46 protein-coding genes and 14 tRNA genes (1 of these 60 running past the window's edge) are annotated in these 52,562 nt (G+C 46.8%); 9 read left to right on the plus strand and 51 right to left on the minus strand.

Annotated features, from left to right (window positions below; genetic code table 11):
• The 4 genes from argC to fumC form a co-directional block, all read right to left on the minus strand.
• On the minus strand, nt 1-25 hold the 5' end (the start) of the coding sequence (gene argC, locus BLU03_RS03160; RefSeq protein WP_076569051.1) for an N-acetyl-gamma-glutamyl-phosphate reductase. 1,010 nt of this gene lie to the left of the window's left edge; only the first 25 of its 1,035 coding nucleotides appear in the window; its start codon is at nt 23-25; the stop codon falls past the left edge of the window.
• A 237-nt stretch (nt 26-262) separates the two neighbouring features.
• A complete protein-coding gene (locus BLU03_RS03165; protein WP_093105526.1) occupies nt 263-1,750 on the minus strand; it encodes a glutamate synthase subunit beta in 1,488 nt (495 codons plus the stop codon).
• The gene (gene gltB / locus BLU03_RS03170; RefSeq protein WP_093105529.1) at nt 1,719-6,362 is read right to left on the minus strand and encodes a glutamate synthase large subunit; all 4,644 of its coding nucleotides are present in this window, start codon (nt 6,360-6,362) and stop codon (nt 1,719-1,721) included. Before gltB ends, BLU03_RS03165 begins: the two co-directional genes overlap by 32 nt.
• Before the next feature lie 328 nt (nt 6,363-6,690).
• Complete coding sequence (gene fumC / locus BLU03_RS03175; protein ID WP_093105532.1) at nt 6,691-8,082, minus strand: class II fumarate hydratase; 1,392 nt, start codon at nt 8,080-8,082, stop codon at nt 6,691-6,693.
• Nucleotides 8,083-8,230: 148 nt separating this feature from the next.
• Between fumC and BLU03_RS03180 the strand changes: the two genes are divergently transcribed.
• Nucleotides 8,231-8,851, plus strand: a complete 621-nt coding sequence (locus BLU03_RS03180; RefSeq protein WP_076569042.1) for an NAD(P)-dependent oxidoreductase — start codon at nt 8,231-8,233, stop codon at nt 8,849-8,851.
• Nucleotides 8,852-8,905: 54 nt separating this feature from the next.
• On the opposite strand, the gene BLU03_RS03185 is transcribed toward BLU03_RS03180, so the two are convergent.
• From BLU03_RS03185 to wrbA, 3 genes are all read right to left on the minus strand, one after another.
• The gene (locus BLU03_RS03185) at nt 8,906-9,778 is read right to left on the minus strand and encodes a M15 family metallopeptidase (protein ID WP_076569039.1); all 873 of its coding nucleotides are present in this window, start codon (nt 9,776-9,778) and stop codon (nt 8,906-8,908) included.
• Between the two features lie 140 nt (nt 9,779-9,918).
• Entirely contained in the window at nt 9,919-10,161 is a 243-nt protein-coding gene (locus tag BLU03_RS03190) for an IDEAL domain-containing protein (protein ID WP_076569037.1), read from the minus strand.
• A gap of 155 nt (nt 10,162-10,316) precedes the next feature.
• Nucleotides 10,317-10,919 (minus strand): NAD(P)H:quinone oxidoreductase, encoded by a 603-nt coding sequence (gene wrbA, locus BLU03_RS03195; RefSeq protein WP_076569035.1) that lies wholly within the window; start codon nt 10,917-10,919, stop codon nt 10,317-10,319.
• A 271-nt stretch (nt 10,920-11,190) separates the two neighbouring features.
• Between wrbA and BLU03_RS03200 the strand changes: the two genes are divergently transcribed.
• Nucleotides 11,191-12,057, plus strand: a complete 867-nt coding sequence (locus BLU03_RS03200; protein ID WP_076569033.1) for a cation diffusion facilitator family transporter — start codon at nt 11,191-11,193, stop codon at nt 12,055-12,057.
• On the opposite strand, the gene BLU03_RS03205 is transcribed toward BLU03_RS03200, so the two are convergent.
• Together BLU03_RS03205 and BLU03_RS03210 are read right to left on the minus strand one after the other, a co-directional pair.
• A complete protein-coding gene (locus tag BLU03_RS03205) occupies nt 12,054-12,350 on the minus strand; it encodes an AzlD domain-containing protein (protein WP_076569031.1) in 297 nt (98 codons plus the stop codon). The two genes, BLU03_RS03200 and BLU03_RS03205, sit on opposite strands and share 4 nt — an antisense overlap.
• Nucleotides 12,347-13,084, minus strand: a complete 738-nt coding sequence (locus tag BLU03_RS03210; protein ID WP_093105534.1) for an AzlC family ABC transporter permease — start codon at nt 13,082-13,084, stop codon at nt 12,347-12,349. The genes BLU03_RS03205 and BLU03_RS03210 overlap by 4 nt, the downstream gene beginning before the upstream one ends.
• Nucleotides 13,085-13,286: 202 nt before the next feature.
• On the opposite strand from BLU03_RS03210, the gene nhaC reads away from it, so the two are divergent.
• Both nhaC and BLU03_RS03220 read left to right on the plus strand, forming a co-directional pair.
• Nucleotides 13,287-14,681, plus strand: a complete 1,395-nt coding sequence (nhaC, locus tag BLU03_RS03215; protein WP_093105537.1) for a Na+/H+ antiporter NhaC — start codon at nt 13,287-13,289, stop codon at nt 14,679-14,681.
• Nucleotides 14,682-14,801: 120 nt separating this feature from the next.
• The gene (locus BLU03_RS03220; RefSeq protein WP_008592224.1) at nt 14,802-15,002 is read left to right on the plus strand and encodes a cold-shock protein; all 201 of its coding nucleotides are present in this window, start codon (nt 14,802-14,804) and stop codon (nt 15,000-15,002) included.
• Nucleotides 15,003-15,092: 90 nt separating this feature from the next.
• Here BLU03_RS03220 and map read toward each other — a convergent pair whose 3' ends face one another.
• The gene (gene map, locus BLU03_RS03225) at nt 15,093-15,848 is read right to left on the minus strand and encodes a type I methionyl aminopeptidase (protein WP_008592221.1); all 756 of its coding nucleotides are present in this window, start codon (nt 15,846-15,848) and stop codon (nt 15,093-15,095) included.
• A gap of 141 nt (nt 15,849-15,989) precedes the next feature.
• On the opposite strand from map, the gene BLU03_RS03230 reads away from it, so the two are divergent.
• From BLU03_RS03230 to BLU03_RS03240, 3 genes are all read left to right on the plus strand, one after another.
• Complete coding sequence (locus BLU03_RS03230) at nt 15,990-16,712, plus strand: ABC transporter ATP-binding protein (RefSeq protein ID WP_008592219.1); 723 nt, start codon at nt 15,990-15,992, stop codon at nt 16,710-16,712.
• Nucleotides 16,705-18,327, plus strand: a complete 1,623-nt coding sequence (locus BLU03_RS03235) for a putative ABC transporter permease subunit (RefSeq protein WP_093105540.1) — start codon at nt 16,705-16,707, stop codon at nt 18,325-18,327. Before BLU03_RS03230 ends, BLU03_RS03235 begins: the two co-directional genes overlap by 8 nt.
• Nucleotides 18,328-18,424: 97 nt before the next feature.
• Nucleotides 18,425-19,324, plus strand: a complete 900-nt coding sequence (locus BLU03_RS03240; protein WP_093105542.1) for a DMT family transporter — start codon at nt 18,425-18,427, stop codon at nt 19,322-19,324.
• 131 nt (nt 19,325-19,455) lie between these two features.
• Here the strand turns inward: BLU03_RS03240 and BLU03_RS03245 are convergent, their stop codons facing one another.
• Entirely contained in the window at nt 19,456-20,214 is a 759-nt protein-coding gene (locus tag BLU03_RS03245) for an SDR family NAD(P)-dependent oxidoreductase (RefSeq protein WP_093105545.1), read from the minus strand.
• A gap of 75 nt (nt 20,215-20,289) precedes the next feature.
• Here BLU03_RS03245 and BLU03_RS03250 point away from each other — a divergent pair, with 75 nt between their 5' ends.
• Entirely contained in the window at nt 20,290-20,922 is a 633-nt protein-coding gene (locus BLU03_RS03250; RefSeq protein WP_008592211.1) for a YczE/YyaS/YitT family protein, read from the plus strand.
• A 46-nt stretch (nt 20,923-20,968) separates the two neighbouring features.
• Here BLU03_RS03250 and BLU03_RS03255 read toward each other — a convergent pair whose 3' ends face one another.
• From BLU03_RS03255 to BLU03_RS03280, 6 genes are all read right to left on the minus strand, one after another.
• A complete protein-coding gene (locus BLU03_RS03255) occupies nt 20,969-23,068 on the minus strand; it encodes a TRAP transporter permease (RefSeq protein WP_008592209.1) in 2,100 nt (699 codons plus the stop codon).
• Nucleotides 23,065-23,574, minus strand: a complete 510-nt coding sequence (locus BLU03_RS03260) for a DUF1850 domain-containing protein (RefSeq protein ID WP_093105548.1) — start codon at nt 23,572-23,574, stop codon at nt 23,065-23,067. The genes BLU03_RS03255 and BLU03_RS03260 overlap by 4 nt, the downstream gene beginning before the upstream one ends.
• A gap of 94 nt (nt 23,575-23,668) precedes the next feature.
• Entirely contained in the window at nt 23,669-24,658 is a 990-nt protein-coding gene (locus BLU03_RS03265) for a TAXI family TRAP transporter solute-binding subunit (RefSeq protein ID WP_008592206.1), read from the minus strand.
• A 186-nt stretch (nt 24,659-24,844) separates the two neighbouring features.
• Nucleotides 24,845-25,288 (minus strand): hypothetical protein, encoded by a 444-nt coding sequence (locus BLU03_RS03270; RefSeq protein ID WP_093105550.1) that lies wholly within the window; start codon nt 25,286-25,288, stop codon nt 24,845-24,847.
• 25 nt (nt 25,289-25,313) lie between these two features.
• Nucleotides 25,314-26,192: a D-amino-acid transaminase gene (gene dat, locus BLU03_RS03275; RefSeq protein WP_093105553.1), complete on the minus strand. Its 879-nt coding sequence runs from the start codon at nt 26,190-26,192 to the stop codon at nt 25,314-25,316.
• A gap of 79 nt (nt 26,193-26,271) precedes the next feature.
• Complete coding sequence (locus BLU03_RS03280; protein WP_093105555.1) at nt 26,272-26,736, minus strand: hypothetical protein; 465 nt, start codon at nt 26,734-26,736, stop codon at nt 26,272-26,274.
• Between the two features lie 280 nt (nt 26,737-27,016).
• Between BLU03_RS03280 and BLU03_RS03285 the strand changes: the two genes are divergently transcribed.
• Nucleotides 27,017-27,739 carry an SDR family oxidoreductase gene (locus tag BLU03_RS03285; protein ID WP_076569010.1) on the plus strand — a complete coding sequence of 241 codons (723 nt, stop codon included), beginning with the start codon at nt 27,017-27,019 and terminating at the stop codon, nt 27,737-27,739.
• Nucleotides 27,740-27,893: 154 nt separating this feature from the next.
• Here the strand turns inward: BLU03_RS03285 and BLU03_RS03290 are convergent, their stop codons facing one another.
• The 34 genes from BLU03_RS03290 to BLU03_RS03455 form a co-directional block, all read right to left on the minus strand.
• Nucleotides 27,894-28,604: an anti-sigma factor domain-containing protein gene (locus BLU03_RS03290; protein ID WP_176765387.1), complete on the minus strand. Its 711-nt coding sequence runs from the start codon at nt 28,602-28,604 to the stop codon at nt 27,894-27,896.
• Entirely contained in the window at nt 28,601-29,338 is a 738-nt protein-coding gene (gene sigI, locus BLU03_RS03295; RefSeq protein ID WP_093105560.1) for an RNA polymerase sigma-I factor, read from the minus strand. The genes BLU03_RS03290 and sigI overlap by 4 nt, the downstream gene beginning before the upstream one ends.
• A gap of 215 nt (nt 29,339-29,553) precedes the next feature.
• Nucleotides 29,554-30,354: a S1C family serine protease gene (locus tag BLU03_RS03300; protein WP_234972543.1), complete on the minus strand. Its 801-nt coding sequence runs from the start codon at nt 30,352-30,354 to the stop codon at nt 29,554-29,556.
• Nucleotides 30,355-30,519: 165 nt separating this feature from the next.
• Entirely contained in the window at nt 30,520-31,344 is an 825-nt protein-coding gene (locus BLU03_RS03305; RefSeq protein WP_093105563.1) for an aldo/keto reductase, read from the minus strand.
• Between the two features lie 15 nt (nt 31,345-31,359).
• Entirely contained in the window at nt 31,360-31,704 is a 345-nt protein-coding gene (locus tag BLU03_RS03310) for a hypothetical protein (protein WP_008592195.1), read from the minus strand.
• 3 nt (nt 31,705-31,707) lie between these two features.
• A complete protein-coding gene (locus BLU03_RS03315; RefSeq protein WP_093105565.1) occupies nt 31,708-32,781 on the minus strand; it encodes an undecaprenyldiphospho-muramoylpentapeptide beta-N-acetylglucosaminyltransferase in 1,074 nt (357 codons plus the stop codon).
• Between the two features lie 188 nt (nt 32,782-32,969).
• A complete protein-coding gene (locus BLU03_RS03320; protein WP_093105568.1) occupies nt 32,970-34,400 on the minus strand; it encodes an aldehyde dehydrogenase family protein in 1,431 nt (476 codons plus the stop codon).
• Between the two features lie 134 nt (nt 34,401-34,534).
• Nucleotides 34,535-35,668 (minus strand): NupC/NupG family nucleoside CNT transporter, encoded by a 1,134-nt coding sequence (locus BLU03_RS03325; RefSeq protein WP_052034766.1) that lies wholly within the window; start codon nt 35,666-35,668, stop codon nt 34,535-34,537.
• A gap of 193 nt (nt 35,669-35,861) precedes the next feature.
• Nucleotides 35,862-36,827, minus strand: coding sequence for a FecCD family ABC transporter permease (locus BLU03_RS03330; protein ID WP_093105571.1), 966 nt, complete (start codon nt 36,825-36,827; stop codon nt 35,862-35,864).
• Complete coding sequence (locus tag BLU03_RS03335) at nt 36,824-37,819, minus strand: FecCD family ABC transporter permease (protein WP_093105573.1); 996 nt, start codon at nt 37,817-37,819, stop codon at nt 36,824-36,826. The genes BLU03_RS03330 and BLU03_RS03335 overlap by 4 nt, the downstream gene beginning before the upstream one ends.
• 190 nt (nt 37,820-38,009) lie before the next feature.
• Nucleotides 38,010-38,948, minus strand: a complete 939-nt coding sequence (locus BLU03_RS03340; protein ID WP_076568994.1) for an ABC transporter substrate-binding protein — start codon at nt 38,946-38,948, stop codon at nt 38,010-38,012.
• Between the two features lie 172 nt (nt 38,949-39,120).
• Nucleotides 39,121-39,930, minus strand: a complete 810-nt coding sequence (gene proC / locus BLU03_RS03345; protein ID WP_040609862.1) for a pyrroline-5-carboxylate reductase — start codon at nt 39,928-39,930, stop codon at nt 39,121-39,123.
• 215 nt (nt 39,931-40,145) lie between these two features.
• Nucleotides 40,146-41,624: a potassium/proton antiporter gene (locus BLU03_RS03350; protein ID WP_076568992.1), complete on the minus strand. Its 1,479-nt coding sequence runs from the start codon at nt 41,622-41,624 to the stop codon at nt 40,146-40,148.
• Nucleotides 41,625-41,775: 151 nt separating this feature from the next.
• On the minus strand, nt 41,776-43,092 hold the full coding sequence (gene odhB / locus BLU03_RS03355) for a 2-oxoglutarate dehydrogenase complex dihydrolipoyllysine-residue succinyltransferase (RefSeq protein ID WP_008592175.1): 1,317 nt from the start codon (nt 43,090-43,092) through the stop codon (nt 41,776-41,778).
• On the minus strand, nt 43,089-45,899 hold the full coding sequence (locus tag BLU03_RS03360) for a 2-oxoglutarate dehydrogenase E1 component (protein WP_245698691.1): 2,811 nt from the start codon (nt 45,897-45,899) through the stop codon (nt 43,089-43,091). The genes odhB and BLU03_RS03360 overlap by 4 nt, the downstream gene beginning before the upstream one ends.
• A 599-nt stretch (nt 45,900-46,498) precedes the next feature.
• Nucleotides 46,499-46,975 (minus strand): tRNA (cytidine(34)-2'-O)-methyltransferase, encoded by a 477-nt coding sequence (locus BLU03_RS03365; RefSeq protein WP_008592170.1) that lies wholly within the window; start codon nt 46,973-46,975, stop codon nt 46,499-46,501.
• A gap of 145 nt (nt 46,976-47,120) precedes the next feature.
• Nucleotides 47,121-47,636, minus strand: coding sequence for a methylated-DNA--[protein]-cysteine S-methyltransferase (locus BLU03_RS03370; protein ID WP_176765388.1), 516 nt, complete (start codon nt 47,634-47,636; stop codon nt 47,121-47,123).
• A gap of 17 nt (nt 47,637-47,653) precedes the next feature.
• Entirely contained in the window at nt 47,654-48,787 is a 1,134-nt protein-coding gene (queG, locus tag BLU03_RS03375; protein WP_093105580.1) for a tRNA epoxyqueuosine(34) reductase QueG, read from the minus strand.
• A 21-nt stretch (nt 48,788-48,808) separates the two neighbouring features.
• Complete coding sequence (locus BLU03_RS03380; protein WP_093105616.1) at nt 48,809-50,515, minus strand: ABC-ATPase domain-containing protein; 1,707 nt, start codon at nt 50,513-50,515, stop codon at nt 48,809-48,811.
• A gap of 139 nt (nt 50,516-50,654) precedes the next feature.
• Nucleotides 50,655-50,728, minus strand: a tRNA-Gly gene (locus tag BLU03_RS03385).
• Between the two features lie 102 nt (nt 50,729-50,830).
• Nucleotides 50,831-51,280: a hemerythrin domain-containing protein gene (locus BLU03_RS03390; RefSeq protein WP_076568980.1), complete on the minus strand. Its 450-nt coding sequence runs from the start codon at nt 51,278-51,280 to the stop codon at nt 50,831-50,833.
• 148 nt (nt 51,281-51,428) lie between these two features.
• A tRNA-Leu gene (locus BLU03_RS03395) sits at nt 51,429-51,511 on the minus strand.
• 21 nt (nt 51,512-51,532) lie between these two features.
• Nucleotides 51,533-51,606, minus strand: a tRNA-Cys gene (locus BLU03_RS03400).
• 12 nt (nt 51,607-51,618) lie between these two features.
• Nucleotides 51,619-51,690, minus strand: a tRNA-Gly gene (locus BLU03_RS03405).
• Nucleotide 51,691: 1 nt separating this feature from the next.
• Nucleotides 51,692-51,766: transfer RNA gene (locus BLU03_RS03410), tRNA-Gln, on the minus strand.
• A gap of 12 nt (nt 51,767-51,778) precedes the next feature.
• A tRNA-His gene (locus tag BLU03_RS03415) sits at nt 51,779-51,854 on the minus strand.
• Nucleotides 51,855-51,869: 15 nt separating this feature from the next.
• A tRNA-Trp gene (locus BLU03_RS03420) sits at nt 51,870-51,940 on the minus strand.
• Between the two features lie 5 nt (nt 51,941-51,945).
• Nucleotides 51,946-52,031: transfer RNA gene (locus BLU03_RS03425), tRNA-Tyr, on the minus strand.
• An 18-nt stretch (nt 52,032-52,049) separates the two neighbouring features.
• Nucleotides 52,050-52,125, minus strand: a tRNA-Thr gene (locus BLU03_RS03430).
• A gap of 5 nt (nt 52,126-52,130) precedes the next feature.
• A tRNA-Phe gene (locus BLU03_RS03435) sits at nt 52,131-52,206 on the minus strand.
• 15 nt (nt 52,207-52,221) lie between these two features.
• Nucleotides 52,222-52,298 (minus strand) — tRNA-Asp (locus BLU03_RS03440).
• Between the two features lie 6 nt (nt 52,299-52,304).
• Nucleotides 52,305-52,381: transfer RNA gene (locus BLU03_RS03445), tRNA-Met, on the minus strand.
• 20 nt (nt 52,382-52,401) lie between these two features.
• Nucleotides 52,402-52,477: transfer RNA gene (locus BLU03_RS03450), tRNA-Val, on the minus strand.
• 10 nt (nt 52,478-52,487) lie between these two features.
• Nucleotides 52,488-52,562 (minus strand) — tRNA-Glu (locus BLU03_RS03455).

Genomic DNA, 52,562 nt, shown 5'->3' on the forward strand with positions numbered 1-52,562 from the left:
CTCCGGCGATACCTGCGTGTACCAAGCTGTAATTCCCCCTCCGTTAATGAATAATTATTAATTATAACGTATATTTATACCAATAATATCTTTTTTAATGAAAATGTCAATATAGTTATCAAAATTTTGGCGCAAAAAGAATATACTGAATAAGTTTTTAAATAGTACAGAAGATATACAAAAAAGCCCCTCCTGGAAACCGGACGATGTTCTCCGCTTTCCAGGAGGGGCTGTTATACAAGAGTGATAATAAAAGAACGGCTTATACTGTCTCCGGCACCTCCATCAGATATTTATCACAGGCATCTGCAGCAGCTCTTCCTTCGTTGATGGCCCAGACAATCAGACTCTGCCCGCGCCGCATGTCCCCTGCTGCAAAAACTCCTTCTTTGTTTGTCAGGTACGTATGAAGGTCAGCTTTAACATTCGTCTTTCGGGTCGTTTCAATCCCCATTTCTTCCACCAGTTCCTGTTCAGGTCCTGTAAAACCGATAGCCAGCAATACGAGATCTGCCTGCCAAACCTTCTCGGTGCCGGGAATTTCTTCACGATATTTGTTCCCCTGTTCATCGAATTTAAGTTTAACGTTGATAGTATGCACTTCTTTAATACGACCATGTTCATCTCCGACAAACTTCTTAGTCTGGACGGCGTAAGCTCTCGGATCGTCTCCGAAAACTGCCTCCGCTTCTTTTTGCCCGTATTCGATACGATGAATCACCGGATATTGCGGCCACGGGTTTACCGCTTCATCTCTATTCCCGGGTTTCTTATCATATATATCGAACTGCACGAGTGACTTGCAATCATGTCTCATGGACGTGGCGATACAATCGGTTCCGGTGTCACCACCGCCGATTACAATCACATTCTTCCCTTCGGCGGAGATATATTCTCCGTTCTCGTGATGTGAGTCAAGCAGACTTCTGGTGTTTGCATGAAGAAAGTCCATCGCAAAATGTACACCTTCAAGGTTACGCCCTTCTACGTCAATATTTCTGTGATTAGCTGCGCCACCGCATAATACAACCGCGTCGTTTTCCTCTTCCAGCTGGCTGGAAGGGATATCTCTGCCTATATTTGCATTCGTTACAAAGCGCACCCCTTCTTCTTCCATAAGTTTTATACGGCGCAGTACCACTTCATACGATAGTTTCATCTCCGGTATGCCGTACGTAAGCAGGCCGCCGGGACGATCGTCACGCTCGTATACTGTGACTGTATGTCCCGCTTTGTTCAGCTGGTCGGCGACGGTTAACCCCGCCGGTCCGGACCCTACAACTGCCACTTTCTTACCGGTACGCTTTTCGGGTGGTTCCGCGGTAATCCATCCGTTTGCAAAACCCTTCTCAACGATGGACCTCTCCACCGATCTTATGGCTACGGGATTCTCATTCAGACCCAGCACGCATGCCCCTTCACACGGAGCCGGACAGGCGATACCGGTGAATTCAGGGAAGTTGTTCTGCTCGTGAGCTTTCATCAGTGCTTCTTTCCACTGCCCCCGGTATACAAGATCGTTCCATTCCGGAATATAGTGATAGACGGGACAGCCTGAGGTTCCTCCGACCATTTCCGTACCGGTGTGACAGGTAGGCACACCGCAGTCCATGCAGCGTGCCCCTTCCCGTTGCGCTTCTTCATCCGGCATGGGAAGCGTGTAGTCCTCCCAGTCCTTTACCCTTTCCTTCGGGTCCCGCTCCGGGCGCCCCCGGCGCTCATACTCCATAAACCCTGTCGGTTTCCCCATCTTTAGCCTCCTCCTGTTTATTCTCCAGCTGTTCTTCTTCTCTTTTCTGGCTGGCTTCAAATGCTTTCATTTCCGCTTCGAATTTATCGTTCCCTTCGTTCCTGAATGTTTCGATTCTGCTCCTCATTTCAAGAAATGCTACTGGAACGACGCGTTTGAATTTAGGAAGTGTTTCCTCCCAGTTATCAAGAATCCGCTGCCCTTTCTCACTCCGGGTATAGCCTGCATGGGCTTCGATCATCTCATAAAGTTCCTGCTTCTCCGTCTCTTCCTGTATCTGTTCCGAAAGTACAAGCTCTTTATTAAGTTTAGTGCTGAAACTTCCGTCTTCGTCCAGTACATAGGCGATTCCGCCGGACATACCTGCGGCAAAGTTCCTCCCTGTCTCCCCGAGTACGGCTACCCTTCCTCCTGTCATATATTCACAGCCATGATCCCCCACACCTTCGACTACGAGATGGGCTCCACTGTTACGTACAGCAAAGCGTTCTCCCGCCTTCCCGCTGATATATGCTTCGCCTCCGGAAGCACCATAAAAGCAGACGTTTCCAGCTATAATGTTATCTTCCGCTTTGAACGTAGAACGCGGGGAAGGGTGAACGATGATTTTCCCACCGGAGAGACCTTTTCCGACGTAATCATTTGCATCTCCGACCAGGCGCATCGTAAGTCCTCTCGGGATGAAGGCTCCGAAACTCTGACCGGCCGAGCCTTTGAATTTCAGCTGAATCGTATCTTCCGGAAGACCTTCTTCTCCATACTTTTTCGAAATTTCACTGCCGAGTATCGTTCCGGCCACCCGGTGGATGTTACGTATCGATCCTGTGCCTTTCACCGGTGTTCCATTATCGATCGCTTCCTTACAAAGGGGAATCAGTTCCTGGACATCAAGAGACTTCTCGAGTCCGTGATCCTGCTCCACCTGAGAATAATGTCCGACGTTCGATCCTGTCTCCGGACGATAAAGAAGAGCTGATAAGTCCACATCTTTGGCTTTCCAGTGATCCACATCGGCTTTCCTTTCCAGAACGTCATTTCGACCGATCATTTCGTTCACCGTCCGGAAACCGAGCTCTGCCATAATTTCTCTTGCCTCTTCTGCTACGAAACGCATGAAATTCGCGACGTGATCAGCATCCCCTATAAATTTCTTTCGAAGCTCCGGATTTTGGGTGGCAACTCCGACCGGACAGGTATCCAGGTGACAGACGCGCATCATAATACACCCAAGAACTACGAGAGGTGCTGTGGAAAATCCGTACTCTTCCGCCCCCAGCAGAGCGGCCGTAACGACATCACGTCCCGTCATCAATTTACCATCTGTCTCCACCGTAATCCGGTCCCTGAGTCCGTCCAGGAGGAGAGTCTGGTGAGTTTCTGCAACTCCAATTTCCCACGGCATTCCTGCATGTTTGATACTCGTCCGGGGCGCGGCACCCGTGCCGCCGTCATAGCCGCTGATCAGTACAAGATCCGCACGTCCCTTGGCCACACCTGCAGCTATCGTTCCCACCCCTACGGCCGATACCAGTTTGACACTGATACGGGCTTCCGGATTGGCGTTTTTCAGGTTATGAATCAGTTCCGCTAAATCTTCGATCGAATAAATATCGTGGTGAGGGGGCGGAGAAATCAATTCCACTCCGGGAGTTGCCCCTCTTACTTCCGCAATCCACGGGTACACTTTCTTACCCGGCAGATGCCCCCCTTCTCCGGGTTTGGCACCTTGGGATACTTTGATCTGAATTTCATCAGCATTCACCAAATAGTGACTCGTTACCCCGAAACGACCGGAAGCCACCTGTTTAATGGCACTGCGCCTTGAGGTCCCGTCTTTATCCGGGAGGAACCGGTCAGGTGATTCTCCGCCTTCTCCGGTATTGCTTCGACCTCCAAGTTTGTTCATGGCTACAGCCAAAGCTTCATGGGCCTCCTGTGAAATAGAACCATAGGAAATCGCTCCTGTTTTGAACCGTTTCACGATTTCTTCCACCGGCTCCACTTCATCAAGAGGAACTGAGGCACGATCTTTGAACTTAATGAGACCGCGGAGCGACTGCAGATTATTCGTTTCATCGGTGAGCATCTTCGTGTATTCCTTAAATAGCTTATAGTCATTAGTTCTTGCTGCCCGTTGCAGGGTATGAATAGTCTGGGGGTTGTACTGATGATCTTCCCCGTTCATCCTGTACTGGAATTCATCTCCCGGGTCCAGCATCTTCGTCCGGGGCCGCTCGGCTTCGAACCCCCGGTCGTGACGCATGCACACTTCCCGTTCTATAGTTTCCAGTCCGATGCCCCCGAGCCGGGAGGCTGTTCTAGTGAAATACTTATCTATCACGTCCGGACTGATGCCTACCGCTTCGAAAATCTGAGCACCGCGGTAACTCTGAATAGTAGATATACCTATTTTGGAAAGTACTTTGACGATTCCGTCCGTAACACTGCTCACGTAGTCGAGGACACTCCGGTCATAGCTGCGATCCGGAATCTCCCCACGCGCCACCAGATCACGGAGCGTTTCATAAGAAAGATAAGGATTCACAGCTTCCGCCCCGTACCCGAGCAGAGTAGCGAAATGGTGCACTTCTCTAGGCTCTGCCGATTCAAGTATTAAACTGACTTTAGTACGGACACCCTCGCGAATGAGATGATGGTGCAGTCCTGAAACGGCAAGCAGTGCCGGGATGGCTGCATAGTCTCTGTTCACACCCCTGTCCGACAAAATAAGGAAAGTTGTGCCTTTCTCCACTTCTTTGTCCGCTTCTTTGAACAGCCGTTCCAGAGCTTTTTCCATTTCGCGTTCCTGGCCATTCTTTTCAAAGAGCAGGGACAACTTCCCGCTTTCAAACCCTTCTATGTTCTGGTTTTCGATTTTTCCCAGCTGCTCATTGGTCAATACCGGTGTATCGAGTCTCAGATGCCGACAGCTTTCCGGCTTCGGATTCACGACGCTTCCTTCTTTCCCGATGGTCGTCTCCGTCATCGTAATAACTTTCTCCCTTATTGCATCGATAGCCGGGTTGGTCACCTGGGCGAAGAGTTGTTTGAAATAGTTGTAGAGCAGCTGTGGTTTTTTCGAAAGGACAGCGAGAGGAGAATCATATCCCATCGAACCTACAGGGTCTTTCCGGTCAAGGACCAGAGGCTTGATGATTTTATTAATCTCCTCCGTCGTGTAACCGAAAGCCAGCTGCCAGGAGATCAGATCATCTCCGGTAATTTGCGGCGCGTCGGCTTCGAGTTCCGGAAAATCGGATAAATCGTATTTATTCTCTTTGAGCCACTTTCCGTACGGTTCCTCTTCAGCTATGCCTAATTTAATCTCCTCATCCGGAATAATCCGGCCCTCCTCGAGGTCAACCAGAAGCATCTTACCGGGATGGAGACGGCCTTTGTATTCGATATCATCAGCAAAGATATCGAGTGCCCCCACTTCAGAGCCGAGCACAATCATTCCGTCTTTGGTAACGTAATATCTGGCCGGGCGAAGGCCGTTCCGATCGAGGCAGGCCCCTATCTGTCTGCCGTCTGTATAGCAGACGGCCGCAGGACCGTCCCATGGTTCCATAAGAGTGCTATGGTATTCATAAAAATCCCGTTTCTTCGGGTGGATCGTCTCGTCGTTGGCCCACGGTTCAGGAATCATCATCATCGCGGAATGCGCCAGCGATCTTCCTGATAAATACATAAATTCAAGGGCATTATCGAACATAGAAGAATCACTCCCGTCCTCATCAATGACGGGCAAAGCTTTTTTAAGTTCTTCATCGTTGAATGCTTCTGATTGAGACATTTTTTCGCGGGCCCGCATCCAGTTTACGTTTCCGCGCAGCGTATTGAACTCCCCGTTATGAATAGTATAGCGATTCGGGTGGGATCTTTTCCACGAGGGGAAAGTATTTGTACTGAAACGTGAGTGGACCATGGCGAAAGCAGTTTTAAATGTGGGGTGATTCAAATCAATATAGAAAGAGTCAAGCTGTTCGGGGATCAACATGCCTTTGTAGACGATAGTGGTCGTGGATAAGCTGCACATATAGAATTCTTTGAATTTATCGTTTTTCTCCAAAGCTTTCAATGCCTGCTTCCGAATAACGTAAAGCTTCCTTTCAAATTCTATGCGACTTTCGATAGTATCATCCGGTTCAATAAACAGTTGTGAAATGTAAGGCATGGTCGTTTTAGCGTTATCACCGACGAAAGAAGCATTAATCGGCACAGACCTCCATCCCAGGAATTTCTGTCCTTCTTTCTCTACCAGTCCTTCAAAAATCTTTTTGGCTTCCTGACGGGAATTACGGTCTCTCGGAAGAAAAACCATCCCGACCCCATATTTCCCGGCTTCCGGTAAGTATATATCCTCTTTTTCGCATTGTTTCTCAAAGAAAGAATGGGGGATCTGGGTCATAATTCCTGCGCCGTCTCCTGTACTGACATCCGCTCCCTGTCCCCCGCGGTGTTCCAGGTTACAAAGAATGGTAACCGCGTTATTTACGATATCGTGGGATTTCGAACCGTTTATGTTCGCTATCATTCCGATACCGCAGGCTTCGTGTTCAAAATCCGGATGGTATAATCCCTGGGCAGCAGGGTATCCTCTTTTTTCCATGTTTTAAAACCTCCTGATGAACGATTATTTATTTTTGAAAATTAAGAAAATTACGCTTACAGTAGTGTTGCATAATTATAGTATAAAATACGGAATTTTGCACGCGGGTTAATTTTTATCCAATTAATGGATCGCTGTTACGACAACTTTGTAAACGTTGACATTTTATTTTAAAAAAATATAAACTTTCTGTTTCTGTTAATAATTAAAAGAAATAATTATCCATAATCATTAATGTTTATTCAAAAAGATATGAATTATTCATTATAAAAAAACCTGAGAAGGGACCGCTCCCTTCTCAGGCTTCTGTAATTCTCTATTCCCCCGTTTATTTTGCGTTCGGTTTCGTCATTTCTTCAGGTTTAACATATTCCTCAAACTGCTCTTCTGTCAGTAAATCGAGCTCTACTGCCGTTTCTTTCAGATTCTGATTCTTTTCGAAAGCAGTTTTCGCTATTTTCGCAGCATTTTCGTATCCAATGTGCGGGTTAAGAGCTGTTACAAGCATGAGCGAATCGCGAAGATACTCTTCGATTTTCTCCATATTCGGCTCCAGTCCCTGTACACAGCGTTCGTCGAAACTCTTCATACTGTCTGCAAGAATTTGGGACGACTGCAGGAAGTTATAGGCAATTACCGGTTTGAAGACATTCAGCTCAAAGTTACCCTGACTTGCTGCAAAACCGATAGTCGCATCGTTACCCATAACCTGGGCTGCAACCATCGTTACTGCCTCACTTTGAGTCGGGTTGACTTTTCCGGGCATTATAGAACTCCCCGGCTCGTTAGCCGGAATCGTAATTTCCCCGATACCCGAACGTGGTCCGCTGCCGAGCCAGCGAACGTCATTGGCGATTTTCATCATATCCGCTGCCAGTGCTTTTACAGCTCCGTGCGCATGTACGAGTTCATCATGAGAGGTAAGGGAATGAAATTTATTAGGTGCCGAAATAAAATCTTTCCCCGTATCCTTGTTGATATAGGAAACGACTTTTTCAGAAAAGTCCACATGAGCGTTCAGACCTGTGCCGACCGCTGTTCCCCCGATGGCCAGTTCTTTTACGTATGTAATGCTTTCAGTCAGCATCTTTTCCGTTTTCTCAAGCATTCTGTGCCATCCGCTTATTTCCTGGCCAAGTGTCAGAGGAGTGGCATCCTGAAGGTGAGTCCGGCCGATTTTAACGATGTCGTTAAACGCTTCCATTTTTTCTTTCAATGTCTTCTTTAACTGTTCCGAAGACGGGAGCAGCACATCTTCCACTTTACGTACAGCTGCAATGTGCATCGCTGTAGGATACGTGTCGTTGGAACTCTGGGATTTATTCACGTCATCATTCGGATGAAGACGGGTTTCTTTTCCTTCTTTTTCAAGCCATTCACTGCCGACGTATGCGATGACTTCGTTTACGTTCATGTTGGACTGCGTTCCGCTTCCGGTCTGCCACACGACGAGTGGAAAGTGGTCGTCCAGTTCGCCTGCCGTAATTTTATCTGCTGCATATGCGATAGCATCCGCTTTGTCTTTCTCCAGAAGACCGAGTTCTTCGTTCGCGCGGGCTGCACTTTTTTTCAGGATAGCGAATCCTTCAATGATTTCTTTCGGCATTTTTTCGTCACCGATCGGAAAATTTTCTTTACTCCGTTGCGTCTGGGCCGCCCAGTATTTATCTTTCGGTACTTTCATTTCCCCTAATGTGTCTTTTTCAATACGATATTCCACTTGATGATCCCTCCTTAAAATGGTTCCATTTAATTGTATCAACTTTCAATCGAACTATCACCTTTTTGATGCAAACTCCGCAAAAACTTGGAAAACCGCTTAATTTGCATTTGGATCGGGAATGATAGAACAAGAAGGAGGAATACATATGCACATAGCAATACTTGGAGCGACAGGGAGAGTAGGCCACAGAGTTGCAAATAAACTTGCTGAGCAGCACACTGTGTCCGCTCTCGTCAGAGACAGCAAGAAAGCTTCCGGTCTGCTCAATGACGATATAAACCGTATAGAGGGGAACGTACTGGACCCGGAAGCCCTCCGGAAAACTCTGGAACATGCAGATGTGGTGTTCAGTGCTCTTGGAACCGATAAAACGACGACGTTATCGGAGTTCACTCCGACCTGCCTCGAAATAATGAAGGAATACAATATTCCTCGCATAGTTACGATTGGTACGGCGGGCATTTTGAACAGCCGGACGGAAGAAGGTAAGCTGAGATATCAGACAGACGAGTCGAAACGGAGAATTACGTTCGCTGCAAAAGAGCATGAAAAAGTTTACCGGGAATTTGAAAACAGTGACAGGAGCTGGACGATTCTTTGTCCGACTTACCTGCCGGATGAAGAATCGGGGGGTCCTCTCCGTGAAGAAGCTGATTATTTACCCGAAAACGGTAAAAGAGCTCCGGTCCCTGATGTAGCGGAGGTCGCCGTCCGCGAAATAATTTCTCCCGACTATAAAAATAAGCGTGTCGGACTGGCACTCTGACCGAAAGAAAAACTCCCGGACGCGAGAAGCCCGGGAGTTTTTAAATCCATATTATCACTGATTGGCAGGATACAGCCCAAAATATTCTTCAAGCGTCACATTCTCCGCGTGCACTTTACCCGCCAGCTCTTTTCCTACAAAACGCAGATGCCAGGGTTCATAGGCGTACCCGGTGATATCCGACTTGCCCTCGGGATAACGAATGACGAAGCCGAAACGGTGCGCATTTTCCTTCAGCCACTGACCTTCTTCTGTATTTACGAAAGACTCATCAAGTCCGAAACCCATTTCAGCAGACGTTACGTCCATGGCAAGCCCGGTCTGGTGCTCGCTCGTCCCCGGCTTAGCGGAATAACGATTCGCATATTCTCTTCCATTTTCCGCTACGGAGTTTTCGTAAATCGCTTTCTGTCGTTCATAAGAACGGTAGCCGGAAGCAGCGACAGGTTCCAAACCGTCCTCTTCTGCTGCCTGGAACAACTCTTCGAGAGCCACAGCTGCCTTTTTCCTCATCTGCTTTTTCGGATGAAACTCTTCAAAAGAGAACGGAACATCCGGCACGGTCAGGTTCGGAGTTTCGTACCCTTCCGGCAGCTTTCTCTGCTTATTAACTATTACATCAATTCTTTCAGGCTCCTCTACTTCGATCATACTTCCATCTTCTGAGGTTTTCCGGCTCTTACCTGTCTCTTTGTTTCCTCCGCTTTCATTTTCATCGCTATCGTCCTGACCCGTTTCCTCTTTATTACCGTTTCCTGCCTGACTATCGCCACTACTGTCCTTTTGGTCAGTACTTCCTTTACTGCTCGTCTGTTCCTCTCCGGACTTCTCCGGTTCTGCCCCGTTATCTTCCGCAGTATTTTCACCGGCACAACCGGCAAGCAGAAGTCCCAAGCCTATAATTGCCGCCACTACAGATTTTTTCATATTTTATGTACCCGCCTTTTTGTAAAAAATATCCTTACCCACTATATCATGAAAACCATTCGCCTGTATAACCGCTTCTGAAACATAACAAAAAGCGTACCCACTCGTTGCAGGTACACTTTTCGTTGACCGAACTTATGTTATTCCCAGGTGTAGGGCTGATAATGTACGGATAGTCGCTCGAAAGCAGCTCTGTCATCATTGTCAATAGCTTCGTTTATAGCGGCATCCAGGCGGTTTTTGTTGAATTCATATACCATCTGGTCCAGAAATAACCGGGAAGCCAGCTTAATACCGTAGGACAACTCTCGTTTTGCAGTAATATTTTTTCCTTTGTATGCCGGGAACCGTCGAAGAACGTATACACTCTTTTGCTTCCTCATGAGATTACCCCCTCAATCCTTTTTTCCATTATGCAAGATAACAGATGATTTAGCAACAATTTTCTGAATATTTAATTATAATATACCCGCTTTCTCTCTTTTGAAACATAAAAAGGCCGGCAGAAATCTTTTCCTGCCGGCACTGTCTGGTTATTTTACTGTTTAATTTTTTCTGCAATCTGCACGGTACGTTTAGCCTGGTGGCGTACCGCTCCTTCGACATCTTCTTTCATATTGCCTTCGCCATCTACACTTACACTTGTTCCATACGGATTTCCGCCTGCTGCGAAAATCGTATCGTCCGAGTAACCTGTAGGTACGACGATAGCACCCCAGTGATACATAGTGGTATAAATGTTCAGAATAGTCGCTTCCTGTCCTCCGTGAGGGTTTTGAGCGGAAGACATGGCTGTAGCCACTTTGTTGACAAGTTTTCCTTGAGCCCATAGGCCACCTGCCATATCAAAGAATTGTTTCAGTTGTGCAGGTACGCTTCCGAAACGTGTCGGTGAACTGAAAACAAACGCATCTGCCCATTCCAGATCTTCCACTTTCGCTTCAGGGACTACGTCTTTCGTAGCTTCGTAATGTTCTTTCCAAGCAGGGTTCTTTTCAATGGCAGCCATAGGAGCAAGTTCAGGAGCACGCACGAGCTTAACTTCCGCTCCTTCTTTCTCGGCTTCCTCTTTTGCCCACTTAGCCATCTGATAGTTCGTACCTGTAGAACTGTAATAAATAACAGCCAGCTTAATTGCCATAAAAATAATACCTCCCAGCGATATTTTCGTCGGTATCAGCATCGGGGACGAGCCACGCACTGTTCCGACCACACTACTTACAATAACCTAATTATCTCAACTTAAAACTATTTAGACGAAGAATCTTTTAATCCCACACTGCTCTCCCTTGCGAAATTTTATATTGTTGTCAATATTGCTTCAATTTCGCCTTTTCCTCTTTCTTTAATGCTGTTAGCCTGCCTGTGGTATATTTGCTATGATAGAAGGATGGTAAGGAGAGAGATAATCGATGGAAAACAACCAGTGGAAAAAAGGAGAAACAGGTGCCTGGGTCAGCATTATCGCTTATGTCGTATTATCGATATCGAAACTGATCATAGCACAGGTCGGATCGTCCGATGCCTTACGGGCAGACGGATTAAATAATACAACGGACATAATCGCCTCATTGGCTGTGCTGATCGGCCTGCGCATCTCCCGGAAACCTCCGGACAGCGATCACCACTACGGCCACTCCAGGGCTGAAACCATTTCTTCTCTGATTGCTGCCTTCATTATGGCTACTATCGGTATTCAAGTACTTTTCGGGGCAGGCGAAACGATCGTCAATCGTCAGTTTGGAGAACCGTCCCTGCTCACGGGGTGGACAGCGATTGCAGGAGCGGTCATTATGTACGGTGTGTACCGTTTCAACCTCCGATTGTCACGCCAGGTAAGCAGCCGGGCTTTATACGCCGCAGCCCAGGACAACCGATCGGACGCTCTTGTGAGTATCGGAGCCGCAGTGGGTATTTTCGGTACGATGTCCGGCATGCTCTGGATGGATCCAGCTGCAGCTGTCATCGTCGGCGCCGTTATTTTAAAAACGTCGTGGGATATTTTCACGGACGCGACTCACCTGTTAACGGACGGGTTCGATGAAGATGAACTTCATGAAATCAAATCGACTATCTCGTCCCACCCCGAAGTGAACAAGGTGGCTGACGTCAAAGCCCGTCTCCAGGGTAATGAAACGCTCGTCGACGTAATCATTCTCGTATCTCCGGACATCACCGTCCAGAAAGCCCATGATATTACGGATGAGATAGAAATACTTCTCGAAAAAAATCATCACATTTCTTACGCTCATATTCATACGGAACCATATCACGGTTAAAGATGGCTGATTAAAAGTACCGTTATAATTGCAATCAGCACCGTGACCATTATCGGGGCACGCAGCCAGGCTGCAAGGACGGCTGCCGCCCCGCCGGCCATGCCTGCCCAGGGCTTGCCGTCTATCACCGTGAATATCCCCGGGATAATAAGCGCTCCGAGCGCTGCGTAGGGGATAGCTGCAAGCCATCTTCTCCCCCACGGAGGCAGCTCAAGTCTATCCATGATGAAAACCGGAGCGAACCTTGGCACCAGAGTAACGACACTCATTCCTAAAATCATCCAAAGGATCATTCTTCTTCCTCCTCTTCATCAGGCAGGAGAAATACACCGAGCAGTCCTCCCAGAATCGTCCCTATGACGATGGACCACCCGGCAGTAAGTCCTGCCCACTGAGCTGTACTGTTGATAATCATGGCTGCCCCGGCTATACCTCCGACGGCTATGGAGGTCTTCAATGAAGGTACGAGGAGCCCGATAAACATAGCGTAAAGAGCGATACCCATGCTGTCACTGAGTGCTTTCGGCATGACATTGCCGAGAAGACCCCCGGCAAGGGAACCAAGTACCCAGGCGCTGTATGCAGCCATCATTACTCCACCGTAAAACCAGAACGCATGAGGTTCTTTCGCCTCTTTCTTATGAATGGAAGAAATAGCAAATGTTTCATCGGTCAAAAATAATGTTAGGGGAAGTTTCCGCTTCTTCGCATGAGCTTTCATCTGGTTTACAAAAGAAAGACTCATAACAAAATGGCGGAAGTTCAATACGAACACGGCTATAATAATTTCTACAGCGCTTACCCCCGCCGCTACCATCGAAACTCCGAGAAATTGCGCGGCTCCGGCAAACACAGCCGCACTCATGAACGTCAGTTCAAAAAGAGTAAGACCCGACTGATAAGCAAGCACCCCGTAAGTAAGGGCAATAGGTATGTATCCAAAAATGATCGGTGATCCGGCGACGAAACCTTTTCTGAACATTTTTCCTCTGCCGGAAATGGTGATTCTTTCACTAACCTCCGCCACATCATCCCTCCATTTCAGTAATATTTTCTAATATTATACATTATATCCGGGGTGAATAGTTAGAGTGATTTTTCCTTTTCCTCATTTTCTTTCTCCTTCGTTGACACAGCTTCGCACCTGCTCTATAGTAAATTCATATACTTCAATACACAAAAGCGTCTAAGCATAAAAGCAAACGATCAATCATCAGGAGGTTTTTTCAGTGTTATACTTACAGCCTAAAAAATTACCGGGTCTGACTGAGTCCGTCATTGTCCTTCTTTTTATAATTTCAGTCATCAGTTTTTTCATTATCAGTCTGGAAAGCACTCCTCACACTCCTATTCTCATCGGGATTCTTATTCTTTTAGCCTACGGTACGGTGAGGAAATTCCGCTTTGATCAATTACAGCATGGGATGGTACAGGGAGCTCAATCCGGAATGCCGGCTGTATTGCTCTTTTTCGTTATCGGTATTTTAATAGCCAGCTGGATGGCGAGCGGAACTATTCCTGCTCTAATGAGTGTCGCCTTCTCTCTGACAGGCGGTCCGTTCATCTACGCTTTAGTATTTACCATCACCGCCTTTACAGGAGTGGCTCTCGGCAGTTCGTTCACTACAGCTGCTACGGTCGGGGTAGCTTTTATGGGAGCTGCACAGACTACTGACCTTTCTTTGGCAGTTATGGCCGGCGCTATCGTCTCGGGTGCATTTTTCGGAGACAAAATGTCTCCTCTGTCCGATACGACCAACCTGTCCTCCACCGTAGTGAAAGTCGATCTGTTCGATCACATAAAAAACATGATGTGGACTACTGTACCGGCGTTCATCATCACTTTTATCCTTTTTGCTTTTCTTTCTCCGGGAAGCAGCCGCGGAGCCACTTTATCTCCTTTTGAAGAAGGGCTGTTAAGTACCGGCCTGATCCACTGGAGTTCCTGGATTCCTCTCGCTGTTCTCGTCCTGTTCACTGTTACCAAACGTCCGGCTTTCGTTTCTCTCTCGGTCACGAGTATTACAGCTACCATCATTGCAGGCTTACGGGGAACGATGGAGTGGGGTGCAGTACTCAGTTCCTGGTTTAGCGGTTTTGAGATTGAAACACAAAACGAAGGGCTGACGGATATGCTCTCAAGAGGTGGCATGAACGGAATGTTCTTCACCATCTCCATCGTCATCCTTGCCCTTGCTCTCGGTGGTCTTTTCTTCACTACGGGGATAATACCGAGCATTCTCCAAAGTGCGCAGAAAGGGCTGCAGTCCGTGCGATCAGCTACGATCGCCACCGCTTTTACGGCTATCGGAATCAACGTTACGGTTGGGGAACAGTACCTTTCGATTCTGCTGACTGGAGAAGCTTTCCAGGATGTGTACGACAGAGTCGGCCTTGCCAGGAAGAACCTCTCCCGCACCCTGGAGGATGCCGGGACGGTGATCAACCCTCTCGTTCCCTGGAGTGTATGTGGAGTATTTATGGCCGGTGTGCTTGGCGTACCGGTCCTTGAGTATATGCCGTTCGCTTTTTTCTGTCTCCTGTCCCCGCTTCTTACAATTATTTCGGGTTTCACCGGCAAAACCCTGTCAAAAAAGTCTGAAGCAAAAATGGAAGTTTCCTGACAGGGAGACTTCCGTTTTTTATGTTTTTTATGTTTTTGTAAAATAATGAAAGGCCGCATTTATTTCATACGCATATAGTGGTAAACTAAATACAATTCAGCGGAATAAAGGGGGCTTGTCATGATCAAAGGACGCGTGAAGTGGTTCAGCGATGACAGAGGGTTCGGTTTTATCGAAACTGAAGACGGAAATGAAGAGGTTTTTGTCCATTTTTCTGCGATTGACGAAGAAGGGTACAAAACGTTGAAGCAGGGACAGCCGGTTACATTCGAAATAGAGGAAGGACGCCGGGGCCCTCAGGCCTCCAGGGTCCAAAAATAACTGCTGCTGAAGCAGTTTTCTTTTTTATTGGAATAATAAAAGCGTACAGGTCCTCCCTGTACGCTTTATGTGCCCCCCAAAACCCGGGAACTACTCATCTTCCTGGGCCGTAAGAATGAACGGCCCTTCTTTTGTAATTGCGATAGTGTGTTCATATTGCGCCGATAGCGACCCGTCGACCGTTCTTGCGGTCCACTGATTATCATCCATTTTACTCTGCCAGTCGCCGACGTTGATCATCGGTTCAATGGTAATCACCATACCATCCTTCAGACGGGCTCCTTTACCCGCTTCACCGAAGTGCGGTATATAAGGATCTTCGTGTATAGTTTCTCCGATGCCGTGGCCCGTAAACTCCCGGACTACGGAATATCCTTCCCCTTCCGCATAAGACTGGATAGCGTGGCCGATATCTCCGATGCGGTTGCCGACCTGCGCAGCTTCTATCCCTCTATATAGGGAAGTTTTGGATACATCCATAAGTTTCCGTGCTTCCTCGCTGATTTCACCCACGGGATGAGTCCACGCCGAATCAGCGAGGAATCCGTTCAGTTTGACCACCATGTCCACCGTAACGATGTCCCCTTCTTCCAGTTTTTCCTTTCTGGGAAAACCGTGACAAATTTCGTCGTTGATACTAGCACAGGTGGTGTACTCATAACCCTGGTAGCCTTTTTGTTCTCCGGTAGCTCCATGCTTGTCCAGGTAGCGTTCCACGAACTGCTCGATTTCCATGGTAGTTACACCCGGTTTGATGAAGGAGCGCAATTCTTTGTGGACAGAAGCGAGAAGCTCTCCTGCTTCTTTCATCTTTTCAATTTCTCTTTTACTTTTCCGTTTAATCATCTTTTCCATCCTTTCTCCTGTATCGATCCGTCATTTTATGTTTTGAACAATTATTCCATTACTTATATTATAATATCAGCACTCGAATTGAAACCGTCACACCCTGAATTCGTATTACAGTAAAAAAGAAAGGAGCTTTCCGTGCTTGAATTACACAATGTAACTAAACGATATGCCGGGAAAACGGCTGTACATAACCTTGATTTACGGGTGACCCCAGGGAAGATCTTCGGGTTCCTCGGACCGAACGGGGCAGGCAAATCCACCACGATTAAAATGATCACCGGTATACTTCCTGTAGACGAGGGGAGTATTTCCATTAACGGAAAAGATATTGAAAAAGACGCGCTCGAAGCTAAACGACAATTCGGTTACGTCCCGGATACGTCCGACTCCTTTCTGCGGTTAAAAGGAAGAGAGTACCTGGAATTCATTGCCGATGTTTATGATGTCCCGGAAGAAGTAAGAGAAGAGCGACTCGCCCGCTATGCCTCTCTCCTTCAGCTAAACGAAGCTCTGGAGGATAAGCTCCATACTTATTCCCATGGAATGAGACAGAAGGTTGTGCTGCTCGGAGTGCTTATTCACCAGCCGGATGTATGGATTCTTGATGAGCCGCTCACAGGACTGGATCCGAAATCGGCAAATGCCCTGAAAGAACTTATGAGAGAACAGGCGGACGCAGGAAAAATCGTTTTTTTCTCCTCTCACGTACTCGAAGTCGTGGAACAGCTGTGTGACGAAGTGGCCATCATCGATGAGGGAAGCCTGCGCTTTCAGGGGGAAATGAGTGATATGAGGCAGGAATTCCAGGAAGGAAGAAACCTGGAAAGCCTATTTCTGGAGCTGACGAACGATGCATAAAGCTTACCTCCTTATGAACATCATCGTTAAAATGGAATTTTTTCGAAAAGAAAAGGGCAGTGCCCTCAGAGTACTCCTTTTCGTACTTGCTATACCGATAGCTGTACTGGTTTACAATCTTACGTACACTCTGTTTAAGGAGACGTTCTCAATCCTTTCCGTTTCCGGGAATGAGCCGGCACTGCTGGGGCTGATTTTCCTTGTTGCCACTGGCCTTCTTATTGTCACCACCTTCATACCGGCTATAAATACATTTTATCTTTCAGACAGCATAGAGGGATACCTCCCACTGCCGTTGAAGCCTTCTCAGATTATTATAGGGAAATCCGCTTCCCCACTTCTGCGGGGTTATGTATGGAATACTGTCATAACCGCTCCTTTTCTGCTTATGTACATGCTTCAGGCAGGAAGCGGGTTTCTGTTTTTTCTTTACGCTTTTATTATATGGACGATATTTCCGATTCTTCCGTTTCTGCTCGTGAGCTCTTTACTCATGTTCGTCATGCGTTTCATTAACATATCCAGATATAAAGACCGGGCCAAAGCAATCGGAGGTCTGCTTTCTTTTGCGCTCATTCTGGCCGTTAACGTGCTTGTCAGACAGGATTCTCCAGGGGACGACGGCAGTCTTTCTGCCGTGATCGGCGACGGTGAACTTCTTGCCGCACTGACGGGCTGGGTACCAAACGCAAAGCTTGCCGCCATGGCACTCGCTTCCCCCTTCAGCGTAAGCGGCATCCTTGCTCTTACCGGCCTCCTTATCATGACGGCCTCAGGGACGTTCTTATTTCTTTATTTCAGTGATACGCTCTATTTTAAAGGGGTTCGCGGCCTGAGTGAAGGGGTGCGTTCCTCTTCATCCAAAAGAAATGTCGCCCGAAGGAAAAGTATGTTCCACTCACTCGCCCGCAGGGACATCAAAACGATTGTGCGTACTCCCGTTTACGTTACCCAGATTCTCGGTCACCAGTTCTTTGCTCCATTATTACTACTCATCTTTCCATTTGTCGACGGCGGCAGTTCTTTTTCATCCTGGACAGAAGGGGCAGCCGGGCTGGAGACCAACGTCATCCTCCCTCTCCTGCTCGCTTTTTCCGCTCTTATCGGAGCTACGAGTACAGCAGGTACCAGCTCTTTCTCCAGGGAAGGAAAAACTCTTTATGAATTTCGGTCTTTTCCGATTCCGTTTACCGAACTTTTAAAAAGTAAACTGCTGGTGGCTTTCATCATCCCTGCCTCAGCATTCACTCTGTTCGCTTTGACCATCGGATTTGTGTTCTCTTTACCTTTTCCTCTCTGGGCCGGTTGGCTGGTTCTATCCTATGTGCTGATCTTGTCAATATCCATTATCGCCACAGCTCTGGACATGAACGAACCGAAACTCACATGGGAGAGTGAAGAAGAAGTATTTCAGCACCGGTTCATCAACCTTCTTCTGCTGATTGTGACAGCAGTATTCACCATTCCGGTACTTCTCCTCATGTGGAAGGTACCGGTAATGCAGAATCCCGCAATAGCTTTTCTTTTCGGGCTGTCGAGCTTCTCCCTTTATGCCTGGACAGGTTGGAAAATAGTAAAGCAGAAAATTCTTCCTTCTTTCGTAAACAGAGACTGACATCCTTAAAGCAAATCTCTTCCTTTCCCCTTCTATTTATAATAGGATAGGGAAAGTGAATTTTTTGGAAAGGGTTAAAGAAAGAGGAGGAAGAATTATGTCTGACCGGAATAAAGGGATATTATTATTGCTTATATCAGCGCTCGGTTTTTCTATGATGGGGGCTTTCGTTAAACTTTCCGGGGACCTCCCCACTGTGCAGAAGGCTTTCTTCCGAAATATAGTGGCAGCTGCCATAACACTTGGATTCGTGCTAAAGCACAAAGACAGGATTTTCGGAAAACGGGAGAACCAGAAACTGCTTCTTTCCCGCTCCTCACTTGGAGCAGTAGGGATTGTAATGAATTTCTACGCTATCGATCATCTCGTCCTTTCGGATGCGGAAATGCTGAACAAACTGAGTCCGTTCATTCTTATTATTTTCTCCGGCATCTTTCTTAAGGAACATGCACGGAGGTATCAGATTGTTTCTATTATCATCGCTTTCCTGGGAACGCTGTTCATCATCCAGCCGGAATTTTCTGTCCAGGTCCTTCCTTACATTATCGGGGTGCTGGGAGCGGTTTTTGCTGCCGGAGCTTATACTATGCTGCGGGTACTTGGAAATAAGGAGAAACATTATACGGTGGTCTTCTACTTCTCCTTCTTTACTACTGTGCTGCTTCTCCCTTTTACAATATTCTTTTACGAACCGATGAGTGTACAACAGTGGATTTTTCTTTTGCTTGCCGGCGCATTCGCAACGGTGGGCCAATTCGGAGTTACGCTGGCCTACAAATTCGCCCCGGCCAGTGAAATTTCTATATTCTTCTACTCCACTGTGGTATATTCCGCCCTGCTCAGCATTGTACTGTTCGGACAGATTCCTACATTATGGAGCGTTATCGGCTACGTCATTATATTCAGCGCTTCGTTCTATATGTTCCTAAAAAATAACCATATAGATAAAAAACAGCTCGCCCGGCAGGAAGAAAAGAAAGCATCCAGGTCTTCCTGATCCCGGCAGGCTGTGGCCCCCGGAAAAGCTGTACGATGTTCTTTTATCCTTGCGGAAGTAACAGAGACAAAAGACCGGACAATCCAATGTCCGGTCTTTTGTCTCTGTTTTATTGTTTCTTTGGATTCTTTTTAATATTTATCAATGTAATCATAGAGTTTATAGACTTCGCCGTTTTGTACCGGTTCCTCTTTAAGGAGATTACGGAGAACTTCAGCCACCCGTTCAGGAGAAGTCAATTCACCCTTCTCTTTCAGTTCCCGGAACTTTTCTACATCTTTAAATGAATCCTCGGATGCAGAACGTATTTCTTCCTGCATATCCGTATCCATTACTCCGGGACTGTAGGCGAGGATCGTATGACTCTTCTGTTCCTGTTCTTTGGCCGTAACGGCAGTAAATCGATCAATAGCGGCTTTTCCGGCACTGTACACGCTCCAGCCTTCCGTCGTCTTCCCGGCTGCTCCTGAGGTGATATTCACAAGTGTTAAAGGCACTTCCCACTCATTCGCCAATCCAAGTATGTAATTGGCAAGCAGAACAGGTACGGAAACGTTCAAACGTATGTGCCGATCTACGGCTGGTATATCAAGAGCTCCGACTTTTTCAATCGGCCCCACCATCCCTGCATTATTAAGAAGCGTAAGTTCTTCCACGTCTTCTCTCTGCAGATAATTGTGGACTGCCGCAAGCGTATTATTCGTAGCCGCTTCATCTGTAAGATCACATTCGTAATGACGATAGGAGACCCCGCAGCTGTCGGCAGTTTCTTTTAACGTTCCGTTATACGTACGTGAAATGCCGATCACCGACACCCCATCTTCCATCCATCGTTTTGCCACTGCTTCTCCAAGACCTTTCGAGTCCCCTGTAATAATAATGAATTTCACAGTTTTTCCCTCTTTTCTTTACAATCTTCCTTCAAATAAGTATGCTATTATCAGCTTATGTTAAAGGAGTCTTCTATGGTTTACTTGTTATTAGCTCTCATATATTCGGCCGGTCTGCTCGTCTCGAGTCTCGGTCTTGCCCTCATCATTAAATCAAACCTCGGGGCCGGTCCCGGCGACAGCATAGCTGTAGGTTTATCGTATCATACCCCCGTCACTGTTGGAACGTTTATGATTATCGCATTCACTATTCTTTTAATCGTCAATGCGATTTTAGAAAAGAAACGTCCTCAATATGAATCCCTGATACCGAGTATTATCCGTGGGCGTACACTGGACTTTTTCCTTTATGGAACTTTGGAAAACGTAAACCCTGATGCCTGGTACTCCCAGGCCGGTATCTTTGCACTGGGTATCCTTGCCACGGCCGTAGGAATCTCCTTTTACTTACGTACACCGTTCCCGAGAATCCCGCTGGACCATTTCATGATGGTGATGAACAATCGAACGAACCAGTCCAAAGGGGTCGTTCGTAATCTGATGGAAGGGGCTATGGCCCTCACCGGTTATTTTCTCGGCGGCCCGGTCGGAATCGGCACTGTAATGGTCGTCTTCCTGCTCGGCCCCCTTATCCAATGGACTTTCCCTCTGGCACGACCTGTCGCTTTTCTATGGTCCGATGCACAAAAAGCAAGAGACGCAGAATAATTTCTGTCGCCTCTTGCTTTTTTTGTTTCATTTCACCTGCTTACGTTCAAGCGTCCTGACGGGTCGTTTTCACAACCGGTACGCCAAGTCCGTCTTTTTTAACCAGGAATTGAAGAGCAAGCAGGATAGCAAATATGCTCAACCCGATAATGTCGCTCCAAAGTCCCGGATAAATGAGTGTGAGTCCTCCGAGAACTGCCGGTATCCGTTCGTACCATTCCACTTTTCTGAACCAGTATCCGACCAGCCCGGCGCCTATAGCCATCATTCCGGTTATGGCTGTGAACAGAATCCATGATACTTCCCCGACGTTCGTGTCGATCATCAACAGTTCCGGTGAAAGTACGAACATGTACGGGATGATGAATGCGGCAATGGCAAGCTTCGCTGCGTTCAGCCCGGTTCGTATCGGTTCGGAAGACGCAACACCGGAAGCTGCGAACGCCGCAAGCGCTACAGGCGGAGTGATATCCGCTATAATGCCGAAGTAGAAAACGAACAGGTGAGCTGCCAGATCCTGCACCCCAAGAAGAATGACAGCCGGAGCTGCAATCGTGGAGGTGATGACATAGTTAGCCGTTGTCGGCGAGCCCATACCAAGTATAATAGCGGCAATCATCGTAAAGAAAAGCGTAATCAGAATCTGACCGTCCGCAAGAGTGACAAGACTGTTGGCAAGTTTCAGCCCGAGTCCCGTTTTCGTTACCACTCCTACGATAATACCTGCCGCCGCCGTGGCCGCTACAACTCCAAGAGCCGTTCTGGCACCACTTACGAGAGCATCAATCGTATCCTTGAGATTTCCGTCGAAAAGGTAGCTCACTATAATCGTTACGAGCGTGCCGGCAATAATGGAGTCAAGGATAGAGAATCCGCCTTGCAGAAAGCCGTAAATGCCGAAACCGACAAAGCCTGCGGCAAAGGTAGCGACGTAAATTTTCCTGAATTTCTCCTCCCGCAGCAGACCTACCAGTATGACAGTCAGTATGCCGTAAAGGGCGGAACGCATAACGCTTACCCCGCTTGCCAGAAAGACGACGATAGCCACAATCGGCAGTAGCAGGTAAAGCTTTTTCAGCACTTCTTTTTTATCCGGAATATCTTCATCCGGCAAGCCGCTCAGACCCGTTCTTTTAGCTTCGAAGTGGGTCATAATCCAGATACCTGTAAAATACAGAATTGCTGGTATGAGAGCCGCTTTAGCAATCGACCAGTAGTCGATTCCGATAAATTCGATCATAAGGAAAGCCGCTGCACCCATTATCGGAGGCATGAGCTGTCCTCCTGTCGAAGCAGCCGCTTCCACTCCCCCGGCAAATTCCCGGCGGTACCCGAGTTTTTTCATCATCGGGATAGTGAAAGATCCGGACGTAACCACGTTCGCCACGGAACTTCCGCTTATCGTCCCCTGCAGGGCACTGGAGAAAATCGCAACTTTCGCAGGCCCCCCCGTTCTTTTACCTGCCAGAGCAACAGCCAGGTCATTGAAATACTGACCTACTCCCGTCTTGACGAGGAAAGCACCGAACAACAGGAATAAAAAGATGAACGTGGAGGAGACGGCGATTGGTGTACCGAGAATACCCTCTGTAGTAAAGAACATGGACTGCACGAGATTATCGAGGTCCACCCCTCTGTGTACGAGAAAACTCGGCATCTGGCGACCCCAGTACGCGTAAGCGAGGAAAAGTGCCGCAATAACCGTAATAGGTATACCCACGGCTCTCCTCGTCGCTTCAAGCACAAGCACTATCGCCAAAGCTCCCACGTAAAAATCAAGCTGGGTCATGTCGCCGGCCCGGAGGACGATATCTTCATAAAACAGCGGCCAGTATAAACCTACTCCGCCTCCGAGAATGGCGAGGCCTATATCGTACCACGCAATTTTCCCTTTGCTTCTATTCTTCTTAGTAGCGGGGTACAACAGAAAAATCAGTACAAGACCGAAGCCTACGTGTACAGAACGGAGAATCTGAGCCTGCACCTGGTAGACGGTGGATGTAAGTAACTGAAATACGGAAAAAGAAAGTAGTAAAATAAATACTATTTTAGCTATCTTCCCGGTGAGTTCCCGGACGCCGGACTCGGGGTCGTACTTTTCCATAACTTCTTTCTGTTTTTCCACTGATTCGTTAGTTTCACTCATTGCAGCTTCACTCCTCTCCACAATTCCAGATTAGAGACGTATGCAGGGGCGATACGCACCCAGCTTCCCGCCTCAATGGAATCTTTAAGTAAATAAGAATTATCATGATAGTTAATAGTATGTTCCGCCTTCACCTGACCTATGTTCAGGTCTAAACTGGAATGCGAACCCTGAAGATTTGTGATGTAATATTTCCCGTTCTTCATTTCAAACGACTCCCCTTCCCCTGCATTGGAAGGCATGCCGATCGCCGTGTCCTCGTATATAAGCCGGACCGGCTTTAAAGAACGGCCTTTCATTTCATACTCTTCCACCACCCTGGACAAGTGAACAGAGTGGATGAATTGAAGCTGAAAATGATCGTTTTCGGATACAGGCAAAAAATATACTCTTTCTTCCCCGGGCATCGTAGTTACAGTAAGCACGTAGCGGCAAGGAATGAATATCCAGGCCAGCAGGATACCGACTGCCAAGACAGTCAGCACTGCGACTATCCATTTTTTCATAGTATCCCTGTCCTCTTGTCAGAGACGAAAAGGGACTGTGCCGGACAGTATCCTGTCTGACAGTCCCTTTCCTTTTCCCTGCTATAGGCTTTTCTTACTGTTCATCAAAATATTTTTTCGCTCCGGGGTGAAGATCGATACCTACACCTTCCTGAGCACTCTCGGCAGTAATCTGCTCCCCTTTGGCATGCTGAACCTGATCCGTGTTTTCGAAAATAGCTTTTGTCATATTATAGACGAGATCTTCACTTAAGTTGGAATCAGTTACAAGCATAGCCTGAACAGCTACCGTGCTTACCGCTTTTTCAAGTCCGTAAGTACCTTCAGGAATTTCGTCCTGAGCATAGTACCCGTACTCGTCAATCAGTTCTTTGACTTTATCCTGTTCCACAGGAACGATGTTGACATCGGAAGTAGCCGCCAGACTTTCTACGGCACCCGTCGGTGTACCGGATGTAATGAATGCCGCATCAATCGTCCCATCCTGGATTCCGGACGTAGAGTCATCGAAAGCAAGGTCGCGGGCTTCGATATCGTCTTCAATTGAAAGACCGTGAATGTCCAGAATGTTCTCTGCGTTCGCATGAGTTCCGGAACCGACCGCCCCTACGGAAACAACTTTGCCTTCAAGGTCTTCCACTGATTCTATTCCTGTATCAGCCGTCGTTACGATTTGGATAGTTTCAGGGTAAAGAGTTCCGATAGCCTGAAGATTTTCAATCTTTTCATCAAACATAACTTCTCCGTTCTTTGCGTAAGAAGCGATGTCTGTCTGAGTGAATGCGAGCTGGCCGTCGCCGTCACGCATGGATTTCATATTTTCCACGGAAGCCCCTGTAGACGTAGCGTTTGCTTCCAGATTATCTATTTCACTGGTCAGGATATTCGCAAATGCTCCTCCAAGCGGGTAATATGTACCCTGCGTTCCGCCTGTGAGGATCTGCACGAACTCTGTATCTCCGCTTTCGCCCCCTTCACCGTTATCGGAACTTCCTTCGTCGCTACTCGAAGTACCGCCGCCACAAGCAGCCAGCACAAGAGAAAGCGTTCCCAACAATAGGAATAATAAAAACCCTTTTTTCATAAAATTACCTCCTGTAATTGTAGTATGTGAACTTATTAATCGTTCGTACGATAAGTTTGAAACCGTTCTTTCAGTATGTTGCAGCAAAAATAAGATTCGGGACCAAAATATATTCTACACGAAAGTAGTGCGGGTGAAAAGAATTTTTTCACATCTTTGTCACCCGCTTTGTCGGACTTTATGTCATCAATCTTCCCACGTTAAAGCCCATAACCCGTTCTTCTCCAGTTTCTCTTCCACTTTCGCTTCTATTTCTAATTGTTTTTCCACTTCTTTTTCCTTCAGCGGGCGATTCATTATTTCCTCCCCAAAGGCATCGATCATTTCTTTCTGGCTCAGTTTTTCAATAAGCTGATCCCAGAAACTATGTTCATCATATTCCTGCACGTAGCGTTCCATCCACTTATTTTCCGTTTCCTGATTCAGCTCATAAACGTCCGCATGGGGCTGGTATTCCACTTCTTCCTGCATGGAATCTTTGTAGTATTCAGCCAGCACAAGATTCCGCACATCTTCGAACTCTTTGTTCAGTTCCTGTCTCGGATAATTGACTATCCATGTGGAAAGAAACATGGAAGCCACCATTGTACGAAGCTGTTCCTTTGAAACATCTATAGAATGATAACTCATTGTGTTTCCGCCTTTTCTGAAAGTATTATTCTTTTGAAAAAATCGCTGCCGTTCCCGTAATTCCCGCATCTTTTTCGTAAGCAGCCTGCAGCTTCCTCGTTACCGGACCAGGCCGGCCATCGCCGATTGTCACCTCATCAACCTTAGTCAGGGGCTGTACCTCCGAAGTACTGCTCGTCATAAATACCTCGTCCGCGCCTTCGAAGTCTTCCATCCGGAAAGCTTCTTCTATAAACGGAATGTCCGCTTCCTTGCAGAACTCCTCTATTTTCATGCGCACGCATCCGCCGAGGATACGTTTCGTTGCGGGGTGGGTATATACCTTACCGTTCCGCACCAGGTAAATATTTGAGGAACTTCCTTCCGTCACGTTTCCGTCTTTATGAAGAATCGCTTCTTTTGCGCCCAGTTCCTTGGCGTTTTGTTTGGCGAGAACGTTCGGAAGCAGATTCAGACTTTTAATATAACACCATTCCCACCGTATATCTTCCATAGTAATGGCAGGGGCACCTTCTTCCAGCGAGTCAGTGTTGCGGGCGAAATCTTTCACATACGCATACAGATTAGCTTCGGTGTTGAGGGGGAATGCGTGGTCTCTCGGAGCTGAACCTCTCGTAAGCTGGAGATACATCGTTGCATCATTACGTACACTGTTTTTATTCAGAAGTTCATGCAAGTGAGCGTATAATTCCTGTTTCTGAAAAGGTACGTCTATTTTGATTGCTGCTGCAGAACGGTACAGACGTTCAACATGCTCTTCGATAAGATAGTATTCCCCCTCATAAATCCGGATAACTTCGTACACTCCATCACCGAACTGAAGGCCTCTTTCTTCGAAGGGATAACTCAGGTCGTTCTTTTCCACGAACTCTTTTCCGGTCAGAATCCAATCGTATAAACTCATATATAAACCTCCTGTCAATCTTTAGGGACGATCCACCAGGACCCGTCCGTATCGTCTGATCCGTTCGTTGTTCCCCTGCTCAGAAGGGAAGATTCCAAAAAATATGTACAGCGAAAACGTACACAAGCTGGATTCCTGTAAAGAAAAGCAAAGTAACAGGGAAAAGCAGTTCTTTCCCCGGCGTTTCCCGTACACCTTTTTTCAGAATAATTATAGTAACCAGGGCTATTACGTAATAAAGAAAAAACCACAGCCAGCCGGCGGATGTATCTTCATCAAGACCGATTTCATACGCAACAGCCAGCATTGCCCAGGTGACAAGAAAAGAAACAGTTCCTATGAACATCCATTTTCTCCGCTTATCTTTTGTTACAGCAGTAACTGCCGTAACAAGAGTCATTACCCCCGTCACTTCACTTAAGGTAACATACACTCTCTGCACAGAAGTCTTTTCCATAGTGACAATACTCAGCAATATTAAAAATGCCAATAAAAAAATGCCACTGACCGTCAGCCTTAACCAGGTCCTCTCTTTCATAGCCAAAGCGAATCTCTCCCTACAGTTCAAACTTTACTCATTATAGCACAGGAGGAAAAAAACTTTCTTTACCTGAACGCTATTCTTTTAAGAAATTGAACATGTTGTTTCCAATCATATGATATTCTGTTAAATAGGAGGGAATCCCCTCTTTTTCCGGGGAATCAGTCAGGGGTTGATTCTTTTCCGGAAAATGACGAAAATAATAGCAGCGTAATCAGGTGAAGCGACACTTCAACTGGTCATCATCTATCCAAACTTACAACCTGCAGAGGAGGATCTTTATATGAAGAATGAAATCGTTGTAATCACTGGTGCTTCACGCGGTATAGGCCGGGCCGCAGCTTTCCATTTCGCCAAAGCCGGAGCGCGGCTCACTGTAACCGGAAGTTCCGAAGATATATATGATACGAAAAAATCTCTTGAAGAGGCCGGCTTCAATGACGTAGTTGCTCTGGTAAGCGATGTCACCAGGGAAGGTGCGATGGAACAGATCATCCATTCCACAATCAATACGTATGGTCGTGTAGATGTACTCATCAACAATGCCGGCGTGGGAAAATTTCAGGCTCTGGAGGATATCACACTCGAAGAATGGAAAAAAATGTTCGAGGTGAACGTACAGGGCGTATTCCTGGCTACTAAATCTGTCATCCCACAAATGAAGAAACAGCAATCAGGTACCATTCTGACTGTAGCTTCCGATGTCTCCCGTTATTCGATACCCGAGAACGGGTCATTGTATACTGCCACCAAATATGCCGTGCAGGGTTTCATGGGATCCGTCGCTCAGGAATTAAAACCTTTTGGTATACGGGTCGGGACGATTAACCCCGGCATGACGGATACGAATTTTGCCGGAGGTACAGAAGGTGACCCGGAGAAAAAAGACTGGTTGAAAGCTGATGATGTAGCTGCAGGACTACTGCACATGGCTTCTGCCCCGAAACATATGCAGGTAGACGAAATGCATATCCATCCACTAGCCCAGGATTATCCAAGACCGTAACTGTATATGCACCCTGTCCTTAAACAAAAGAAGCAGTCAGCAGAAGCAGTATTACACTGCTTCTATTGGCTGCTTCTTTACTCATCTTTTATTATAACGAACGTTTTAATACATCGATACGAATCGTCTTCCTGAGAAACCTCTCTACAGCTGCTCAATCTTTCTTCGACTCGAAAAACATCCGAATCACATCTTTCACATCATCTTCAATCTCAGTAACCTCTTCACTTGCGGTAATTCGTTCATTGACTAAAGAATTCACAGTTTTCCCGACTTTTTCGGCTTCTTCCTTCCACTTGGACGGCACTGTATACACAGCAGCCTCGTAAGCTTCCTCTTCCTGAGCGAGAAATTGCCTTACATTTTTACTGATCTCCAGCTCTTCCTTCCCTGCTAAATAAGAAATACCTAAAAGTACATTTTCTTCTCCGGAAGCACCGTCACCGTTGACAGCTTCACACAACTGGGAAGTTACGGCAGCCAGCTTTTTCCCTTCCCATTCTTCCATGTTTTTTATAATAACCTGAGCTTCATCATCAGCAGCTTCCAACGAGATAACCTCAAGCTCCCGATTTATCTTCGCCTCGAAGCTCGGATTAATGTCTATATTCACGTAAGCATAGGTTTTATCATTTCCATACCATAAATAAGCAGGTACAAAAGCGAGAAGAAAAGCCAGAACAATCGCAAAAGCACTGAACTTTTTAGGAGGCATCCAGTTGAGTGAAAAGCCGGGTTTCTTTTCGTAAAAAGCTTCTTCCCCCACTTTTGCATCAGGGATTTTCCTGGCTTTCACAAACTCGCCTTCGCTGGTGAACACAATAGTCGAACGTACTTTATGTTCAAGGACTACTCCCTTCTTCACACATCTACCCCCTTCAGATAATCTTTCAGATATACGTAGTCACCTGACAGTATAAGCACAAGAGAAATAATATACTTGCGATTCCGCTCTAACGTCTTTTTACTTACAGTGACTTTGTCACTCAATTCTTTGATCGGCAAACGGCCTTTACTTAATACTTTAGTACGTAACTCCTCGTTATGAAAAACAATATGCGCTACTTTGAGGGCAGATTCTCTTGCATCTCTGTGTCTTGGGGCAACTTCTGTCAGTTCCTTGAAAGACAGACGGAAATGACGAAGCTGCTGCTGAAATTCTTCGATTTCCGTTCTCCGGTACCACGCTTCCGTTTCCACTTCGAATTTTTCTCTCGAAATCTGTACTTCAGCAGGGCTTTCCGTTTTTTCTTCCTGGTCATTCAGATTATTTATAGAAGTCATTATTATAGGGGAGGTCTGCTGACGGATGTAATCGATTACCCTCCGTTTGATGACCAGCTTTGCAAAAGAAAGGAAAGCAGCACCTTTATCTATGACATAGGAATCGATCGCATCATTGAATGCTATAAGCCCTATGCTGAATTCATCATCCCGGGAAGGACTGATATATTTCTTGCACACTTCCGAGACACACTTGGCAACGAAAGGTTGATATTTGGAGATGAGTTCATGTCTTATCTCCTCATCCCCGAACTGGGCCGCAGTCACCTGTGTCTCCAGGGCTGACTCTTTATTCATAAACAGATGTACGCTCAACCTTCTTCACCCCCGGCTGTTAAATGTTTTCGTTACAACCACCAATACTGTGGAAGCGTTTTATTAGAATTGTTTCATCGATTTAACAAATGTATATTCGTTACTAAGTCGTGCGATTCACAACTTGATGAAACTATTTTACTAAACGACGGGAGTGTTAGCGAGAACACACTGATTACATTTTTTTAAGATTCTGTTGCAAACAATAATGACTATTATCTGTTCACTTCATGAAAATGATCCACCGGGACTGCCAGACCCACTTTTCCATGGTCGTCCGTCTGCAACGTTGCAAATACGATTCCTGTGACTTTCCCTTCCTCATTGATAACCGGACTCCCGGAATTCCCCCGGTACACAGGGGCATCCAGCACCAGCACTTTTTCTTCCCAGCCCTCAAGTTCTTTCATCCCTATGATTTCCCCTTCGTTCGCAATCCTTATAAACCGCAGCGGGTTCCCGATAAATCGGATAGGCGGATCCCCCTGAAATTGTGCCCGGTCCGCAAGTTCGAGATGAGGCAGGTTCTTACCTGATACTTTCAGAACAGCGAGGTCTATTTTTTCATATTCTTCTACGACCTCCGCTGAATAAAGGCCTTCTTCTTCAAAGGAAACCGAGATTCTTTTTTCCCCTTCTATTACGTGATGGTTGGTAAGTATTTCCCCGTCGGACGTGTAAGAGAAGCCTGTCCCTTTCTTTTCCCCCGCTTCCACCACTACCACAGATTCTTTGTATTGACGAACGTCTTCATCAGTGTATAACTTGGCCGAAGTAATAAGGAAGTCTATAGCCGGGATGGAAAACGTACGGGGAATGGCACTGATTACGCTTAAAAACATGAAAAAAGCTATTAATATAATCAGCCACTTCGAGAAAGGGTTCCTGTTTTTTCTTTTTTCTGTACGTTCCTTGCGAGGGAAGGAATTTTCTTCTTCAATCAGTTCTGCCATTTCTTCTTCATTCAGGTTCTCTTTCAAATCTTCATCCATCTGCTCATCGTCTCTCCAGCTCACGGGCTCACCTCGATTCTTACGTTAATTTTATCACTGAAGTCATCTTTTGAACATTTCCGGTTATTCCCCCGGAAATATTTCGTCTTTTACTATAAAAACAGACGCGCAGATCGATTCTATCTCGATCCACGCGTCTTGTATAACTGCTATATTGTTCAGGGAACGTCAATCATATGGAAATTCATCCGGATGTTTCCCCTGACGTTCATTCCGATCCATTTCATCAATTTCATTTATATCTTCGGGACTTAGTTCAAAATCGAAAACGTCGGCGTTCTCTTTTTGACGTTTGCGTCTGGTGGATTTCGGAATAGTGACGATTCCGTGCTGAAGCCCCCAGCGGATAATAATCTGAGCAGGCGTTTTATTATGCTTCTCAGCCAATGATTGCAGTACGGGAGAATCCAAATATCTGGCTCTTCCGAGAGGAGCCCACGCTTCCAGCTTTATACCTTTTGCAGAACAGAAGTCAAGCAGGTCTTTCTGATAAAGGCGCGGGTGAAACTCCACCTGGTCGACGACCGGCATTACTTCCGCCGTCTCCAACAGTTTTTCCAGGTGATGTTCCTGGAAATTACAGACGCCTATCGCTCTCGCACGTCCCTGATTATAGAGGTCTTCAAGAGCTTTCCACGTATCCTGAAATTTACCGGGAACCGGCCAGTGAATGAGGTATAAATCGACATAATCCGTTTGTAATTTATCAAGGCTGCGCTCAAAAGCTTTAATCGTTTCTGCGTAACCCTGCTCATCGTTCCACACCTTCGTCGTTACAAAAATCTCTTCTCTCGGGATATTCGACTCTGCGATAGCACTCCCCACTTCCCTTTCATTTCCATAAAAAGAGGCAGTGTCGATATGGCGGTATCCGAGATCAAGGGCTGTGGAAACAGTTTCTTTCGCCTCTTCCTGTGCCACTTTATAAACACCCAGACCCAGCTGAGGGATTTTCACTCCATTTGACAATGTAACTGTGGATTCCAAATTCATCATTTCTTCCTCCTTCTAACGTTTGTTTTCCAGAAATACCGGAAGCGGATGTTCATATCTCACATAGGAAAGAATTCTCATCAATGGTGGATACAAAGTCAGCACTCCGAGCAGATCACCGATAGAACCAAGAGCTGAACCGGCAAGAAAAAATATACTGACCGCCAGCATAATGATCGAGATAATAGTGTTCGGCATATTGTTCAATGGTTTTTCGTTGTCGCCGATCCTTTCTACTTCCCGGGCCGCCTGATCGTAACAGATGTAGTGGTACGGACGTATACTGAACCATTTTGCGGCGGTCACGAGCTCATCCCGGTCACGGATCGGTTTTTGGCAGTACCGACAGGCATGTGTCATAACTTACCCCTTTCTTTTCTCATACTGCTCCAGCAGCTCGATGACGTGCTCCTTCGATTTTTCCACCTCATATTTTTCCATATGTGTTTTCAACTGCTCCTGATCTTCGTCCAGCTTTCTTACGGCTTCCAGAAAGCTTTTCTTCGTAACCTGTTCCTCTTCAAGACTGTGAGCAAACCCCTGACGTTCAAAAGATTGGGCGTTCAGAATCTGATCTCCCCTGCTCACCTTGCGGGAGAGAGGTATGAGAAGCATAGGTTTTTTCAATGCCACGAATTCAAAAATTGCATTAGCCCCGGCGCGGGAGACGACGAGGTCAGCTAGTTTCAGTAAATCCTTCAGTTCATCTTTGACATACTCATACTGTATATAACCTTTTACGTTATAAGCTTCCTCCCTGTGGCCCTTTCCGCACAGATGAATGATGTTGTAATTCAGAAGAAGCTGATCGAGGTTGTCCCGTATAGCCGTGTTTATCGTCTCGGATCCGGTACTCCCTCCCATTACGAGAAGGACAGGTTTATCGTCGGAGAAACCGGTCATCTCTCTGGCGGCATCGGCGTCTCCGAGAAAAAGTTCCTCCCTGATAATCGCGCCGATATATTCCGACTTCTTCTCCGGTACATGCTTCATCGTTTCCGGGAATGTCGTAAGAATTCTGTCTGCAAAAGGAAAAGACAATTTGTTGGCAAGTCCGGGGGTGTAGTCCGATTCATGAATCAAAACCGGTACTCGCGCGAGCTTGGCAGCAAGTACTACAGGTACGCTGACAAATCCGCCTTTCGAGAAAATGACTCCCGGTTTCTTTCTTTTTAAAACCGACAGCGCCTGAAACGTCCCCTTCGCCACTTTGAACGGATCTTTAAAATTTTCTTTCGACATGTACCTTCTCAGCTTGCCTGTCGAAATACTGTGGTAGTCTACTCCCTCCATAGGCGCTATCAGTTCTTTCTCTATCCCATTGTACGAACCTATATAATCAATGTCGTATCCTTTTTTCTGTACGGCAGGAATCAGTGCCGTATTCACGATTACGTGCCCGGCGGTCCCCCCGCCTGTGAACAGCATTCTTTTCATATGTATCTTCCCCTTCTTTTAAAAATCGTAGCCCAGCACTGCTGATTGATTCACGCATCACTGCCACCCTCATTTAATCATATCTTACCGTATACAAAAAAGAAATTACAGTCGACGGACAACCGTCATTCATCGATTTTCCACACAAAAAAGCTGCCCAGGGGAGGGCAGCTTTTGAGAAAACGATGTTAGGAAGGGTCATCGAGATTCATTACTACCAGACGCTCTTCCGTCATATCTTCGATAGTATATTTAGGACCTTCTTTACCCCAGCCGCTTTCTTTCACGCCGCCATAAGGCATCAGGTCGACGCGATACTGGGAAGAATCATTCACCATAAATCCGCCTACCTGCACGTTTCTTGCTGCATAGAAAGCATTGTTGACATTCTGGGTAAAGATTCCTCCCTGCAGACCGTATTTCGATTTATTCACCTCTTTTACACCTTCTTTAAGGTTGGAGAAGGACAAAATACTTACGACCGGAGCAAAAACTTCCTCACTTACCACTTTCATCGACTCATCAACGTCGGTGAGCACGGTAGGTTCAAGAAGTGCTCCTTTTCTTGTACCTCCATGGAGAACAGTCGCTCCACCCGATTTCGCCTCTTCTATCCATTCCACCGCTGCCTCGGCTTCCTTCTCGCCTATCATAGGACCTACATCGGTATCCGGATCATTCGGATCTCCGACTTTTAATTTCTTGAGAGCTTGGATGAATTTATTTTCGAACTCTTTTTTTACTTCTTCGTGCACATACAGACGCTGGACCGAAATACACGTCTGACCTGCGAATGCATAACTTTTAGCTGCGGTATTCTCAGCCGCTTTATCAATATCTGCGTGCTTATCTATAATGACAGGAGAGTTGTTACCAAGTTCAAGAATGAGTTTATTCATTCCTGTATTCTGTTTCAGTTTCAGACCGACTTTGGAACTTCCGGTGAATGTGTAAAGGGAGATTCTCTCATCCTGCATCATCTGATTCCCTACAGTTGATCCCGACCCGATAACAACGTTGAATAAGCCTTTCCTGAGACCTGCCTCGTGGAACAGGGAGGCGAGTTTAAGAGCGGTCACCGGGGTTTTACTGGCCGGTTTAAGTACTACCGCATTACCCGCTGCAATCGCCGGAGCTATTTTGTGACAGACGAGGTTCATCGGGAAGTTGAAAGGACTTATCGCACCTACGACCCCTACCGGCACCCTGATTGTAAAAGCCATGCGATTCTCAGACCCGGGAGATGCTTCCACCGGTACACCTTCTCCGCTGATACGCTTCGCTTCTTCTGCTGATAATTCCACCGTCTGCGTCGCACGGTCAATTTCTGTCCGGGCCTGTTTCAGGGGCTTCCCGGCTTCCTTTGTGATCGTCAGGGCCAGATCTTCTTTTCTTTCCTGCATCAATTCGCTTACCTTCTTCAATATTTTGAACCGTTCATAAGGTGGGAGCGGACCTTCATTATAGGCGTCCTCTGCCGCTTTCACAGCCTGGTCGACTTCTTTCTCGGAAGCCTGTGGGACACTTGCATACGGCTCCATCGAATATTTATCCAGTACTTCCGCTTTTTCTTCCGTATCCACCCATTGTCCATCAATATAAAGTTTAAAGTCCTCCATATTTCCACTCCTTTTCCTAAATAAGGCTTTCTCACAGTATTTCCTATTTTTTTTCACAATAAACAATTTATTAGCGAAGCAAAGTTGTACACAAAAAAACCTGACTGCTGAATGAAGCAGTCAGGTCCTTCGTCTTAAAGGAATATACCGGCCATCGTACCGGAAAGAATGGAGCCGAGTGTGGCACCGATAAGGAGTTTCATACCGAAACTGGAAACTTCCGCACCTTTTTTAGCATCAATTCCCTGCACTGTACCTGCAATGATACCTATGGAGGAGAAGTTAGCGAAACTGGTAAGGAAGACGGTGACGACTCCCACTGTTTTATCGGAGACTTCACTAAGCATCTGTTCGAACTGAAGCATAGCGACAAATTCGTTTGTAATGATCTTCGTACCCATAATCGCACCCGATTGTACGGTTTCAGAAGCCGGGATACCCATAAGGAACCCGATAGGAGCAAATATATAACCAAGAATCTCCTGTAACGTAACGCCTGCAAATATGGCAGATATAGCATAGTTCACAAGTTCGAGGGAAGCGATGAAGGCGATAAGCATGGCCCCGACGATAAGTGCAATCTTTCCGCCATCGAGCGCCCCGTTCCCCATCGCTTCAAAAATACTTTTGGACTGAGAAACATCCTGGATGTCCACCTCGTCCTCTTCTTTCGGCACCTTAACCGGTGCGATAATAGAAGCTACAATCAATGCGCTGAACATGTTTAGCGGCAGAGCGACAAGTACGAACTGCTCAGGCAGTATGTTCAGATAAGCTCCGACGATCGAGGCGGAAACAGATCCCATCGCTGAAGCACTGACAATATAAAGGCGGTTATTGTTCAGTCGCTGAAACTGGGATTTGATTGCAATAATCGCTTCCGACTGGCCGAAGAAGATACTGTTCACCGCGTTGAACGACTCTACTTTCGGAAGACGTGTAATAAACGAAAGACCTAAACCAAGATATTTGATGATAAACGGAAGAATTTTCAGATGTGTCAAAACGGAAAGGAGAGTCGAGAAAAATACAATCAGCAGAAGTACGTTGAAGAAAAATACGGAACCGCCTTCTTCGACTGCCACTCCTCCAAGAATAAAATTGACCCCTTCTGTCCCGAACTCTATCAGTTTATTGAAAACCGCCGAAATTCCCTTGATGAGCGCTTCTCCCCACGGAGTCTGGAACATGAAAAACGTAGTAACTAGTTGAGCCAAAAGCATTGTACCGACACCGATGAAATTAATGTTTTTCTTATCATTGGACATTAAAAAAAGCAATGCCGATCACGACAGCGATGGATGCCAAGCTCAGAAGAAAACTGACCACAGATGCGTCCCCCTTAATATTTTATAAAAAAAGCAGTGAAAACATTTTCATATAACGCTTACATATGGATTGTAACAGGTTGTCAGACGTCATGCAAGAATCCTGCAAATAGAAAAAATATTCTAATTTCACTTACGTTTTCTGCATTTTTCTTAAAAGATACAGAAAGTATGGAGCTCCTATGACAGCTGTAAAAATCCCTGCAGGAATTTCCGTAGGAGGGACCAGTCCCCTCCCGAGCCCGTCGGCGACTAGAAGAAGAATCATTCCCGTCAGTGCGGAGGCAGGCAAAAGTACGATATGTTTATTCCCGACCAGCTGTCTCGCTATGTGCGGTGCTACCAGCCCTACGAAACCGAGGGTCCCTACAATAGCCACTGACACACCTGCAAGCACAACGGACACAAGAAGAAGAACAATGCGTGCTGCTTTTACACTTTCCCCGAGGCCCTCAGCCACGTCATCCCCCAGTTGTAAAATGTCCATTTTCCCGGTAAGAAACATCGCTATCCCGGAGAATATAATTATCCAGGGAAGAAGCATCCATATGTCGCTCCAGTCTTTACCCCACAGACTTCCGGTCAGCCATACGAGGGCCGCATTCGTCTCTACCGGATACCGTACGGTCAAAAACTGGATGCCGGCCTGAAAAATGGCCCCCAGAGCTATTCCCACAAGCGCAAGCGTAGCCGGTTGCACCCGTTGCCGAAAAGCGAACAGGTAAAGACCTGCCGTCACGATCCCCGCACCGAGAAACGCCGCAACCGGTACCGCCTGCGGAGGGAGCCCGGGAAAGAGTATGATGGTGGACGCTGCTGCAAAGCCTGCCCCTTTCGTAATACCTATGACGTCAGGAGAAGCAAGCGGATTACGGATAACCGCCTGTAAAATCGCGCCGGATATGCCCAGGCCGGCACCGACAAGCAGTGCTATAATAAGGCGGGGGACTCTGAAGTTCATGAACAGAAATGACTGCTCCCCGCTAAAGATGGCAGCAGGTGAGACATAAACGGCTCCTACCCCTGCGGAGAGGATACCGGCAACAAGAACTCCCGCAGCCAGTACACTGATGATAAGAAAAGGAGATCTGTTCTTCATGTTGTCTGCCCTCCTTTTTGTGCCAAATATAAGAAAAAGGGAGCACCGATCAATGCCGTAACGATTCCTACAGGGGATTCGGCCGGAAAGGCGATGAACCTTGACAGAACGTCCGAAACAGACAGAAGAATTCCCCCGAACAGCGCACAGACCGGCAGCACAATTTTGTAATCGGTACCCACGAGCTTCCGGGCGATGTGAGGAATGATGAGACCGACAAACCCTATAGGACCTGCAATAGACACTGCTGCACCCGCAAGAAGTACTACAATGAGTGAAGCGGCCATTCTCATCCAAACAACCCGCTGTCCAAGCCCTCTCGCCACTTCTTCGCCGAGACTCATAATCGTAAAGGAAGGAGATAACAGCATGGCTGCTGCCAGTCCTGATCCTACCCATACAAGGAGCAACTGTACATCCCCCCAATCAGTACCGTCCACTCCTCCTGCCAGCCAGAATAATACATCTTCAGTGGAGGTTTCGTTAAAAATCACTACGGATTCGATCAGGGAGGTAAGAAACATATGAATGGTAATTCCGGCAAGAGCCAGTTTAACGGGGGTCATACCTCCCGAGGAAGCTGTAAAAAACACAAGACCTCCTCCAAGGGCTGCACCGATGAAGGCAAAATAAACGATTTCGGAAGGAGAGAAGTCAGGGAACAGCACGACGGCGAGTACGACGAGCAGAGATCCTCCGGCATTCACCCCGAAAATCTGAGGGGAGGCCAAAGGGTTATTCGTCATCGCCTGCATGATGGCCCCGGCTACTGCAAGACCCGCTCCTATCAGTACAGCTACGAGAGCCCTCGGAAGCCTTAATGTTCGTACGACTTCTGCAGCTTCGGTCGATGATCCTCCCGTCACCCCTCCTATTAAATCCGAGATGGATACCGTATAAGCTCCTATACTGAGACTGAAATAAACAGAAGCTGTCAACAGCAGCAGGCCTGCAAGTACGGTAATGATAATTTTACGATTGGACTTCTTCATAACTATCCTTCCTATTCGAGAAGACATGGAATTCAAACATACCCCGATTTAAAACACAGGCACCTCTGCATACGAGTATAGCAAAGGAGCCGGGCTGTTTCGATTCCTTTACTATACTCCGGTTTTACCGGAGCAGGTAAATTAATGTAAAACAAGAAAGAACGGAGTATGACGTCCGTTCTTTCAGAAATCACTCATATAAGTGGTTGATAGCGTCTTCCAGAATTTTCTCGGAGGAGATTAACCCACGGAATCTTGACCACATATTACGGTCCACCTCGTACACCTGGTCTTCTTTTACTGCACTTACTTTTCCGTACAGATCGTTTTCTTTCCATTCGTCCACTACTGTCTTATCTCCGGTCACCATATGGAACATCACATCCGGATCGACTTCTACAATTTGTTCCAGGTTTATTTTATTATATCTGTCGTCTCCACTCTGAATCGCGTTTTCGAGGCCGATGGATTCAAGAAGGGAGCCGGTATATGATTCGAAATTGTGAGCGAAATAGCCGCTGTCGGCCACTACGGCAGGTAAAACTGTCCTTGATTCGTCTTCCGGGACCTGAGAGCGGAGTTCTTCCATTCTGTTTTTATGTTCTTTCAGAACTTCCTCCCCCTTCTGCTCTTTCCCCACAGCTTTTGCAACCGTTTCGAAACTGTCGATAATGCCTGCATAATCCGCTGAAAGGGAAGGCAGGACAATCGTCGGTGCAATTTCCGAAAGCTGATCATAAATATCCTGATGTCTTTCATAATCGGCTATGATCAAATCCGGCTGGAGAGAACTGATCACTTCGAGGGAAGGCTGCTTTCTCGTACCTACCGAAGTGTAGTCTCCTATTTTTTCTTTAACAGGGTCTATGATACGTTCCGGATCCTCATCATCTGCGATCCCCGCCGGGGTGATACCGAGAGAAGCAAGGTTATCCACAAAGGAAAACTCCAGAGCCACTACTTTCTCCGGCGTTCCTGTAATTTCGGTTTCGCCCATTTCATGTTTAATCGTTCGCGTTTCTTTCTTATCCTCCTGCGATTCCCCGGAAGAATCCTCTTCATTTCCTCCGCAAGCCGCTAAAAATATAACAAAAGCAAACATGCTTATAAGTACTGCATAACGTTTCATTACTTCACTCCTGACCTTAATTGAAAATCATTATCACTATTATCTTATGCGCTCCACCCCCTGTTGTAAAGATATTTTTCACTTTAATAAACAGTAGCTACAATTCAGACAGTAATTATAATGTTTATTTAAAGCAGGAGACTCTGTTTTCCCCCGGTGCCGAAAACAGGGTTTACTGTTTCGATAAATATCCGGAACGTTCTGTCGTAGCATTCATCGCTTCGATTACAGCCTTGCGAAGACCGTGTTTTTCAAGAGCGGTGACGCCCTCGATGGTGACTCCCCCGGGCGTACAAACATCGTCTTTCAGTTTGCCCGGGTGCTCTCCTGTTTCAAGAATCATTTTTGCCGCTCCGCTCACGGACTGAGCAGCCATTTTATAGGCCTTATCTCTTGGAAACCCCTGTTGTACCGCCGTATCGGCCATAGCTTCAATGAACATATAGACAAATGCCGGAGAAGACCCGCTTACGGCAGGTACAGCATCCATGAGATTTTCTTTAATAACCTCCGCCTTCCCGAAGCTCTCATAAAGATCGAGAACAGCATTCAGTTCCGTCTCTGTAACCAGTTCATTAGGGCACAATACACTCATCCCTTCCCCTACTAAAGAAGGTGTGTTAGGCATGGAGCGAATTACCTTGACGTTTTTGCCAAGATACTTCCTCATCGTTTCTAAGTTTATGCCGGGGGCGATTGTAACTATAATAGTATCTTCAGAAAGTTCCGATTTGATCTGTTCGATTACCCCCTGATAAACATAAGGTTTCACAGCCAGGAACAGGATATCACTATCCGCAGCCAGACGTTTGTTGTCATCAGAAATCCGTATACCGATTTCCCCGCTTACGAAATCGATAGTCTCCTCGGTTATTGCAGTCGCAGAAATCTGATCGATAGAGACGCTCCCGGAACGGATCATCCCCTGGATCATTGCCTGCCCCATGCTGCCACATCCTATAAAACCAATGTTCTTTACCAAATCAATCGCCTCCTTTAATGGTTTTCATTTTAACGAAATCTGTCCACGTTCACAATCTCATTAACGAAAAAGGTTATATTTCCTGAGAAAGGGTTTACAAAGCTGAAGACCTGCTTTATAATAAAATACGTAATCATATCATAACGCTTCACCCCAAATATCATAACCACTGCAATCGAGCCAGGTACCCTTCTACACCTGGCTCTTACTTATGTTCAATTTTCTTTTAAAGCCTGCAGACGTTTCTTCAGCTGTTTCTTCACTTTCCGGGCTACGAGAATGTACAACGTGTCTCCCGGCATAATTGTTGTCTGACCGTAAGGGGTAATCATATCCCCGTCTCTTATAATAGCGTTAATCAAAGCCCTGTCAGGCAAAGATAAATCTTCAAGCGTCTCCCCGGCGATCTGGTTCTGGTCTGTTACTTCAAATTCCAGCATCTCCACGTTCGCTTTCCCCATGGATATCACCTCGAGAGAATGGATAGGATTGATTCTCCTCTCTGAAACCAATTTGAATTTCTCTGCCACCTGCATAATAGTCGAACCCTGCAGCAGAGCTGAAATCAGAACAATGAAGAAAACGATATTAAAAATAGTCTGGCTGTGACCGATTCCTGCGAGCATAGGGAATATCGCCAGTACGATTGGTACAGCTCCTCTTAGTCCCGCCCACGACAGAAACAGCATTTCCTTAGTCGAAAATCTGAAAAAGCCGAGCATCGAAAATACCGCGGCGGGCCGGGCGATAAATATCAGTACAAATGCTGTAAGCACCCCGCTCCACATAACGTTGCCTGTAAACACCTCCGAAGGGGAAACAAACAGCCCAAGCAGGACGAACATCAAAATCTGCGCCATCCAGCCGAACCCTTCATGGAAACGGAGAATGGAGTATCGATAGGCGAGCTCACCGTGGCCGATTACAACAGCACTTACATAGACTGCGAGCAAGCCGCTCGATTCAATAAGTGAACTCGTACTGTAGGCGAGGAATGCAAAACCCAAAGCAAACAACGGATACAAACCACTTGAGTCGAGGTTTATTTTATTCAGGGAGAGGCTCGCCACGTATCCGATAATAATTCCTGTCAGAAGACCGGCACCCATCTGCCAGAAAAAAGAACCCACGGCTGTCCAAATGTTGGACTCCTCCAGAGAAAGAAGTTGTATGAACGTGACCGTCAGGAAGACGGCCATAGGATCATTAGTCCCCGATTCCGCTTCAAGCGTGGAGGATACTTTATCTTTGATGTTTTTTCCTTTCAGCACGGCGAATACGGCTGCAGCATCCGTGGAACCTACGATGGACCCTAACAGAAAGGCTTCTAGCCATGGTAAATCGATAATGTATTTCGCTGTTACAGCTACAATGGCAGTGGTTATCAGCACGCCGACTGTAGCAAGCATGACAGACGGTGCGGCCACCGGTCTGATTTCCCGCCACTCCGTCTGCATACCACCCTCGAACAAAATGACTACAAGAGCCATTACCCCGATTAACTGGGCAACTTCGGCATTATTAAAATACACGAGTTGAAGACCGTCACTTCCAACAATCATTCCTACAGCTATAAATAAAACCAGTGAAGGCACGCCGAGACGGCTTGAAAATTTCGTAACTACCACACTGACAATCAGAAGCAGTGCTATCAAAAAAAGAAACTGATTGGATTCTAAAATTTCCTGTATCATTTATGGAGCCTCCAGAGATTTCGTTTTTTTATTATACCAATTTTTCTCTGGTATCGTTCGCAGGACGCTCACTCTTCTTCCATTACAGAAGTTTCTCAGATACAAAAAGGCGGCCTTTTGAAACCGGCCGCCTTTTTGTAGTGCTGTTTTATTAACCTTCGAGCAGAAGATCATATGGGTCTTCAATCATTTCTTTAATACGACGAAGGAATTGCACTGCTTCTTTACCATCAACGATACGATGGTCGTAGGAAAGCGCAATATACATCATCGGTCTGGCTTCAATGGAATCGTCCGGCATTACTTTCGGACGCTTTTCAATATTGTGAAGCCCGAGAATCCCTACCTGTGGGGAGTTCAGGATAGGTGTAGAAAGCATGGAACCGAAAATACCGCCGTTTGTGATCGTGAAAGATCCGCCCTGAAGATCATCAAGACCGAGTTCTTTATTACGGGCCATCTCAGCCAAACGGATGATTTCGCTTTCGATGCCTGCGAAACCGACGCGATCCGCATCACGTACGACAGGGACGACCAGACCTTCATCTGTGGAAACAGCCATTCCGATATCATAGAATTTCTTTTTCACTACTTCTTTGCCCTGGATTTCCGCATTAAGCAGCGGGAATTCTTTAAGGGCACCAACTGCAGCTTTCGTAAAGAAGGACATAAACCCAAGTTTCACTCCATGTTTATCCTGGAATGCTTCTTTCCGTTCTTTACGCAAGTTCATGATATTGGTCATATCCACTTCGTTGAAAGTGGTGAGCATCGCAGATTCCTGCTGGACTTCCACCAGACGTTTTGCAATAGTCTGGCGGCGGCGGGACATTTTCTCGCGCTCTACCGGCTTACTGAACTCTTCTTTCGATTCTTTTTCTTTTTTATCGGAAGACGAGCCGCTGGAAGTCTGTTTCTTCTCCTCTTTCGAACTGCCATTTGCATGTTCGTCTACATCTTCCGGACGTACGCGGCCGTAAGGGTCACGTGCAGAAATCTCGCTTAAATCGATACCAAGTTCTCTGGCCCGTTTGCGGGCAGCCGGGGTAGCGATGATATCTTCTTTCTTCGAGTCATCATCGGAAGATTTTTCTTTCTTGTCTTCTTTTTCTTCTTTCTTATCTTCTGTTTTCTCCTCTTTCGCTTCCTGTTTGCCTTCGTCTGGCTTCTCTTCTGTTTTCTCTTCGGAAGCATCTTCCCCGGAAGAATCATCTTCTTTTCCGGAGGCTTCCCCGGTTTCATCAACTTTCGCAATTACGTCCCCGACTTCTACGTCATCACCTGCTTCTTTCAGGAGTTCGGTAATGACACCGCCGGTATCCGCGTTCACCTCGACGTTGACTTTGTCGGTTTCAAGCTCGAGAACAGGATCGCCTTTTTCCACCTGGTCCCCTTTATTCACGAGCCATTCGGCTATAGTCCCCTCCGTAATTGATTCTGCCAGTTCTGGTACTTTTATTTCCTTCATTGTGAGTTGCCTCCTTTAGAGATTTGAAGAGCTTCCTTGATTATGCGGTTCTGTTCGGTTTTATGAATATTAGGTTCCCCCACTGAAGGTGATGCACGATGAGGGCGTCCCACGTAACGGTGTATCTGACCTTCCTCGAGCAGGTTGTAAAGAATGCCTTCGACAAAATACCAGCTTCCCATATTTTGCGGTTCTTCCTGTACCCATACGAGTTCTTTCAAGTTAGGATATTCCTTCATAATCTCTTTCAGTTTCTGATCCGGGAACGGATAAATCTGTTCGACGCGGACCGCATCAATTGTTTCAAAAGAACTTTCTTCCTGTTCAGTACGATCTTCGATATCCACCATGATTTTACCGCTTCCGAGAAGCAGTGTTTTCACTTTAGATTTGTCTTTTTTCTTCGTCTTCGTCAGTCCGGGCTGACGAACAAGAGGGTGGAAGCCGCTGTCCGTAAATTCTTTCGCTTCTGAAGCCACACGCTGATTACGCAACAGACTTTTCGGCGTCATCAGCACAAGCGGCCTTTCTTCCTCTTTACAACTGATGGCTGACTGCCTTCTGAGAAGATGGAAGTATTGGGCGGCTGACGTCACGTTTGCGACTGTCCAGTTGTTTTCAGCTGACATCTGCAGGAAACGTTCCAGACGGGCACTGGAGTGTTCAGGCCCCTGTCCTTCATAACCGTGCGGAAGCAGGAATACCATATTCGACTGTTCGTTCCACTTCGCGCGTCCGGAAGAAACAAACTGATCGAAAATCACCTGACCCGCGTTCGCGAAATCACCGAACTGTGCTTCCCATACGACCAGGGTTTCCTGGGAATGTACGCTGTACCCGTATTCAAAACCGAGCACTCCGGCTTCCGACAGGGGACTGTTGAATATATCAAACGAAGCTTTCGCCTGTTCAATACCGTGTAGCGGGCAATAAGTTTCTCCGGTTTCCACATCATGAAGAACCATGTGCCGGTGGGCAAATGTCCCACGTTCCGTGTCCTGACCGGTGACCCGGATCGGCTGACCCTCTTCAAGGATAGAGGCGAACGCCAGTGCTTCTGCTGTAGCCCAGTCTACTTTATTTCCTTCTTCAAGCATATTCTCACGTTTGTTCAGGATTTTTTCGAGTTTCTTGAACCCGTTGAAGCCTTCAGGGCGCTCAAGCATCTGCTTATTGAGCGTTTTCAGACGATCAAGGTCCACCACGGTTTCAAACTCCTCGAGAGACCGTTCCACTCCCTGCGGGCGACCCTGGACGTCCGGTTCGTATGTCTCTTCTTCTTTCATACTGTTATAAATGTCTCTCAGGTTCGAAGTCGCTTTTTCTTTATACTCATCAAGCTCTCCGTCCTGGATAACCCCCTGATTCAATAGATTCTCCCCGTACACATTGGCGATGGTAGGATGTTCATCTATTTCACTATAAAGACGGGGCTGGGTAGCCCGTGGCTCGTCTATTTCGTTATGACCATAACGCCGGTAACCCACAAGATCGATTAATACGTCTTTATGGAAAGTCTGGCGATATTCGTATGCAAGAGCAATCGCGGAGAGGCACGCTTCCGGATCGTCAGCATTCACGTGCATGATAGGAATTTCAAACCCTTTGGCCAGGTCACTGGCATAACGGGTGGACCTTCCGTCTTTCCGGTTCGTAGTGAAGCCAACAAGATTATTCGCAATAATATGCACCGTCCCTCCAGAACGGTACCCTTCAAGGTCACTCAAGTTTAAGGTTTCGGCTACGACACCTTCCCCTATAAAAGCAGCATCTCCGTGAATAAGCACGCCAAGAGCAGCATCTTCATCAATTACTGAATTACCGCGCTCCTCCCGGTAATCCTGAGCGGCTCTTGTGAAGCCCTGTACTACCGGATTTACAAACTCAAGGTGAGAAGGGTTATGGCTTAACGTTACGCGCGTGGCGTGACTGTCATCCCCGTTTTTCACTTCTCGTTTGGCACCGAAATGATATTTCACATCTCCGGTCCATCCGTAGTTGATTCCCTGTGATCCTTCCGAAGGCATAAGTTCCTTTTCCGGGGAGTGATTAAATTCCGAAAATATTTTTTCATAAGGTTTTCCAAGTACGTGAGCCAGTACGTTCAGACGGCCGCGGTGCGCCATTCCAAGCATAACGTGCTGAATATGGTCGACTGCTGCTGACTGGACGATTTTATCCAGCATAGGTACCATGGCATCCATGCCTTCGATGGAAAACCTCTTCTGAGCCACGAAAGTCTTACCGAGAAACTGTTCGAAATTCTCGACTTCTATCAGGCGATACAAAAGCTGCTTCCGTTCTTCCGTGGACAGGTTGACACTGTAAGAACCCGATTCGATTCTTTCCTTTAACCAGGACCTTTCCCTTTCGTTATGCACGTGTTCATATTCGAAGGAAAGCGTACCTGCATACCTTTCTTTCAGTGTTTCGATCGCCTGCCACGCATTATTGAGTTTAACGTTAGCCTCAGGCCAGATCCATTCGGCCGGGAGCTGTTCAAGATCTTCTTTAGAGATACCGTAAGTTTCCGGTTCGAGTAATTCGGTGTCGGGGCGATCAAACCCTCCTACCGCATAAATATCGGCGGAAAGATGACCATCGCGACGGATTGCTTCCACCAGTTTCAAAGCAGCAGCAATTTTGCTTACATCCTGGGCAGAAGGGACGTTTCCACCGGAGGATTCGGCAGCAGGCCGCTCCGATTCTACAGGCGCCCCGTGCTTTTCAAAAAGTTCTTTCATAGAAGCGTCGACTGCATTTTCATCTTCCTGAAAACGTTCATATTGCTCTTCTATGTATCCCATGTTGGGACCATGGAAGTTAGACCAAAAAGATACTTTGGATTCTGTATTCGACACGAAAATTACCCCCAAATTAGTCTTCGATGATGTATGAAACGTAAACGTTTGCAAATTCAAACTCTATTATAGAACTGTACATGGTAACGTTCAATAGCTGTTGACATTTTCTTTTTTTCTGACTTTCATACATACTCTTTTATTCCATCTATCATTATAACAAGAAAAGGTTGTTCTGAACACGAATTGAGTAATTTATCGCTTATTCTTCACTATTTCATACCTCCGGATTTTTAAAACGGTATTTTCATCAATTTTATTTTTGAAATGATACCGGGCTCCTCCGCAAGAAATTTCCGTGTTTCCATTTTCTTTATAATTAACCTCGTGTATAATGGAAACAGAATTGAACGGGATGACAAGGAGGAACTACACATGAAAATGACATTGATCATGATGGTGAGCATTTCTTTTCTTACATCTATTTTCGCTGCAGGACGCGACGAAAAGCCAGGTGCTCCAAAGTAATATACTGAAGAGATCGCCCTTAAAAGGCGATCTTTTTTTGTTCGGAAGAAAGAGGTCGGTTGCCTCCCGTTCTTCCTTTATTTTATAAGACCGGGAAACCCCTGCTCGTGCAATACGTGGAAAAGCATAATAGAAACAGTATTCGCAAGATTCAGTGACCTCACTTTATCTGTCATAGGTATGCGTACGCACCTGTCTTCCATTCCTTCCAGCAGTTCATGCGGAATTCCGTCGCTTTCCCTTCCAAATACGAACAGCTGATCTTTCGCCGTATCCGTATAGTCCATCTCCACGAATGAACTGCCTCCGAAGTTTTCGACATAATAATAGTCGCCTTCCGGAAATTTTCCGTAGAGTTCCTCCAGGGAATCATAATGATAAATAGTTACGTCATACCAGTAATCAAGTCCCGCTCGTTTCACCATGCGGTCCTCCGTGGAAAATCCGAGCGGATGTATGAGGTGCAGAGTAGTGTCCGTAGCAAGACAGGTTCTGGCTATATTTCCGGTGTTTGCAGGGATTTCCGGCTGAAATAATACCACGTGATTAGGCATCCGTTTCACCTCTGAAATTATTTTAGTCAACCCGGATATTATATCACATAAAAGTGTATTTATCTTAAAGAGACCGTAACGAACCAAGCAGCCGCAACAACTGGAAGGTCCCGGAAAAATTTCTGAACAGTAAAACCACCCGCAGCTAAAGGGTGGTTTCGAGATTCAACAGATACACTTTTTTATCAACACCCCCGCCATATCCGGTCATTTTTCCGTTCTGGCCTACCACTCGGTGGCACGGGACTACGATGGAAAAAGGGTTTTTGTTCATGGCTCCTCCTACGGCACGTACGGCTTTTCGGTTACCGGCGCTCTCCGCCAGACCTTTATAAGTGATAGTCTCCCCGTACGGAACTTCCATCACGAGCGCTTCCCAAATGTTCTTTTGAAAGGAGGTACCGTAAAATTTATAAGGAAGGCTGAACGAGTACCTTTCCCTGTTAAAATACTCCTTTAGCTGCTTCTCAGTTTCCTGCAGCAGCTTTGTTTCTTTTTCTATCAACTCCGGAGATTTATCGATAAAGGAGTGGATGTGGTTCTCATGAAGTTCCCCTTTTTCGGAGGCGGACCCGTAGTCCAGACGGATCAAACGCTCCTCATCGGCCGTTGCGAGCATCGGTCCGAGCGGAGTGGTCATTTCCTTCTGATAAAATAACATTTCTTCACTTCTCCTTTTCAATTCACCTGAAAAGCTAAGCCTTTCTCCATTTCTTCTTTCACTTTTTCATCAGTCTCATCTCCTCTGGCCACCTCGAGCTCCTCGAAACATTCCGACGTTCCGATTTTTCCGAGACTGTACGCAGCCGTACCCCTGATTACAGGGCGGGGATCGTTCTTCATAAGATATACAAGGTCCTCTACCGCCTCTATCTCCCGGTAATGACCAAGAGCCAGAATAGCATTACGCTGAATCGGTTTCTTTCCGCGCCACGATCCTGCCATTCTGCCGAACTTTTCTTTGAACTCCCGGTTGGATATGCGAAGAATAGGGCGGAGTACAGGTTTGACTTTCTCCGGGTCTGGCTCGAACTCTTCGTGAAGATGGAAATCTTTTTTGCGGTTGAACGGGCAAACCGTCTGACAAGTATCACAACCGTAGACTCTGTTCCCTATTTTCGTACGGTATTCATCTTCGAGAAAACCTTTGGTCTGGGTCAGAAAAGCGATGCATCGATTGGCATTCAGCTGCCCGCCCTGGACAAGGGCATCCGTTGGACACGAATCTACGCAAATATTACAGTCCCCACATCCTTCCTGGATCGGCTCATCCGGAGCGAACGGAAGATTTGTCACCAGTTCACCGAGATAAACGTAGGAACCGAACTCGGGGGTGATTATCGCACAGTTTTTTCCGCTGAACCCGATCCCTGCCCTCTCGGCTACGGCACGGTCTGACAGCTCCCCTGTGTCTACCATCAGTTTCAATTCAACTTCAGGAACCTTTTCACGGAGAAAAGAACCGAGCAGCTGCAGTTTTTCGCGTAAAACCGTGTGGTAATCCTCCCCCCATGAAGCACGGGCGAACTGGCCGCGTCGCGCCCCTTTCTCGTTTTTAGGGGGATATTCCATTTTTGAAGGATAGGCGAGCGCGATAGAAATGATAGATTGGGAAGAGGGAAGGAGGCGTTCAGGTTCCGTACGCTCTTCCGGACTCCCCTTTTCGAACCCCGAGTGATATCCCAGCTGTTCCTGTCGTATCAGCCGGGATTTTAATTCGCCGAATACGTCTGCGCTGGCAAAACCTATTTTATCGATTCCTATTTCCTTGCTGTAGGCAATCGTTTCCCTCTTTAATTGTTCGGCATCCATACGTGCGCTCCTCCTTCTCCCTTACCTTAGATCCTCCACCTTTGCGGTACGGATTCTGTTTAAGGTGGCTGCAATTTCAAACTTTCTCGGTCTGGCCAGTTCCCCGGGATGCTGATTCCTGAAAGGAGCGGCGAAGGAAAGTCCTTCTGCATCAATCTGTTTATCAATCGCATCTACCAGTTCTTTCAGCGTCTCTTTTTTCTTCAGCATACCCTGTTTATTCATATGGGTGATCAGATCAGCGATGAACCTCGTCTGAGAAGCATCAACGAGCTGCTCAAGTCCTTCCATGCGTATGTCGTGCCTTCCCATAATTATATGATACATCCCCTTGGACTGCACTTTTTCCTTCTTCCCGCGCTGGGCCTGAATGGTGGCCGGAAGAAAAGACCGCGCCGGCAGGGAACCGAAAGAAAATTCCTCTTTCTTACGTTCGCTCGGGTAACGGGAAGCTATTTCCCTGGCCCTGGCCGTCACATCATGCGGGATGTACTGATCCATCATTATCACGTGATCGGCAGCGTGGAAATATTCACCGGATCCACCCATGACGAGGATCGTCGAGACATCGAGCTCATCCCTCATCTGCTCGATTTTATCGATGAAAGGGGTGATCGGCTCTTTCTCTTTAGCAACAAGTTCCTGCATACGTTCATCCCGGATCATAAAGTTCGTCGCACTGGTGTCTTCGTCTATCAATAGAGCTCCGGCACCTGTCTCAAGCGCCTCGACCACATTCGCAGCCTGCGATGTACTTCCGCTCGCATCCTCTGTTGTAAAAGTGGAGGTATCGGTGCCGTGCGGTAGATTCTTAATGAAAGAGGAAATATCGACGTTTGTAACTTTCCTTCCATCTTCCGCTCTCACTTTAACGGCGTCCGGAGCAGTGATGACATATTCGCGCCCATCTCCCTGTTTATGAGGATACACCCCTCTCTCAATGGCCTGGAGCAGGGTGCTTTTTCCGTGATAGCCGCCCCCTACTATCAGCGTGATGCCTTTTTTGATTGCCATACCTGTGAGCGGTTCTGTGCGATGTGGCAGAGATATGGAAACCCGGTTCTCTTCCGGACTTTCAAAAGGTACTGCGTTTTTCATCGGTCGCTGGCTGATTCCGCTTTCCCTTGGGAGAACAGACCCGTCCGCTATGAATGCTTCCCAGTCATTTTTCTCCATTTCTTCACGGATTGCGTCGTACTGATCGGCAAGTTCACATGCCTGATCAATCTCCTCGTCTTTTATAGACATAATTGACTGCTCCACTATCGAAGGAAGGACTTCGAAAAAAAGTTTTTCAGCTTCCTTTCCGTTAATACGGCGTCCATTCGCCGGCAGGCCTACCGTGAAACAGAGCACTGTAGAATCCTGTTCTATCATAACCGCGGTACGTTCAAGAACTTCCTGACCCGGCTGATCCATTCCTACATCTCCGCTTTTCCCCGAACCTTTCACGTTCGATTTATGCTTCTTCACCGTTTCTGAAACGCACCGGGTAAGTGTATCTTCCGTATAAACTCTTCTTGATCTGGAGGTTGTCCACTCCTTTTTGATGGAGCGTTTCGCTTCCGGAACTCTTATTCTTATTTTGGAAGGGGCCGCAAAAGGGTCTCCCTGCACATAGTCGATGTGAAGTTTGTAATCCCGGAAAGAATAAGTCCCCTGGATCTGTTTATATCCCTTGTAACTTTTCCCGTCTATTTCTTTTAAATGTTTTTTCAGCTGTTGCATGATAACACTTCCTTTCATAAAATCTGTCTCATCTATATGTATGTATCCATTTTCAATCATGAAAAAACGCAATGCTTCGTTATTCATTAACGAAACACTGCGTTGGCACGTGGTATGAAAACATAATTTCAAACACTAGTGGAGCGGGTGAGGAGAATCGAACTCCCGTCATCAGCTTGGAAGGCTGAGGTTTTACCACTAAACTACACCCGCCCGAAGAGGTCAGGACAACTTCAAGGGATAGTTTACATTGTAACAACGACCAGAAAGGGTTTCAACCTTTTTATTTAAAAAAACGCAACTTGGAAAGTTGCGTTACTTACCACTGTAACTGTCAATGTGAAACTTGCCTTCCACTTTATAAAGTTCTTTATCCGGAACTGCACTTTCTATTTTCGGAAAGATGACCCTTTCTTCCATTCTAATGTGATCATGAAGCTTCTCTCCCAATTCCTGAAACACTTTATAATCGAATCTCTCCAGCTTACGCAGTTTAACGATAAGTCCACGTATCACTGTATGATCGATAAGCATTTTCTCTATATCTTCATCCTCTTCTATCTCTGCATAGCAGGCGTACAGCGGGAGAAGGATTTCCTCTTCTTCCCTGAAGTGTGCTTCCCCATCATTTTCCCAGAAATCTTCAATATCCTTCATAATTTCTCTGAACTTGTCTTTTTCTTCTGTTTTCTGTAACTTCTGAGCAAGTACAAGACCATGGTGATGGTGGTGCGACAAAGGAACTAACGCTTCGTGTCGTTTCATTTTTATCCCTCCTACCCTCTTTATACCACAAATCCGGGTAATAAATCATCTGTCCGTAATACGTACTTCCGCCTTCTGGAAGAAGGGAACTGACTTTATGTATTCATTACAAAAAAACTACCAGAATCCTGGTAGTTTTCATTATATATAGCGAAGGTGGGATTCGAACCCACACGCCCAGAAGGCACAGCATTTTGAGTGCTGCGTGTCTGCCAGTTCCACCACTTCGCCACGATTTTTATGTTTATTTTTTGGAGGCGGCAACCGGATTCGAACCGGTGATAAAGGAGTTGCAGTCCTCTGCCTTGCCACTTGGCTATGCCGCCATAACCTCAAAGAGCGAGAGACGGGATTCGAACCCGCGACCCCCACCTTGGCAAGGTGGTGTTCTACCACTGAACTACTCTCGCATGGCTGGGCTAGCTGGATTCGAACCAGCGCATGACGGTACCAAAAACCGTTGCCTTACCGCTTGGCCATAGCCCAACAATAAAAAAATGGGGCGACTGATGGGAATCGAACCCACGAATGCCGGAGCCACAATCCGGTGCGTTAACCACTTCGCCACAGTCGCCATAGATTGAAAAAACAGGGGTAGTAGGACTCGAACCCACATCGGCGGTTTTGGAGACCGCTGTTCTGCCTTTGAACTATACCCCTAAAAATGGTGGAGGGAGCAGGACTCGAACCTGCGAACCCGATGGGAGCGGATTTACAGTCCGCCGCGTTTGGCCAACTTCGCTATCCCTCCATTTTTTATTAAAGTATCTGGTGCCGGCCAGAGGACTTGAACCCCCAACCTACTGATTACAAATCAGTTGCTCTACCAATTGAGCTAGGCCGGCAAAAGTGGTGGCTCGGGACGGAATCGAACCGCCGACACACGGATTTTCAGTCCGTTGCTCTACCGACTGAGCTACCGAGCCACTTTTATGTATTAATGGCGGTCCGGACGGGACTCGAACCCGCGACCTCCTGCGTGACAGGCAGGCATTCTAACCAACTGAACTACCGGACCAAAATTTGGTTGCGGGGGCAGGATTTGAACCTGCGACCTCCGGGTTATGAGCCCGACGAGCTGCCAGACTGCTCCACCCCGCGATGTTGAAGTATAACTTCTATGGTGGAGGATGCAGGGCTCGAACCTGCGACCCCTTGCTTGTAAGGCAAGTGCTCTCCCAGCTGAGCTAATCCTCCAGTGAAATAGTGGTGACCCGTACGGGATTCGAACCCGTGTTACCGCCGTGAAAGGGCGGTGTCTTAACCACTTGACCAACGGGCC

This window comes from Salimicrobium album (assembly GCF_900107115.1).
Taxonomy (GTDB): Bacteria; Bacillota; Bacilli; order Bacillales; family Halobacillaceae; genus Salimicrobium; species Salimicrobium album.

What these genes read in the sequence shown, in the direction of transcription:
- BLU03_RS03390 (WP_076568980.1), bottom strand. Translation starts at nt 51,280, where the DNA reads ATGAAACGACACGAAGCGTTAGTTCCTTTGTCGCACCACCATCACCAT.
- BLU03_RS03330 (WP_093105571.1), bottom strand. Translation starts at nt 36,827, where the DNA reads ATGAAGAACAGATCTCCTTTTCTTATCATCAGTGTACTGGCTGCGGGA.
- BLU03_RS03350 (WP_076568992.1), bottom strand. Translation starts at nt 41,624, where the DNA reads ATGATACAGGAAATTTTAGAATCCAATCAGTTTCTTTTTTTGATAGCA.
- BLU03_RS03315 (WP_093105565.1), bottom strand. Translation starts at nt 32,781, where the DNA reads ATGAAAAGAATGCTGTTCACAGGCGGGGGGACCGCCGGGCACGTAATC.
- BLU03_RS03190 (WP_076569037.1), bottom strand. Translation starts at nt 10,161, where the DNA reads ATGAGGAAGCAAAAGAGTGTATACGTTCTTCGACGGTTCCCGGCATAC.
- BLU03_RS03240 (WP_093105542.1), top strand. Translation starts at nt 18,425, where the DNA reads ATGTCTGACCGGAATAAAGGGATATTATTATTGCTTATATCAGCGCTC.
- BLU03_RS03180 (WP_076569042.1), top strand. Translation starts at nt 8,231, where the DNA reads ATGCACATAGCAATACTTGGAGCGACAGGGAGAGTAGGCCACAGAGTT.
- BLU03_RS03360 (WP_245698691.1), bottom strand. Translation starts at nt 45,899, where the DNA reads ATGGGATACATAGAAGAGCAATATGAACGTTTTCAGGAAGATGAAAAT.
- BLU03_RS03310 (WP_008592195.1), bottom strand. Translation starts at nt 31,704, where the DNA reads ATGACACATGCCTGTCGGTACTGCCAAAAACCGATCCGTGACCGGGAT.
- BLU03_RS03340 (WP_076568994.1), bottom strand. Translation starts at nt 38,948, where the DNA reads ATGAAACGTTATGCAGTACTTATAAGCATGTTTGCTTTTGTTATATTT.
- dat (WP_093105553.1), bottom strand. Translation starts at nt 26,192, where the DNA reads ATGAGTTTATACGATTGGATTCTGACCGGAAAAGAGTTCGTGGAAAAG.
- BLU03_RS03200 (WP_076569033.1), top strand. Translation starts at nt 11,191, where the DNA reads ATGGAAAACAACCAGTGGAAAAAAGGAGAAACAGGTGCCTGGGTCAGC.
- queG (WP_093105580.1), bottom strand. Translation starts at nt 48,787, where the DNA reads ATGGATGCCGAACAATTAAAGAGGGAAACGATTGCCTACAGCAAGGAA.
- BLU03_RS03165 (WP_093105526.1), bottom strand. Translation starts at nt 1,750, where the DNA reads ATGGGGAAACCGACAGGGTTTATGGAGTATGAGCGCCGGGGGCGCCCG.
- BLU03_RS03250 (WP_008592211.1), top strand. Translation starts at nt 20,290, where the DNA reads ATGGTTTACTTGTTATTAGCTCTCATATATTCGGCCGGTCTGCTCGTC.
- BLU03_RS03205 (WP_076569031.1), bottom strand. Translation starts at nt 12,350, where the DNA reads ATGATCCTTTGGATGATTTTAGGAATGAGTGTCGTTACTCTGGTGCCA.
- BLU03_RS03380 (WP_093105616.1), bottom strand. Translation starts at nt 50,515, where the DNA reads ATGCAACAGCTGAAAAAACATTTAAAAGAAATAGACGGGAAAAGTTAC.
- BLU03_RS03260 (WP_093105548.1), bottom strand. Translation starts at nt 23,574, where the DNA reads ATGAAAAAATGGATAGTCGCAGTGCTGACTGTCTTGGCAGTCGGTATC.
- BLU03_RS03185 (WP_076569039.1), bottom strand. Translation starts at nt 9,778, where the DNA reads ATGAAAAAATCTGTAGTGGCGGCAATTATAGGCTTGGGACTTCTGCTT.
- BLU03_RS03305 (WP_093105563.1), bottom strand. Translation starts at nt 31,344, where the DNA reads ATGAATTTGGAATCCACAGTTACATTGTCAAATGGAGTGAAAATCCCT.
- BLU03_RS03335 (WP_093105573.1), bottom strand. Translation starts at nt 37,819, where the DNA reads ATGAAGAAGTCCAATCGTAAAATTATCATTACCGTACTTGCAGGCCTG.
- BLU03_RS03365 (WP_008592170.1), bottom strand. Translation starts at nt 46,975, where the DNA reads ATGCCTAATCACGTGGTATTATTTCAGCCGGAAATCCCTGCAAACACC.
- BLU03_RS03270 (WP_093105550.1), bottom strand. Translation starts at nt 25,288, where the DNA reads ATGAGTTATCATTCTATAGATGTTTCAAAGGAACAGCTTCGTACAATG.
- BLU03_RS03320 (WP_093105568.1), bottom strand. Translation starts at nt 34,400, where the DNA reads ATGGAGGACTTTAAACTTTATATTGATGGACAATGGGTGGATACGGAA.
- BLU03_RS03285 (WP_076569010.1), top strand. Translation starts at nt 27,017, where the DNA reads ATGAAGAATGAAATCGTTGTAATCACTGGTGCTTCACGCGGTATAGGC.
- BLU03_RS03370 (WP_176765388.1), bottom strand. Translation starts at nt 47,636, where the DNA reads ATGTTATTTTATCAGAAGGAAATGACCACTCCGCTCGGACCGATGCTC.
- BLU03_RS03235 (WP_093105540.1), top strand. Translation starts at nt 16,705, where the DNA reads ATGCATAAAGCTTACCTCCTTATGAACATCATCGTTAAAATGGAATTT.
- gltB (WP_093105529.1), bottom strand. Translation starts at nt 6,362, where the DNA reads ATGGAAAAAAGAGGATACCCTGCTGCCCAGGGATTATACCATCCGGAT.
- odhB (WP_008592175.1), bottom strand. Translation starts at nt 43,092, where the DNA reads ATGAAGGAAATAAAAGTACCAGAACTGGCAGAATCAATTACGGAGGGG.
- BLU03_RS03220 (WP_008592224.1), top strand. Translation starts at nt 14,802, where the DNA reads ATGATCAAAGGACGCGTGAAGTGGTTCAGCGATGACAGAGGGTTCGGT.
- BLU03_RS03255 (WP_008592209.1), bottom strand. Translation starts at nt 23,068, where the DNA reads ATGAGTGAAACTAACGAATCAGTGGAAAAACAGAAAGAAGTTATGGAA.
- wrbA (WP_076569035.1), bottom strand. Translation starts at nt 10,919, where the DNA reads ATGGCAATTAAGCTGGCTGTTATTTATTACAGTTCTACAGGTACGAAC.
- BLU03_RS03265 (WP_008592206.1), bottom strand. Translation starts at nt 24,658, where the DNA reads ATGAAAAAAGGGTTTTTATTATTCCTATTGTTGGGAACGCTTTCTCTT.
- map (WP_008592221.1), bottom strand. Translation starts at nt 15,848, where the DNA reads ATGATTAAACGGAAAAGTAAAAGAGAAATTGAAAAGATGAAAGAAGCA.
- BLU03_RS03325 (WP_052034766.1), bottom strand. Translation starts at nt 35,668, where the DNA reads ATGTCCAATGATAAGAAAAACATTAATTTCATCGGTGTCGGTACAATG.